51 protein-coding genes and 1 other RNA gene are annotated in these 48287 nt (G+C 38.0%); 20 read left to right on the forward strand and 32 right to left on the reverse strand.

Features of this window, described 5'->3' with window-relative positions; genetic code table 11:
- The coding region (locus CVS92_RS02790) for a DUF1524 domain-containing protein (protein ID WP_159070346.1) at positions 1-742 on the forward strand (742 nt) is incomplete at its 5' end.
- 73 nt (positions 743-815) lie between these two features.
- On the opposite strand, the gene CVS92_RS02795 is transcribed toward CVS92_RS02790, so the two are convergent.
- The 14 genes from CVS92_RS02795 to CVS92_RS02860 all read right to left on the reverse strand — a co-directional run bounded on the left by CVS92_RS02795 (position 816) and on the right by CVS92_RS02860 (position 12294).
- Entirely contained in the window at positions 816-1871 is a 1056-nt protein-coding gene (locus tag CVS92_RS02795; RefSeq protein WP_107788438.1) for a glycoside hydrolase family 3 N-terminal domain-containing protein, read from the reverse strand.
- Positions 1868-2758 carry an NAD(P)H-dependent glycerol-3-phosphate dehydrogenase gene (locus CVS92_RS02800; protein WP_107788439.1) on the reverse strand — a complete coding sequence of 297 codons (891 nt, stop codon included), beginning with the start codon at positions 2756-2758 and terminating at the stop codon, positions 1868-1870. The genes CVS92_RS02795 and CVS92_RS02800 overlap by 4 nt, the downstream gene beginning before the upstream one ends.
- Before the next feature lie 12 nt (positions 2759-2770).
- On the reverse strand, positions 2771-4192 hold the full coding sequence (gene gatB, locus CVS92_RS02805; RefSeq protein WP_107788440.1) for an Asp-tRNA(Asn)/Glu-tRNA(Gln) amidotransferase subunit GatB: 1422 nt from the start codon (positions 4190-4192) through the stop codon (positions 2771-2773).
- A gap of 164 nt (positions 4193-4356) precedes the next feature.
- Entirely contained in the window at positions 4357-5040 is a 684-nt protein-coding gene (locus CVS92_RS02810) for a F0F1 ATP synthase subunit A (protein WP_107788441.1), read from the reverse strand.
- Between the two features lie 65 nt (positions 5041-5105).
- Positions 5106-5867 carry a TSUP family transporter gene (locus tag CVS92_RS02815; protein ID WP_103559700.1) on the reverse strand — a complete coding sequence of 254 codons (762 nt, stop codon included), beginning with the start codon at positions 5865-5867 and terminating at the stop codon, positions 5106-5108.
- 154 nt (positions 5868-6021) lie between these two features.
- Positions 6022-6558: a superoxide dismutase family protein gene (locus CVS92_RS02820; RefSeq protein WP_087577114.1), complete on the reverse strand. Its 537-nt coding sequence runs from the start codon at positions 6556-6558 to the stop codon at positions 6022-6024.
- Positions 6559-6624: 66 nt separating this feature from the next.
- A complete protein-coding gene (locus CVS92_RS02825; protein ID WP_107788442.1) occupies positions 6625-7392 on the reverse strand; it encodes a TIGR02757 family protein in 768 nt (255 codons plus the stop codon).
- The gene (flgK, locus tag CVS92_RS02830) at positions 7389-9260 is read right to left on the reverse strand and encodes a flagellar hook-associated protein FlgK (protein ID WP_084107861.1); all 1872 of its coding nucleotides are present in this window, start codon (positions 9258-9260) and stop codon (positions 7389-7391) included. The genes CVS92_RS02825 and flgK overlap by 4 nt, the downstream gene beginning before the upstream one ends.
- Before the next feature lie 3 nt (positions 9261-9263).
- Positions 9264-9695, reverse strand: coding sequence for a flagellar export chaperone FlgN (gene flgN / locus CVS92_RS02835; RefSeq protein ID WP_021091397.1), 432 nt, complete (start codon positions 9693-9695; stop codon positions 9264-9266).
- Positions 9696-9708: 13 nt separating this feature from the next.
- The gene (locus CVS92_RS02840) at positions 9709-9912 is read right to left on the reverse strand and encodes a flagellar biosynthesis anti-sigma factor FlgM (protein ID WP_199906401.1); all 204 of its coding nucleotides are present in this window, start codon (positions 9910-9912) and stop codon (positions 9709-9711) included.
- Between the two features lie 58 nt (positions 9913-9970).
- Positions 9971-10270: a rod-binding protein gene (locus CVS92_RS02845; protein WP_054196705.1), complete on the reverse strand. Its 300-nt coding sequence runs from the start codon at positions 10268-10270 to the stop codon at positions 9971-9973.
- Entirely contained in the window at positions 10270-11322 is a 1053-nt protein-coding gene (locus CVS92_RS02850) for a flagellar basal body P-ring protein FlgI (RefSeq protein ID WP_107788443.1), read from the reverse strand. Before CVS92_RS02850 ends, CVS92_RS02845 begins: the two co-directional genes overlap by 1 nt.
- A gap of 64 nt (positions 11323-11386) precedes the next feature.
- Positions 11387-11953, reverse strand: a complete 567-nt coding sequence (gene rsmD, locus CVS92_RS02855) for a 16S rRNA (guanine(966)-N(2))-methyltransferase RsmD (protein WP_107788444.1) — start codon at positions 11951-11953, stop codon at positions 11387-11389.
- The gene (locus CVS92_RS02860; protein ID WP_107788445.1) at positions 11950-12294 is read right to left on the reverse strand and encodes an ornithine carbamoyltransferase; all 345 of its coding nucleotides are present in this window, start codon (positions 12292-12294) and stop codon (positions 11950-11952) included. Before CVS92_RS02860 ends, rsmD begins: the two co-directional genes overlap by 4 nt.
- A 120-nt stretch (positions 12295-12414) precedes the next feature.
- Here CVS92_RS02860 and CVS92_RS02865 point away from each other — a divergent pair, with 120 nt between their 5' ends.
- From CVS92_RS02865 to CVS92_RS02880, 4 genes are read left to right on the forward strand one after another with little or no spacing between them, the layout of a single operon-like run.
- The gene (locus CVS92_RS02865; RefSeq protein ID WP_084041076.1) at positions 12415-12810 is read left to right on the forward strand and encodes a FlaG family protein; all 396 of its coding nucleotides are present in this window, start codon (positions 12415-12417) and stop codon (positions 12808-12810) included.
- A gap of 2 nt (positions 12811-12812) precedes the next feature.
- Complete coding sequence (gene fliD / locus CVS92_RS02870; RefSeq protein WP_085657268.1) at positions 12813-14573, forward strand: flagellar filament capping protein FliD; 1761 nt, start codon at positions 12813-12815, stop codon at positions 14571-14573.
- Positions 14574-14582: 9 nt separating this feature from the next.
- Positions 14583-14954 carry a flagellar export chaperone FliS gene (gene fliS / locus CVS92_RS02875; RefSeq protein WP_072594313.1) on the forward strand — a complete coding sequence of 124 codons (372 nt, stop codon included), beginning with the start codon at positions 14583-14585 and terminating at the stop codon, positions 14952-14954.
- Positions 14947-15174: a hypothetical protein gene (locus tag CVS92_RS02880; protein ID WP_087577120.1), complete on the forward strand. Its 228-nt coding sequence runs from the start codon at positions 14947-14949 to the stop codon at positions 15172-15174. The genes fliS and CVS92_RS02880 overlap by 8 nt, the downstream gene beginning before the upstream one ends.
- A gap of 14 nt (positions 15175-15188) precedes the next feature.
- On the opposite strand, the gene rnpB is transcribed toward CVS92_RS02880, so the two are convergent.
- The 4 genes from rnpB to CVS92_RS02900 all read right to left on the reverse strand — a co-directional run bounded on the left by rnpB (position 15189) and on the right by CVS92_RS02900 (position 18659).
- An RNA gene (gene rnpB / locus CVS92_RS02885) (RNase P RNA component class A) lies at positions 15189-15515 on the reverse strand.
- 149 nt (positions 15516-15664) lie between these two features.
- A complete protein-coding gene (locus tag CVS92_RS02890) occupies positions 15665-16282 on the reverse strand; it encodes a Type 1 glutamine amidotransferase-like domain-containing protein (RefSeq protein ID WP_107788446.1) in 618 nt (205 codons plus the stop codon).
- 453 nt (positions 16283-16735) lie between these two features.
- Positions 16736-17860, reverse strand: coding sequence for a tRNA pseudouridine(13) synthase TruD (gene truD / locus CVS92_RS02895; protein ID WP_107788447.1), 1125 nt, complete (start codon positions 17858-17860; stop codon positions 16736-16738).
- Positions 17838-18659, reverse strand: a complete 822-nt coding sequence (locus tag CVS92_RS02900) for a thiamine-phosphate kinase (RefSeq protein WP_107788448.1) — start codon at positions 18657-18659, stop codon at positions 17838-17840. Before CVS92_RS02900 ends, truD begins: the two co-directional genes overlap by 23 nt.
- A 61-nt stretch (positions 18660-18720) precedes the next feature.
- Between CVS92_RS02900 and CVS92_RS02905 the strand changes: the two genes are divergently transcribed.
- Positions 18721-19734: a hypothetical protein gene (locus CVS92_RS02905; protein ID WP_107788449.1), complete on the forward strand. Its 1014-nt coding sequence runs from the start codon at positions 18721-18723 to the stop codon at positions 19732-19734.
- Positions 19735-19745: 11 nt separating this feature from the next.
- On the opposite strand, the gene CVS92_RS02910 is transcribed toward CVS92_RS02905, so the two are convergent.
- From CVS92_RS02910 to CVS92_RS02940, 7 genes are all read right to left on the reverse strand, one after another.
- On the reverse strand, positions 19746-20186 hold the full coding sequence (locus CVS92_RS02910; RefSeq protein WP_107788450.1) for a hypothetical protein: 441 nt from the start codon (positions 20184-20186) through the stop codon (positions 19746-19748).
- The gene (locus CVS92_RS02915; RefSeq protein WP_107788451.1) at positions 20183-21607 is read right to left on the reverse strand and encodes a Mur ligase family protein; all 1425 of its coding nucleotides are present in this window, start codon (positions 21605-21607) and stop codon (positions 20183-20185) included. The genes CVS92_RS02910 and CVS92_RS02915 overlap by 4 nt, the downstream gene beginning before the upstream one ends.
- Positions 21604-22389: an alpha/beta fold hydrolase gene (locus tag CVS92_RS02920; RefSeq protein WP_084107848.1), complete on the reverse strand. Its 786-nt coding sequence runs from the start codon at positions 22387-22389 to the stop codon at positions 21604-21606. The genes CVS92_RS02915 and CVS92_RS02920 overlap by 4 nt, the downstream gene beginning before the upstream one ends.
- On the reverse strand, positions 22379-22609 hold the full coding sequence (locus CVS92_RS02925; protein ID WP_072594322.1) for a type II toxin-antitoxin system Phd/YefM family antitoxin: 231 nt from the start codon (positions 22607-22609) through the stop codon (positions 22379-22381). The genes CVS92_RS02920 and CVS92_RS02925 overlap by 11 nt, the downstream gene beginning before the upstream one ends.
- 64 nt (positions 22610-22673) lie before the next feature.
- Positions 22674-23714, reverse strand: coding sequence for a D-alanine--D-alanine ligase (locus CVS92_RS02930; RefSeq protein ID WP_084107847.1), 1041 nt, complete (start codon positions 23712-23714; stop codon positions 22674-22676).
- 11 nt (positions 23715-23725) lie between these two features.
- On the reverse strand, positions 23726-24280 hold the full coding sequence (gene ruvA / locus CVS92_RS02935; RefSeq protein WP_084107846.1) for a Holliday junction branch migration protein RuvA: 555 nt from the start codon (positions 24278-24280) through the stop codon (positions 23726-23728).
- A 17-nt stretch (positions 24281-24297) separates the two neighbouring features.
- On the reverse strand, positions 24298-26211 hold the full coding sequence (locus tag CVS92_RS02940; protein ID WP_107788452.1) for a flagellar assembly protein A: 1914 nt from the start codon (positions 26209-26211) through the stop codon (positions 24298-24300).
- A 121-nt stretch (positions 26212-26332) separates the two neighbouring features.
- Between CVS92_RS02940 and murJ the strand changes: the two genes are divergently transcribed.
- The 10 genes from murJ (at position 26333) to CVS92_RS02990 (ending at position 37411) form a co-directional block, all read left to right on the forward strand.
- The gene (gene murJ / locus CVS92_RS02945) at positions 26333-27733 is read left to right on the forward strand and encodes a murein biosynthesis integral membrane protein MurJ (protein WP_107788453.1); all 1401 of its coding nucleotides are present in this window, start codon (positions 26333-26335) and stop codon (positions 27731-27733) included.
- Entirely contained in the window at positions 27720-29114 is a 1395-nt protein-coding gene (gene cysS, locus CVS92_RS02950) for a cysteine--tRNA ligase (protein WP_107788454.1), read from the forward strand. Before murJ ends, cysS begins: the two co-directional genes overlap by 14 nt.
- Positions 29107-30831 carry an ABC transporter ATP-binding protein gene (locus tag CVS92_RS02955; RefSeq protein WP_107788455.1) on the forward strand — a complete coding sequence of 575 codons (1725 nt, stop codon included), beginning with the start codon at positions 29107-29109 and terminating at the stop codon, positions 30829-30831. The genes cysS and CVS92_RS02955 overlap by 8 nt, the downstream gene beginning before the upstream one ends.
- A 52-nt stretch (positions 30832-30883) precedes the next feature.
- Positions 30884-31957 (forward strand): quinone-dependent dihydroorotate dehydrogenase, encoded by a 1074-nt coding sequence (locus CVS92_RS02960; protein ID WP_107788456.1) that lies wholly within the window; start codon positions 30884-30886, stop codon positions 31955-31957.
- A gap of 11 nt (positions 31958-31968) precedes the next feature.
- Positions 31969-33210, forward strand: a complete 1242-nt coding sequence (locus CVS92_RS02965; protein ID WP_107788457.1) for a M16 family metallopeptidase — start codon at positions 31969-31971, stop codon at positions 33208-33210.
- Positions 33211-33236: 26 nt separating this feature from the next.
- Positions 33237-34106, forward strand: a complete 870-nt coding sequence (gene dapA / locus CVS92_RS02970; RefSeq protein ID WP_054197407.1) for a 4-hydroxy-tetrahydrodipicolinate synthase — start codon at positions 33237-33239, stop codon at positions 34104-34106.
- Positions 34106-34894 (forward strand): enoyl-ACP reductase, encoded by a 789-nt coding sequence (locus tag CVS92_RS02975; RefSeq protein ID WP_021091937.1) that lies wholly within the window; start codon positions 34106-34108, stop codon positions 34892-34894. Before dapA ends, CVS92_RS02975 begins: the two co-directional genes overlap by 1 nt.
- Before the next feature lie 30 nt (positions 34895-34924).
- On the forward strand, positions 34925-35470 hold the full coding sequence (gene pgsA / locus CVS92_RS02980) for a CDP-diacylglycerol--glycerol-3-phosphate 3-phosphatidyltransferase (protein WP_107788458.1): 546 nt from the start codon (positions 34925-34927) through the stop codon (positions 35468-35470).
- A 196-nt stretch (positions 35471-35666) separates the two neighbouring features.
- Entirely contained in the window at positions 35667-36776 is a 1110-nt protein-coding gene (rseP, locus tag CVS92_RS02985) for an RIP metalloprotease RseP (RefSeq protein WP_107788459.1), read from the forward strand.
- Positions 36773-37411 carry a YggS family pyridoxal phosphate-dependent enzyme gene (locus CVS92_RS02990; RefSeq protein WP_199906402.1) on the forward strand — a complete coding sequence of 213 codons (639 nt, stop codon included), beginning with the start codon at positions 36773-36775 and terminating at the stop codon, positions 37409-37411. The genes rseP and CVS92_RS02990 overlap by 4 nt, the downstream gene beginning before the upstream one ends.
- Positions 37412-37493: 82 nt before the next feature.
- Here the strand turns inward: CVS92_RS02990 and CVS92_RS02995 are convergent, their stop codons facing one another.
- The 5 genes from CVS92_RS02995 to lepA all read right to left on the reverse strand — a co-directional run bounded on the left by CVS92_RS02995 (position 37494) and on the right by lepA (position 41571).
- A complete protein-coding gene (locus CVS92_RS02995; RefSeq protein WP_107788460.1) occupies positions 37494-38063 on the reverse strand; it encodes a ComF family protein in 570 nt (189 codons plus the stop codon).
- Positions 38063-38620 (reverse strand): YajG family lipoprotein, encoded by a 558-nt coding sequence (locus CVS92_RS03000; RefSeq protein ID WP_107784760.1) that lies wholly within the window; start codon positions 38618-38620, stop codon positions 38063-38065. The genes CVS92_RS02995 and CVS92_RS03000 overlap by 1 nt, the downstream gene beginning before the upstream one ends.
- An 11-nt stretch (positions 38621-38631) precedes the next feature.
- On the reverse strand, positions 38632-39354 hold the full coding sequence (locus CVS92_RS03005; protein WP_087577142.1) for a hypothetical protein: 723 nt from the start codon (positions 39352-39354) through the stop codon (positions 38632-38634).
- Positions 39348-39578, reverse strand: coding sequence for a 2-hydroxymuconate tautomerase family protein (locus tag CVS92_RS03010; RefSeq protein WP_009294206.1), 231 nt, complete (start codon positions 39576-39578; stop codon positions 39348-39350). Before CVS92_RS03010 ends, CVS92_RS03005 begins: the two co-directional genes overlap by 7 nt.
- A gap of 202 nt (positions 39579-39780) precedes the next feature.
- On the reverse strand, positions 39781-41571 hold the full coding sequence (gene lepA / locus CVS92_RS03015) for a translation elongation factor 4 (RefSeq protein WP_107788461.1): 1791 nt from the start codon (positions 41569-41571) through the stop codon (positions 39781-39783).
- Between the two features lie 136 nt (positions 41572-41707).
- Between lepA and CVS92_RS09240 the strand changes: the two genes are divergently transcribed.
- Positions 41708-44848: a restriction endonuclease subunit S gene (locus CVS92_RS09240; protein WP_107788462.1), complete on the forward strand. Its 3141-nt coding sequence runs from the start codon at positions 41708-41710 to the stop codon at positions 44846-44848.
- A 1-nt stretch (position 44849) separates the two neighbouring features.
- On the opposite strand, the gene CVS92_RS03025 is transcribed toward CVS92_RS09240, so the two are convergent.
- Both CVS92_RS03025 and CVS92_RS03030 read right to left on the reverse strand, forming a co-directional pair.
- On the reverse strand, positions 44850-45770 hold the full coding sequence (locus tag CVS92_RS03025; RefSeq protein ID WP_107788463.1) for a cation diffusion facilitator family transporter: 921 nt from the start codon (positions 45768-45770) through the stop codon (positions 44850-44852).
- Positions 45748-46632, reverse strand: coding sequence for an ABC transporter six-transmembrane domain-containing protein (locus CVS92_RS03030; protein WP_107788464.1), 885 nt, complete (start codon positions 46630-46632; stop codon positions 45748-45750). Before CVS92_RS03030 ends, CVS92_RS03025 begins: the two co-directional genes overlap by 23 nt.
- A 268-nt stretch (positions 46633-46900) precedes the next feature.
- Here CVS92_RS03030 and CVS92_RS03035 point away from each other — a divergent pair, with 268 nt between their 5' ends.
- The 3 genes from CVS92_RS03035 to CVS92_RS03045 form a co-directional block, all read left to right on the forward strand.
- The gene (locus CVS92_RS03035; RefSeq protein WP_234398687.1) at positions 46901-47167 is read left to right on the forward strand and encodes a cupin domain-containing protein; all 267 of its coding nucleotides are present in this window, start codon (positions 46901-46903) and stop codon (positions 47165-47167) included.
- 30 nt (positions 47168-47197) lie between these two features.
- Positions 47198-47833: an NAD(P)-dependent oxidoreductase gene (locus tag CVS92_RS03040; RefSeq protein WP_107788466.1), complete on the forward strand. Its 636-nt coding sequence runs from the start codon at positions 47198-47200 to the stop codon at positions 47831-47833.
- A 113-nt stretch (positions 47834-47946) separates the two neighbouring features.
- Positions 47947-48287, forward strand: a 341-nt coding sequence (locus CVS92_RS03045; protein ID WP_103628866.1) for an Rrf2 family transcriptional regulator, incomplete at its 3' end; no start/stop codon positions are given.

Consider the following 48287-nt stretch of genomic DNA (forward strand, 5'->3'; position numbering starts at 1 on the left):
CGACGAAAAATGGTCGCTAAAAATGCTCAAAAAATACTCCAACAACAAAGTTACATTTAGTTATGTGGATACGCTCGATGACAACAGGCTAGTTGTCGCTTTGCAATCTTGTTTGCGCATAACATACACCTCACCGCGCGCTATGGAGTGGATATTTACGCTTCTTAAGAGACTTAACAAAAATACAACAGCCAATATGCAAGAAATTTTAGAAACCTATGCAAATGAGAAGGTAAAAAATGCGCTAGAAAAAAGCAATTTCTATCCTATGTGTGAGAGAATAATCCTTACATATCTTGATTATATTTTATATAGAGAGTGTATAGTTAGCACTCAAGATAATAAAATCAAGGAAAAATTACAAAATGCTTTTAAAGCGGTTGGCAATGTAAATTTAAAAAATTTAAAAGAGTGGGAATTTAAATTTAGAGACTCTATCGAGCATTTTTACCCACAAAATCCTTCTGGAGATAGTATAGAGCGCATAAATGATGACAAAATTTTGAACTCTTTTGGTAACTTAGCGCTTGTTACAACTTCTGGTAACTCTAAATTTTCTAATCTCGCCCCATCCGCAAAGCAAACTACATATCCAAATATAATAATACAAAGCCTAAAACTGATATTGATGTCAGCATGTATAAATGGCAACAATATAGATGAATATAAACAAGCGATTAGCGAACATGGAAAAGAAATGCTAACTTTATTAAGAGTGCAAAAGCGGAATAATATTATATGAACACTTTTCTCTTAAACTATTTTAGGAGATCAAAAATATCTGGTCTTATGCTACACAAAAAAATCAGATATGTTTACAGCTTCGCCTTTAGAGCCATTATCCTCTTGTATGAAGCGTCTATTCGCTCTTTGCTGATCTTTTTCTCATTTACTGCGTCCACTATGATCTGAGTGATTAGATCGGCCGTTCTTTGGTTATTTATCTTAAACTCACTAAAAAGTAAGATATCGCCTCCAGCGTTTATAAATTTAACTACTTTTTGTGCTAAAGACTCGTCGCCAACGCCTTTCATCAGCATATCATCGCTGATGACTACGCCATTAAATTTAAGTTCATTTCGCAAAAGATCGGTTATTATTTTTTTAGAAAGCGTGGCTGGATTGTCCTCGTCGATGCCTTTTACAAAAAGGTGCCCTACCATGATGATCTGCGCTCTGCCTGTGCTTATGGCGTCTTTATATGGTAGCAGCGCATCTTTACTTAGCGTGACTTCGCTCTTATTTTTATGCGAGTCCTCTTTTGAGCTGCCATGTCCTGGGAAGTGCTTAAGTGTTGTTAGGATGCCCTGCTCTTTAAATGCGTCCATAAAAGCATCAGCATAGATCACTACCTTGCTTGCATACTCGCTAAACGCCCTTTGTTTAGCGGCGATGATCGGCGAGTTTTCATCGTGCAGATCGACCACTGGGGCGAAATTTAAATTTATGCCGCACTCTTTTAAATTTATAGCCATTTTTGAGTAGAGATCATATGCGCTTTTGATATCAAGCGTACTTGCGACCTCGTATGCACTAGGATATGGGCCGTCAAAGCTCTTATCCTTCATGCGGCTTACGTTGCCGCCCTCTTCGTCGATAGCGATGAAAATTTTGGGACTTTTCTCTTTGATCGCCTTTATGCTAGCTTTTAGCTGGGCTTTATTGGTGACGTTTCTACCAAGTAGCATCACTCCGCCAAATCTCTCATATCCAGCGTCGCTTAACATCGCGCGAAACGCAGCGTCTTTTGTGCTAGCTCCGTTAAAGCCAACCATTATCATCTGCGAGACCTTGGCTCTTAGGCTCACCTCAGCGCCGTTTAGCCCAAAAGCAAAAATAGCCATAAAAAGTATAAATTTAAAAGCTCTCATCTTCTTCCCAAAAGCGATTTTACACTCTCAAAAACGTCTTTGCCATTTAGCATATTTTCAACCTCACTGGCGATAGGCACATATATACCCTTTTCTTTAGCGATCTTGCTAATAGCCCTTGCAGTATCCACGCCCTCTGCCACCTCGCCAAGCTCATTTAAAATTTTCTCTAATCTCTCGTGCCTTGCGATGCCTAGACCTACACGGTAGTTGCGCGAGAGTATCGACGAAGCGGTTAAGAAAAGATCGCCTGCGCCACTTAGCCCCATAAATGTCTCATCTTTTGCGCCAAAAAATTTACCAAATCTAGCCATCTCGACAAGCCCACGCGAAATGAGGCTAGCCCTTGCGTTGTTGCCAAGACCAAGTCCGTCGCAGATGCCACCAGCTATGGCGATCACGTTTTTATACGCCCCGCACACCTCAGCGCCGATCACGTCATCTGAGGTATAGGCCTTCATATAGCTTGGGAAAAATGAGGCAAATTTTGAAGCTAAATTTTGATTTTTAGAATTTACCACCAAAGCACAAGGCAGCTTTTGCATGATCTCTTTTGCAAAGGTAGGCCCAGAAAGAAAGGCTAAATTTTCTCCATCAACAAAGTCTTCATAAATTTCATTTAGAAATTTAAGATTTGCCGTGTCTATGCCTTTGCTGGCGACTAGGATCTTTTGACCTTTGTTTTTGTAGTTTTGCTTTAGCCATAAATTTGTAGCTTGCGTTGGGATCGTGCAAACTAGATATTCGCACTCCAAAGCTTCATCCAAGCTTACAAAATTTGGCATCTCTCTTGGCGTTCTTGAGCTGATGACGCACTCGTTATTTTCACTAAATGCGTGAAAAAGCGCACTGCCCCACTTACCAGCTCCGATGACTGCTATGCTCATTTTAGCCCTTTTTTAGCCTATTTTAGCCTTTAAAAGCTCATTGACCTTGCCTGGATTAAAGGCGCCCTTGCCCTCTTTCATCACCTGACCGACAAAGAAGCCAAACATTTTATCTTTGCCATTTTTATACTCTTCGACTTTGTCGGCGTTCGCAGCTAAAATTTGATCTATGATCGCGATGATCGCTGAGTCGTCGCTCACTTGTTTTAAGCCAAGCTTTTCGATGACGCTATCGACGTCTGCATCATGCTCCATTAGATAGTCTAGCACCTCTTTTGCAGCCTTGCCGCTTATCGTGCCATCTTCTATGCGTTTTAGTAAATTTATCATCTTGGCACTGCTAACTGGGCTTGTCTCGATCGTTACGCCGTTATTTAAGCGACCAAGAAGCTCGACTATGAGCCACGTAGTAGCAAGCTTTGGTTGAATTCCAGCAGCGATCAGCTCTTCAAAATATCTAGCCATCTCAACGCTTTGAGTTAAATTTAGCGCATCGCTCTCTTTTGTGCCTAGCTCGCTAACATATCTTGCGACCTTTTGCTCGGCAAGCTCTGGAATTTTTATCGCTTCGTTATACATATCTTCTGATATCTCAACTGGCAGTAAGTCAGGGTCAGGAAAATACCTATACTCCGCGCTATCCTCTTTACCACGCATAGATCTTGTCACTAAATTTGTCGTATCAAACAGCCTTGTCTCTTGATAGACTTCTTGGTCGTATTTGCCATCTTCCCAAGCTGCACTTTGGCGCTCTACTTCGTAGTCAATCGCCTTTTGGATAAATTTAAATGAGTTTAGATTTTTTATCTCAACCCTTGTGTAAAGTTTGGTATCGCCTTTTGGACGGATAGAGACGTTTGCGTCGCAGCGGAAGCTACCTTCCTGCATATTTGCATCACTAATGTTTAAAAAGCGAAGGATTGAGTGTAGTTTTTTAAGATAAGCCACTGCCTCATCGCTACTTCTAAGATCTGGTTCGCTAACTATCTCAAGAAGTGGCGTACCAGCTCTGTTTAGATCAACCAGACTCTCGGTTTCTTCATGGATGTTCTTGCCAGCATCCTCTTCAAGGTGCGCTCTAGTTACACCGATGCGTTTTTTAGTACCATTTACATCGATGATGAGCTCTCCACCTTCCACGATAGGGATCTCAAACTGGGAAATTTGATAGGCCTTTGGGAGATCCGGATAGAAGTAGTTTTTTCTATTAAAGACTGATTTTTTATTTATCTTAGCGTTTATCGCCGTACCAAAGCTGATCGCTTTTTTGACTGCCTCTTTGTTTAGCACAGGTAGCGCTCCAGGAAGTGCTAGGCAGGTCGGACAAACGTGAGTATTTGCCTCGTCGCCAAAGCTAGTCGAGCAAGAGCAGAAAATTTTAGTTTTTGTATTAAGCTGAGTGTGAACTTCTAAACCGATAACGACTTCAAACATATTTTTACCTTTAAATTTATACAAATTTTTAAGGCGTATTTTAGCGATACTTTCTTTTAAAATATCTAAAAATGAGCGTTTTGACTGGAAAAATAAAGAATGTGATTTAAAAATTTAAATAGTTTTAAAAAGGAAAAAGCCATATAAAAATATGGCTTTAAATTTTAATGCTCGTGCTCACTAATAGCAACAGCACCAGCTAGATAAACGTAAGTTAGCATCATGAAAATAAATGTTTGCAAAACAGCCATAAGCGTTAGAAGCGCAAAAGCTGGAAGCGGAGCAAACCAAGGCGCAAGTGTAAGCATCGCTAGCAAGAATAGATCATCGCCCTTGATATTACCAAAAAGACGAAATGATAGCGAAACTATACGTGAAAGATGCGAGATGACTTCAACTGGAAACATAATAGGAGCTAGAAATTTATTCGGTCCCATAAAGTGTCCAAAGTATTTGAAAAATCCATTTTCTCTAATGCCCTCAAAGTTGTAATAAACAAATACAACTAAAGCCAAAACTAGAGTTAAATTTAGACTTGACGTTGGTGACTCAAATCCAGGAATAATACCTACAACATTTGAAAAAAATACGATAAAACCGATAGTTGCAACAAGTGGAAGATATTTCCTAGCTAGTTTTTCACTACCTAAAGTATCTCTTCCCATCGATATAACGCCCTCTAAATAAGCTTCAACTATATTTTGAAGACCTCTTGGTACAAGCTGCATCTTACTCCTTGCTATATAAGCAACTATGATAACAATCAAAGCTACAAGTAGAAAGTGAAACGCATAGATAAAGGCGTGGGAGCTATTTAGGAAATTTGAAAATAGAAACAAATCTTTCATTAATTTACCTTGGATTTAGAATTTTGCGTGATTGTAACAAAATTATTGTTAAAACATTTTTAATTTTAAACTCTGAAATAATCGAAAATCAATTTACAAATAGTCACTGCAACTACCACTAGAAACATTGTTCTAATAAATTTTACCTCTTTTTTAATGACAAGATTTGATCCAAAATATGCGCCTAAAATTTGACCAACTGCCATTAAAAGTCCAACAGCCCAAAGCATCTGTCCGCCAGCTATAAAAATGCCAAGAGCAACGATATTGCTAGTAAAATTTAAGAGTTTTGTATGAGCGACGGCCTTTTTTAAATTTAGCCCAATTAATGCCACTATCGCAAATGTCCAAAAAGAGCCTGTTCCTGGACCAAAAAAACCATCATAAAAGCCAAGTATCAGCCCAAAAACTACATAAAATAGCTTTTCATTCATCTTTGCAGCTCTATCATTTTCACCGACTTTTGGCATAAAAAGCGTGTAGATGAAAATAGCAATCAGCAAAAATGGGATAATTATCTTTAAAAAATTTGTATTTAAAAATAGAATAACCACCGCTCCGATGATAGCTCCAATAAAAGTAAAAACGATACCTACAAAGCACTCTTTATAATTAATTAATCCCCGTTTTGTGAAATTTAGAGTCGCCGTAAAGCTACCAAAGACACCTTGAAGCTTATTTGTGCCAAGTGCAAGATGTGGTGGTACGCCCATCGCCATAATAGCTGGAAGTGTTATAAGCCCGCCTCCACCAGCGATAGAATCGATAAAACCACCTAAAAACGCAGCTACAAAAAAAACGACATAGCTAAGTAGATCAAAATCCATTTTTTACTCTTTTGATAATTGAAATAAAAGCAGATTGTATTTTATTTGTACTTATCTTTTTGTAAAATTTTTATATTTGAAATGAGAGATTTTTGAAATTTATAAATTTAAACGAGCCTTTGGATCTAGCTCAAAGACTCGTTTATTAAAGTGGTTACTTAATAACGCCACAAAGCATTCTAGCACCGCCACCGCCAAGTGCTTTTGGGTTGTCGCTGTGATTATCACCACCAACATGAACCATTAGTGAGTGACCTTTTAGCTCGTCAAGACTTTTTATCTTTGGAGCTAGTACTGGATAGTTCGCATTGCCCTCAGCATCTACATAAAGTGCTGGCAAATCACCTTTGTGACCTTTATCATCCCAGGCAAAAGAGTGCATTTTTGTGCCAGCTGGATCCCAGTGGCCACCTGCTTTCATGCCAAGGCCTTTTTCAGTCGCACCACAGTCAGCATTTTCATGGATGTGAAAGCCGTGTAGTCCTGCAGTAAGTCCCTTTAAATTTGGAAAAAATGCAACGCCGTAGTTTGTCTTAACAGCTACTACTTCGCCGACACTCTTATCGCCCTTCTCGCTTAGCTCATTAACAGGTATAACTAGATGTTCACCAGATTTTGCATCAAAGTGATGACCTTCGTGAGCAAAAAGCAAAGTTCCTAAAACTGCACTTAGTAAAACGATTTTTTTCATACAAGCTCCTTGTGAATAAAATTGTATGGAAAGTCTACCCTAAATTTAAAAATTTAGCAATAATTTTTATTGATTAAGATTTTTTATGATAGTTTCTAACTCTTTACTCTGCCCCATCCTATAAAGCGCAAAGTCGTATTTTATCGGGTCTAGCTCATCAAATTCTCTAAGTTTTTTTGTGAGATCCATGACTGCTTTGAAATCGTAGCTCTTTCTATTTATAAGTCCTAAATTTAAAGAAACTCTATGTGTATGCACGTCAAGCGGCATCAAAAGCTTATCTTTTGGCAAATTTTTAAATAATCCAAGGTCGATGTCGCTATCTCGCACCATCCAGCGAAGATACATGTTATAGCGTTTATATGGACTTTGTGGCTCTTTGCTAAAGCTCTTACCAAAGAAAAACTCATATCCGTCTGAGCGGTAAGAATTTAGCCCGTAAATAAATTTAATAAGCTCATTTACGCCATCTATCATTTCGCCATTTTTTGCAAGGCCTTGGCGTAAAATTTTCTCTATGTCACCCTCTTTTTTAAGGCGTGAGAGAGTAATAAAAATTTCTCTTACATCATTTTCATTTTGAAAGCGGTATTTGAAATTTGATAAATTTTTCTTGATATTTTGCTCACTCTCATCAAGCAAACCAAAATCAAGTGAATTTAGAAATTTCACTATCATTTTTGCGTTACCATAAGCAAATAATGCACAAATGAGCGCTATGTTTGGCTCTTTAAATTTAGTAGCTACTTGAAGTGGATCTGGGGCTTCAAATAGCCCCAAATTTGTATTTTTACTAAGTACGTGCGAGTCTAAAAGGCTCTTTAGCTCGTTCATTGCTTTAGTGAAAGAAGCGTGTCAAGCATTTGATCAACGGTCGTGATGATCTTTGCCGCTGCGCCGTAACTTGCTTGAAATCGGATCAAATTTGTAAGCTCTTCGTTCGTATCTACGCCACTTGTTGATTGAAATTCCTCTTCAGCTGTCTTTTGTAAAGATGTATTTGTATCATGGATCGTATTATTTGCCTCTGTATCACTCGCCATGTCAGTCGTAAGATAGCGGTAATATCCCTCTATCGTCTCATCTCTATCAAGCGCTATGCCACTTGAGTAAAAGGTCTGCTTTTGATACTGAAGCTGGATCATTTTATTAGCAACTTCATTATTTCCGATAACTGGCTTTGAGTAGGCACGAAGCTTTGTGTGGTCTTGGGTAAAATTTTGATTTATGCCGATACTATTTGAGTCAGTACCTGAAAAAAATCTATTTATGCCAACAGCGCCTGGAAAATTTGTGCCGTGATCGACTATCGATATGCTATAAAGCCCTTGAGCTTGTTTTGGAATGAGAGAAAATGTGCCTTTTTTAGTATTTTTATCATAAAAATATGACGCCTCAAAAAAGTCATCAACGTCATTTAGCATATTATTGTCTTTATTGTCATCTGAGTTTGAGTTAAAGTCTTTGACAATAGAGTTGCCATATCTTGTATCATTCATCGTCGTCGTACCATTTACATTTATAGTTTTTCTGGCCACGACATTACCTTTGTTATCATAAACAATAGCTTCAAAACTTCCGTTTCTTATACTATTATCATGATTCATCAACGTCTTATCGCCTTCTAAATAACTTATCGGATCTGAGTTAGAAATTTCAACTGCAGACTCAGCATAGATATTATTTGTACTTGTTATCAAGGTTTTACTAAATGTATTTAGATTATCAATGTATTTTTGGATCGTTCCGTCGCTAAATTTATCATTATCTGGTTCGTAGTTTCGACCCCTAAGATCAAGTGCAGCTCCAATTTTACCACCTGTGATCTTTTCTTCCATTGGGATTCTTCTGCCATCTTCTCTCTCATAATAAATTTTTGTATATCGTCCACTTTCAGTTGAACTCATAGAAATTTCATGAAAATTTACACCATCAACGATACTTACGCCACCAATGTTTAGATTGTAGTATTTTCCTTGATCTGTTATTCCTGTATCTACCCTAGAATTGCTCTTTAGATCGCTTTTATAAACTGCTGTATTTACCAGCTTTGACATAGCAAGCTCAAGCTCATCACGTTTATCACGAAGATCATTTGCATTTATTTTTATACCAGCGTCCGCACCTGATTCTATTCTTTGGATTTGCTTATTAATATTTGCTATTTGTCTGCCTAGCGAATTTATCTCATTTATATTTATTTTTATCGTTTCATCAATCTTTTCATGCATATCATAAAGCATCTTTGACGAGCGGTTAATACTTGCAGTCAATACACTTGCTTTATTTATCAAATTTACTTTTTGAGCACCTGCATTAGGGTTTGAAGCAAAGTTATTCCACGCGGAAAAATACTCCTGAATATCTTTCACCATTCCATTATCTTTTAGATCAGGAAAATATTTTGTAGCTTCTTGCAAAATTCTTTGTTTATAGGCCGTGTTTTCTAAATTTGACGATGAGTATTTTAGTCTTGAGTAGGCAAACTCATCATGAAGCCTTGTTATAGTATCTACTTGTGTGCCTGTGCCAACTCCACCAGGGACTGTATTCATCGCTGGAGATGCAGATTGAACGACGCGCTGCCTTGTATAGTAGTTACTATCGGCGTTTGCAATATTATTTCCGGTTGTACTTATTTGAAGCTGGGCCGCATTTAGCCCCGAAACACCCGTGCCTAATGACATAAAAATATTAGCCATTTTTTAAACCCTTGATTTATAAAAATTATTATCTATGCTATTTCCATCTTGACCGTATTCACTTGCTTTAGTGCCAAAAATTTTTTCATTAAGTGAGTCAAAAAATTCTTTAACAGCAACAACATGTCTTGCATATTCTTTATTGACTTTATGTAAATTTTCAAGCTTTGAACGCATAAGAACAAGCTTTGACTTCACTTCATCGTCTAAAACACTAGCAAGTGTAGTCGTACCGCTCTCTTTTGATACCTTTAAAAGCTCCTTATCTAGTGCTCTTTTCGTATCTTCAAATGCACGAACTAAGGCATTTTTTTTCTTTACACTCTCATCAACGCTTGAGTGCTTAGCCTCTTTTATATTTGCGATATCTTGTATGGTTAAATTTATAAGCTCATCAAGCTCGCCTATAGCCTCGTCCAAAAGCTTTTTTATCATTTAAATTCCTTAATTACAGCAACGCATCAGCCACAGCCCTAGCCGTTTTTGAGATATCAACCTGATAAGTGCCATTTGCTATGGCGTCAACTATCTCTTTTAGCTTTGCGTTTTCATTTGTTCTTACTTCTTTACTCTGAGTTTCGACCTTGGCATCGCTATTTTTATTTAGCGTATTTGCCTGAAAATTTGGTCTTTGGTTCAAAGGCCTTATCATATTCATACCTCTTAAAATAAAATGTTTATATCACTACATCGGCAGAATATAAATTTACTTAAGAGTCTCTCTTTAAAAAATCGTACAAAAGTTCTGAAAAACCAAGATTTCCACTCAATGCTTTACTCATTGCATCGTTATACATTGACCTATAGATATCGCTACCAGCAGCCTTTGGATATAGCGAGTTGTGCTCGTCTTCTTTTAAAGCAATATCAAGCACAGCCTTTACCATATATGCCTCAAATGCATCAGTTTGCTCTTTTAAAAGTGCATCTTGTTTAGCATTTGCATTTTTTATCTTATTTGTAGAAATTTCATTGTATGAATTTAGCGCTAAGGTGTTATCTATTTGCATTATATTATCTCCAAATCAACTTGTATCGCACCAACTCGCTTTAAATTTTCAAGTATCGATATGATATCGCTTGGTGTTGCTCCAAGCTTATTTAAAGCTCTTGTTACATTTGCAACGGTAGTTTTTTCGCCTGAAATTTTAAGTAAATTTTGGCTAGGTGCGACCGACGTATCGCTTCCTATATTTACATCATTTTGTGCTGCTTCATCGTAGCTATTTGGCTCTATTTTTATTGTGATTGCACCATGCGTTAAGACAACTGGACTAACCACAGCATTTATGCCACTTACTATTGTGCCAGTTCTTTCATCAACCACTATCTTCTCATCTGGCTTATACTCCACATCAAGATCAAGCACAGCACTTGCAAGCTCAATAATGCTAACATCATCTGGTTTTTTAACGATAACCGTTCTTGGATCGATCGCCTTTGCAACATCATCAGAAATATTTGCATTTATAGCATTTTGGATATCAAGAGCGGTTTTAAAATTTGTATCTTTTAGGCTTAGTCTTATGCTATCTTGATTGTAAATATCATAAGACACTTCTCGTTCAACCAAAGCTCCATTTAGGATAGAGCCAACGGTTGGGTGGTTGCCACCTGATCTACCCATGCTTTTTCCGCCGATGCTTAAAGCACCCTGAGCCAAAGCGTAAATATCACCATCAACGCCTTTTAGTGGCGTCATGAGAAGAGTACCACCTTGCAAACTTTTTGCATCGCCGATAGATGAGATCACGACGTCAAGCTTGTCGCCATGTCTTGCAAATGCAGGAAGCTTAGCTGTTACCATAACAGCAGCTGCGTTTTTTGACTTGATATCATCTGGGTTTATCTTTACGTTTACACCTTGAAGCATGTTTGATAAAGACTGAATCGTAAATTTTGACGTTGAGCCATCACCTGTGCCATTTAGCCCAACTACAAGGCCATAGCCTATTAGCTGGTTATCCCTTACGCCAACTATGCTTGCAAGCTCTTTTATCTGCGTAGCAAAGGCTGAAGTAGCTATTACTGAAGCTGCTACAAAAGATAAAAATTTTTTCATATTTTTTCCTAAAATTTAGCTATTTTAGGTTTTTAAAGCAAAAGATGTTCCAAATTTTTATAAGTTATTGGAAGTAAGAGAGTGAAGTAGCTCCAAATTTTTTAAATTTTACAAGCTTATATGTAGAAATTTCATCGCTAAATTTAAAGTCGCTGTTGTGCTCAAAAACTATCATATAAATTTTCTCTTTTTTTAGCTGTGAGATTAAATTTACAAGTTTTTCATAGATATCATCAAAGCCAGCTCTTATGTCAAATGGTGGATCAAGATAGAGCAACACCTTGCCACTTTGAGAATTTACAAGATCAGGCAAGATAGAAAATGTATCGCCATTTATCGCTTTTAAATTTGAGCACTCTAGGCTTGCAAGATTGCTTTGTGTGATCTTAAAAGCGGCTCTATCTTTTTCGATAGCGATAGCCCCACTTGCTCCGTTACTAACGGCCTCGCTTGCCATCACTCCACTTCCACCAAAGCCCTCTATAAATGTAAGCGAGTAAATTTCATCTCTAATCACGTTAAAAAAAGACTCTTTTACGATGCTTTTTGTACTTCTAGTCGTGCTTAGACTTGGTAGTTCAAGCCTTTTACCTTTAAATTTACCACTTGAAATTTTGGTATAGAGTTTCACTGATTTGCCCTTAAAATTTCTAGCAGGTCGGCTTTAAATTTATCTATCAAAAGTGAAATTTTCTCTTCTAAGCCCTTTTCATTTTTAGCTTCATTTAGCTCATTTGCTTTTGAAATTTGCATAGCTGAGTAAAATTCTTCAAGCGTATCAAGAAGTGCCATTTTGGTAAAAGGATGAGAAAGATGAGCATTTTTTCCTATTATAAATAGCGGTTTTTTTGTCACGATCTCGCGGTCACTCACTACAAAATCACAATCCTTATGATGAGCAGCTAAATTTCCACAAAAAAGCAGTAGTGTCTTTTGAAGTAAAATACACTCGCACTCAAATGAAATTTTCATATCTCTTCCTATAAATTTTTGCTCGATTTTAGCCTAAATAATCAAAAATTTATATAAACACTAAAGGATTTTAAAATTTTACCGATGTAGAAGCTAACGTAAGTTTTAAGGAGTAAAACTATGGAAATCTTTAAGGCAGCAGCAAATCAGGTACTAGATACGAGCATGAGCACATCTGCTCAGCGTCAAATAGATAGCAGACCTATCGAGCATTCTGATGTTAAATTAAGTGCTGATAAAAACAATGAAACAAAAGATGTTAACGAGCTAGACGGACTTAGCAACGAAGAGCTTGCCAAAAGAACAAGAGAGGTCACTGACAGACTAAACTATCAAATGCAGCAACTCGATACTAATGTAAGATTTGCTTACAATGAGAAGCTAAATTTAATGGTCGTGCAAGTAAAAGACGCTAAAACTGGCGAGGAGATAACACAACTTCCAAGCAAAGAAGCTATAAGAATAAGCGAGTATTTCAAAGAAAGTATCGGAATACTTTTTGACAAGGAGAGTTAAAAATGGCAGTAGGTAACGTAACAAATTTAGGCATCGGCACAAAAAATAGCGGGCTAAATGATGATCTTATCAAGAAATTAAAAGAAGCAGATGAGGCAGGACAGATCAAGCCTTTAACAAAAAGGCTAGAGAGAAATGACCTAAAGCAAAAAGACCTTGCAGCGCTAAAAACTCTAGTTAGCAACGTAAACGTAAGTGGCAAAACACTTGGCGGAGAGGCACTTTATCTAAAAAGAACTACAAATAATGCTGGCAAAAGCGTAACAGCCTCAGCAGCAAATGGTGTTAGCGTGCAAAATTTTAGTATCGATGTGCAAAAACTTGCTCAAAAAGATACATTTCAAAGCTCAAATTTCAAAAACGCTTCAAGCTTAGTAGGTGCGACAAACAACGGCTCTTTTGACGTTGAGATCGATGGACAAAAATTTTCTATTAGCGTAACTAGATCAACCACATATCAAGATATTGTAGACAAGATAAATGATATTAGTGGCGGTAAATTACAAGCTAGAATTTTAAACGTTGGTGGAGATAAACCAAATCAAATCATGCTTCAATCAGGCAACACTGGCGCAACACAGACTATTAAATTTTCAAATGATACGGCTGGTGTTTTAGATAAGCTTGGCTGGGATAGTACGCAGTTTCAGGATAAAGATGCAAATGGCACTCTACTAACAAATCCTGATGGCACACCAAAGATGACATCAAATTTTGAAAAGAATAGAATTTTAAAGGCGCAAGATGCGGAATTTACATATAACGGAGTAAATGTAAAAAGAAGCAAAAATACCTTCAACGACTTAAGACCGGGAATTTCTATTACATTAAATGAAACTGGTAAAACAAACGTAAGCGTCTCTCAAGATACGAAAGAAGTAATAAAAGCTGTTGAAGAATTTATCAAAGACTACAACCTAATGACCATGAACCTTGGTATAGCCACAAAATATGACGAGGAAAAAGGAGCTGGCACTTTCCAAGGTGTTAGCGAAATTTCAAGCTTAAGATCAAATATTGGTCGTCTTGTAAATGGACAAGATAGCGAAGGTAAAGCATTAAGCAAATATGGCATAGTGCCTGATAAAGACGGACAGCTTCAGCTTGATCTAAATAAACTAAATGCAGCTCTTAGCAAAGATCCTGAAGAGATTCAGAAATTTTTCATGGGATCAAGCAAGATCGAGCCGATAAGCTATATGGGAGCATCGACTGTTAGCGCTGGAGCATTAGACATAAAAGCTGGTGATCTTACGATAAACGGCAAGTCAGTTACATTCTCAACTACTGCCACAGCCACAGCTGAAGAGAACGCACTAAAACTTCAACAAGCTATAAATGACGCTGGCATAACTGGAGTTACAGCTAGTCTTGATAAGAGTGGTAAAAGAATCGTCTTAAAAAGAAGCGATGGCGAAAATATCGAGGTAAAAGGTAAAAATTCAGCCTTAACAGCTCTAGGTATGAATGAAGCTACTATAAATCCAGTAACCAAAAAGACAGATGGACTATTTACAAAGCTAGCTAAAATGCTTGATGGTGTCGTTGGCAAAAGTGGTACGATGGTTGCTATGCAAAATCAGTTAAAAGACGAAAACGAGTCGATCACAAAAAACAAAGAGAGCACACAAAAGCTTTTAGATGAAAAGTACACAACAATGCAAGAGCGTTTTATCAAGTATAACGCTATTATCGCAAGCTTAGAAAATCAGTTCTCGACACTAAAATCAATGATCGATGCAGAGATAAATAGCAGAAAATAAGAGAGAAAGATGAATCAAAGTGCATATAGTGCATACGCACAGTCTAGTTTTGGGGGCATTGAGTCCCCAACTAAATTAATAGAAATGCTTTATGACGGGATTTTAAAATTTATATTTCGTACCAAAAAGGCGATAGAAGCTGGAGATATAGAGAAAAAAGTTTATTATATTAATAGAACAAACGCTATTTTTGTTGAGCTTTTAAATTCGCTTGATTATTCTCAAGGCGACGTAGCTCACTATCTTAGCGGCCTTTATACAAGACAGATGCAGCTTCTTGCTATGGCAAATATACAAAACGATGTCGCGGCTTTAAATGAAGTAACCAATGTCGTAAAGCAATTATCAGAAGCATGGAGAGAGGTAACTTCAGGTGAATAGCTGGATCAATGAATTTAAATTAGCATTGATAAACGAAGACACGAGCAAGATAGCTGCTTTGTCAGAAAATTTTAGTGAGGATATGTTTACAAATCTAGCTTTGGCACAAGAAGCACAAGCACTAATTGGCGGTGCAATAGAGCTTTTAAAAAGCAAGTCTTCGCACATCCAAAATGAGCTTATAAAACTACAAAAAGCTCAAAAATACGTAACAAACTAATCAGTTTTTATAAATTTAAAGGCACGGCGTTAAGCCGAGTTCTGTCTTGAGCGATCATTTATCTACGCTTGCTTTTACAAACAAGCTCTAGCGAAGGGTTTTAATATAAGACCAAAACCATCCCTTCTTGCTGCAGGTTGGGTTTATATGGCCACGCAAGTTACCAAGCGTGCCGGTGGGCTCTTACTCCGCCGTTTCACCTTTACCGCCGAAGCGGAAGTCTACTTTCTGTTACACTATCCCTTAGGTTTCCCTAGCCATCCGTTAGATGGAACCTTGTCTTATCGCAGCTCGGACTTTCCTCTTTTGCAAAGAGCAAAAGCGATCGCTTACCGTGCCAGAGCGAAATTATAGCGGCTTTGGCTTAAATTTCTAGTTTTTAAAACTTTAAACTTTATGTTCTTTTATTTAAAAGGTAAATTTGCAGGCAGATAGAGTGCTTTGAGTAAATATTTAGCGTATGTTTTGTTAAAAAGCATATAAAATTATCTCAAAGCGCGATAAATTGAGCGTTATTTATAGGTCGCAAATCATACAAGTTCCCAAATTTCTCCATTATCTCGTGCGTGGCCTGCGTAAAAGGCTCACAGCCAAAGTGTGGTACTGTGAAAAAATTCACCAAATTTAACCCTGTAAAATCACTCATATTTGGGCTATTTTCATCCATAAGCGTAGCATATCTTGTATCTGGTGAGGCCACGATCGCTCCCGCCGACTCACCGATATAAATTTTACCCGCTTTGACCGCGTTTTTTATAGCTTGCCAGACGCGCGATTTTCGTAGCTCATTAAGCAGATAAAACGTATTTCCACCGCTTATATAAATAATGTCACACTCATTAATAGTGGCTAAAATTTTATCGTCGCAAAATGGCTTGTCTTGACTAGACACCGACACGGCAGAACTCTGGAAGCAAGAGACGTCAAGGTGTCTTAGCTTCGCGCCAAAATTTTCTAAAATCTCCACCGCTTCATCTACGTAAAAATTCACCTCTTCAAATTTTGCTGCCGTATCAATAAAAACAATATCTTTGCCTTGAAATTTTACCACTTCATTGATCTTACTCGCAATCTCCGCAAAATAAGAGCAAAGAAAAATATTCGCCATTTTTAATCCATTTAAAATATAAATTTGTAAACGTATTATATCTAAACGATCCTAGAAACGCTTGTATTTTGCCTCGCTCGCGTCTTGCTCCACGGGTAAAATTTAGCGGGTTTAGGATACGGGTCTTGGCGCGAAAATCCAATAAATTTAGCCTCAAATTTGAGCTTAAAATGACAATGTAAAGTTTTTGCACCGCTTGACTCACAGCTTTTAAAGAGCGTTAGGCGAGGTGAATTTTGATTTGCGAAATTTAAACTTGAAAGTTAAGGTGAAGTCTTGCGAGATGGTTTTAAGTGTTTTCTGTGTCACTATGCTCGTAGCTAAACAAAAGAAGTAAATTTCGTCCAAAAATAAGGCATACAGCCTATCGCAGAGCAAATTTTATACTCCGCTTGCAGTTACCAGCATAGACGCAAAAATCATTTAAAAGCACTCGCAAAACGAGCCGCTGCTCTACTCAAAGATATTTTTGTGCAAGATTTCTTCTAGCACAACAGTTGCGTAGCTGCCTTTTTGCAGTGTGAAATTTATCGTAAAATGCGCCTTTTCCTCGTTGTATTTGCAGCTCGCATCCTCCAAATAGCACCACGCAAAGCGCCTAGATCCCGTCATTTTGGCTTTATATTCGTTTGCCTGCGCGAAAATTTGATCCTCTACCGCTCTCGCCGCGCCCTGCGACTCATACGCCTTCGCGCCCGCGATCAGCCCGCAGCTAGTGATATCTCTAGCGTCAAAGCGCGCGCCCTCCGCGTCCAAATCCTCGCACAAAAAGCACTTACCGTGCGGGTAGTGACCCAAAACTTCGCCCTCTATCAGCTTAAAAAATCTCTTTTGCGATTTTAAATTTTTCAAATTTTCGCCGCCCAGATACGGGTAAATTTGAGCTAGCTCAGCGAGGCTAAAATCCTGCGCGAACCTCGAAATCTCCACGCGTTTGCTAAGCCAGCGGTTAAAAAGATCGCTCTGATACGCCGAGATTAAAAAGTCGTTTAGCTTTGGATTTTTGCTCTTTTTGCCGTTTACGGTGCCTGATTTTAGCAGCTCCAGCCCGCTTTGCGCGTTGTCGCCGTATTTGCCAAAACGCTGATAACCAAAGTAGTTTGCATAGCCTATTTTATCGATACTAACAAATGCTTGCTCTAGCTTTTTGGCATTACTTGGTAGCACCTTTTTTAAGCGGATAAAAAAGCTATTCCCCTTTAGATGTCCGATGCGAAGCTTATTTTTATGCACATTTAGGCTTAAAATTTTCATCTTTTCGTGGCTAAAATTCGCTAAATTGCTCTCAAATTTGCGTGGCATAGAGATAAACTGCGTCGTCATGCCCTGCTTGTCCTTTAGCCCGGCATAGCCAAAGTCGCGCATCTTAGCTCCTGTAACCTCGCTTAAGACATGCAAAGCCTCCTGCGTCGTCATATCTTTTTTAGAAATTTCAACGATTAAGTGCTCACCGTCACCGCTAAACTCGTAAAGTGGTATCTCACGCACGACAAAATCATCTGAATTTTTAGAAAAATATGCCTCGATGGGTGCATGAGTGAGTGCGTAAAGTGGCTTAAAAGTGGTGGTTTCTTGCATTTTGTTTTAACCTTTTATTTGAAATTTTTGCAAAGACGCTAATCTTTGTCCGTGTTTTTGCGGCGATCCTTTTGATAGCGTTTAAATTTTTAGGACAAAAAGTAAATAAAATTTCATACTCTTCGCCGCTACTAAGCTCAAATTTACTTAGCTTTTTTGTAAATTTAGCACCCTTTTTGCTAGCCTTTAAAAGCTTAGCAAGATCGGTATTTAGCCCATCTGAGATATCCATAGCTGAGTTTACAAGATGAGCTGCTTTGTAGAAAAATTTATCTCTTAAAATAGGCTTTTTAAATCGCGAGTTTTTTGAAATTTTAGCTAGCCTTAGAAGCGAATTTAGCCCCTTTTTGCTACCTCCAAGCTCGCCAGTAAAAGCCACCAGATCGCCGTATTTTGCATTTTTCCTAAGCACTGCTTTGCCATTTAGCTCGCCAATTACACTAACGCTTATATTTAAAATTTTGCTACTTATCGTGTCGCCACCGATTATCTTTACGCCAAACTCCTCGCACGCTCTGTTTATGCCGGCGCTTAGCTCTTTGATTTGCTGCGGCGAAAAATTCTTTGGCAAGCTAAGTCCAAGAAGCGCAAATTTTGGCCTAGCATTCATCACGATCGTATCTGAAAAATTTACGATCATCGCCTTGTAGCCGATCTCTTCAAGGCTTAGCCAGCCATGCTTAAAGTGCGAGTTTTCAGCAAAGATATCCTTGCTAAAGACCTGCTTGCCAAGCACGGCCGCATCATCGCCAATATAAGCGTTACCAAAGCATTCAATCGTAAAATTTTCTTTATCCATCGGGCCATTATAATGAAACTCCTTTTAATTTTAGGATAAAATAAGCCAAAAAAGGAGTCAAATGCAAAAAATAGAAATTTTTAGATTTAATGCAAAAAAGGATATTTTGTCGTATTTTAAACCATATTTTTTAGAAATTTTAGATTACGCAAACCTTGACGAGCTATTTTTGCATGTTAAAAAGATTGATCCATATTTTCAGCCAATAACTGGCTTTGTGAAAGTAAATGATGTCGTAGTTAGCACTGCTGAACCATTAGTAAATTTATATGAGAAATTTGCAGGCGAGCTTGTGATTTCGCCACTTGATGAAAAACGAGCGGTTTTAGATCTTGAGATAAATGATGACGACTTTTGGGAGAAATTTAAGCCATTTGATAAATTTTGCGATCAAGCAGACAAAGAATTTTATGCAAGCTTAAAGCCATATTTTTATGCTGATTTTGTGAGAGAATACGAGCCAAATTTTATAGGTGCAGCGGCCATCATACTAGCTCATCATCTTTATAAAAAAGAAAAAAATGATGAGATCATGAGGCTTATCAACAATGAAAATGGTATTTTGATAGCTTGTAAGATTGATGATTTTATCTTTGGTGGAAGCGAAATTTATACCGAAGCGATTAGGTTTTTTAAAGAAATTTTAGGGATAAAAGAGGATGAAACCACAAAAAATGAGCTTGAAAAAATAAAGAGCTTGGATAAATTTAAAGGATTTAAAATAGCCGTAAGCGATAAAATCCCTGTAAATTTAGATAAATTTAGAGCAAATTTTATAAATCTAAACATCAAATTTCCTTGTGGATTTGAACTTTTAAAAGCAAACGAAAAGCTTGCATTTGCACTTGCAAGTAAGACCATCTTTAATGCGTTTGATAGCGGGGCTGATTTTTTACTAGCTAGCAATGATGCTGAGTTTTATATGTTTGACACGCTTTCAAAAAAGCTTGAAAAATTTACAAACAGAAGTTTGCAGGATTTTTATATTTTAAGAGTTAGCGAACTGATCGAGCTTGAAAATGGCAAAATTCCAGCAAGCCTAAAAGAGCATACGCTAAAAGTAAATCTAGTCTAAAACTAGAGAATTTATTTTTGCAAAGTCGCATTTTGCTCGCTTAAGGCTTCTTCTTTTTCGTCTTCTTGCCTTATCTCATCGTACCTTGCTTTGGCGTTTTCATAAACACCAGCTGGAAGGCTTATGTTTAAATCGTCCCTTAAGCTCATCACATCATCACAAGCATTTTGGTAGCCAAGGTCGCAACTTTTCATATAATAACTCACGCCAAGCTCGATATTTGAGTGTTTTTTTAGATCACTATCCATTTGCTCATTTATCTCTTCATTTACAAACATATCGCCCAAAGCCTCGCACGAAAGCACATCTTTTTGCTCACAGCCATCATAGAAAATTTCATACGCAGCTACATAATCTCCAGCATTTAGTGTCTCAATGCCCCTGTCATAATCATCGATGTCAAAGCCAAATGCTAAATTTAAAGCTAGGATTAAAAAAACTATCTTTTTCATATAAAGCTCGGTGCATCATTTGAAAATAGTATGAGATCGCCAGCACACGTATTTTGAGCTAGAATTTCTTGCATTTTATTTTTATCCTTTAAGATGATGATCTTTGGCTTTATGATGTGCTTTAGTAAAACTTCAGCATTTAGCGAGCTTGTGATGATGACAAGGTCGAAAATTTCATTTATCACCTTGGCTAAATTTGCATTTTGCTCCGCATCACTCTCGACAATGCCTGGTGTTAGCAGCACTTTTCTGCCAGCATAGGTGCTTACTAGCTCGTAGCTTGCGCTCATACCTGAGAAATTTCCATTAAAACTATCATCGATTATCAGCTTGCCGCCAGCCTCGATCTTGCTTAGGCGGTGCTCGACATTTTTCATCTTAGATAGCGCTCTATCTATCGCTTCGTCACTCATTTTTAGGTATTTTGCCACCTTGATACAAACGGCTAAATTTGTAGCGTTAAATTTACCAAGCAGCGGCGAAGCGTAGTTTTTGCCATCAAGTATAAAAGAAATTCCATCTAAATTTGCATTGATATCTTTTAGACTTTCATCGTAAATTTCTAAATTTTGGCTTGGCTCTTTCTTTGTCGAGCTATGTAAAAATGCCATCTGCAAACGAGCGCTTTGAAGTGCTTCAAGCTTGGTGGCTCGGATATTATCAAGCGTTTTAAAATACTCAATGTGTTGCGCGCCGATCTCGCCAACGATTACGATTTGTGGATTTAGAATTTTAGTGATCTCTAGGATGTCGCCCTTTAGCCTAGCGCCTGCTTCTGCGATGTAAATTTGCGTTTGCTCGCTTAAATTTTCATTGATATCTTTGATGATGCCAGCCATTGTATTTACACTGCGAGGTGTTTTGTAGCAGACAAAGTTATCTTTTAAAATTTCAAAGAGGAAATTTTTGATGCTAGTTTTGCCGTAACTTGCTGTGATCAAGATGATTTTTAGATCTTTATTTGCACCCAGTTTTTTAAGCGCCTTGTTTTTAAATCCTTGAAATTTAATCTTTTCTAAAATTTCACTAAAAAATAGGCTCACAACCAAGACAAAAAGTGGCATCGGAGCTAAAAATACCTTGTGAATGATAAAATTTAGAGCGTAGTTTAAGATAATAGCGCAAGCAAGGATTACAAAAAAATGCTTGATCCTAGCAGTAAAAACTAACTTTTTATCAAGTTTTTTGTGCCAAAGATAAAGAGCTGGCAAAAGTGCAAAGTAAAAATAGATAAAAAACCACTTGCCAGTCGTATAAAATAGCACCAACGGCACGATAAAGAAAAAGACGTGCCAAGCAGGCTTTGTGAAGTGAAAGAGCACACGCTCAGGCCTATATGAAAACCACTGAAAGCAAGTAATCACATAAAAAGCGAGTGCAAAGATAAATAAAACTGTGCTTATGCTTAAAAATATACTCATCTTATCTCCTCAATCCCGCTCTCATCGTCATCTATCACGACATTTTTAGCCTCATTTAGCTCAAAATTTATCCCTTTTTCTATCTCGTCACTTATAAATTTAGCGTGAAGTAAAAAGAAAAAATGATCACCATTAAGCGGAAAAAATGAGCTATTTTTTATGAGCTTATGTATGCTCTCCCCGCTTGTTATGGGCGTTGCCTTGTCATTTTCGCCCCAAAATATCAAAGCCTTGCCACTAAAGTTAGCAAAATGCTTTGTAAAATCCTCATCAACTACGTTTTTTAGGGTCTCATACATCACTCTACTCATACCGCTCACATCCTTTGTGGCAAAGAGTTTATAAAATTTTCCAAATCCAAAAAGCTTAAAAATTTTAAAAATAACGATCTTTGCGCGCACGATAAATGGCTTTTTGACAACTATGCCAGCTGAGCTCAAAAGCACAAGATATGGCGGCTTTAGAAGCGTTGCGACCTTGCCACCAAAGCTATGACCTACTATAATATCTGGCTTTATGCCAAGCTCAGCGCAAAAATTTTCAACGATTTTTGCATAATCACTTGTTTTTAAAGGATCAGTAATTGAGCTTTTACCAAAACCTGGCATATCGATATAAACGTGGCAAAACTCGTTTAGATAGTGCCCAAAAGCCTTTTTCATTATCTCTTTGTTTGCGCCCCAGCCATGCAAGAAAAGCACTATTTTTTTGCATTTTGGATTTACTACTTCGTAGCTGATCTCATACTCGTCTGAGCCGTACTTTACCGCCCTACTCGCCATCGTTCTCTCTTTTTTTTGCAGTATAAATGCTCTCAAGCACGTTCACTGCTTCGCAAAGACGCTCATACTCTTCCATATTTAAAAGCACAGCTTCAAATTTATTATTTTTAACAATGACCGCTCTTTTTAATTCATTAGCTCCCACACGAGAGAGCACTGAACTAAAATTTCTAACCACTTCAGTTGCTGTATAAATTTCGTCTTTTGTAAAAGTTACCATTGTCGCTCTTTGTGTAAAATTTTACGTAAAATATCACAAACTACTTTATAATCTACTAAATGGTCTAAATTTTCCCGCGACCTTTTACTGAAGTGATCGAGTTTATAAAGCTATAATCGATCTTTATATTACGCTCTCTTGGAAGTGAGTTTGCAAGAGCATTTAATGTGCTCTCAAAATCTTCAAATAGATAGTTTGCAAGGCTTCCTGGATTTGGATTTATCTCATTTAGATAGACCTCATCATCTATCACAAAAAAGTCGCATCTAATGATCGCTCCGTCAAATCCACAATCATAAATTTTTGAAAAGTTAAATTTAAGCTTTTGTTTTAGCTCTTCAGAAATTTCAGCCTCTTTTACCTTGTTTTCATTTGAAAAGCTAAGATATTTCTGCTCATAGTCAAGAAATTCTTTCTTTTTTGGCTCTTCGATGATAGAAAATTTTATCTTTCCATCTACCTTACAGCCTGCAAGGTTGTACTCTTTTACTCCCTTTATAAAAGGCTCGACAAGCACATCTTTATCGAACTCAAATGCCACGTCTTTTGCATAAGCTAGCTCACTGGCGTCATGCACTATATTTACGCCAATACTACTTCCAAGTCTTGCTGGCTTTAAGATAATAGGATAGTGAAATTTTGGCTGGCTCTCACGAGTTAGCATCTCATAATCAAGCGCCTTTACACCAGCTTTTTGCGCTAGAAATTTAGTAAGCTCTTTGTTGTAGCTAAGCGCACTTACTTCAAGCCTTGGACCTATATATTTTATGCCGTAAAAGTCAAAAAGTGCCGCTATCTTGCCATCTTCGCCGTCCATGCCGTGGATCAAATTTATAATGACATCACACTCTACTTTTTTATCGCCAAAGAGAGAGTGTATGAAAAATCCACCTTTAGATAAAATGAGCTTTTTTGAATTTTTGTATTTACCAGAGCTAAAGAAATTTGCTCTCATATCTTTCTCTTCGATAAGATAAAAATCTCTATTTGCATCGCAAAATATAAATTTTAGCTCTTGTTTTAGGACATTTTTTAAAACTATCGCACTAACTATGCTTATCTCATGTTCATAGCTCTTTGCTCCAAATATCACACCTAAATTCATTTTTTTAATCCTTATCCTAATTTCTTTAATGCTTCTTTTATAAGATCACTTGTATTTTCACTCTTGCACTCAGGCAAAATTTTCACTATCTTCTCACGTTTAAAGCCAAGTGCCTCAAGTGCCAAAAGTGCTTCGTTTTGGTAGCTTGGCACGCTCTCATCACTTATTAGCTTTGCGTCGCTTAGCTCAGCTATAATGCGTCTAGCAGTCTTTGGTCCGATGCCTGGCACACTTTTAAAGGTATCTGCGTCGCCGCTTATTATGGCGTTTGTAAATGCCTGCGAGCTAAGGCTTGAGCAAACCGCCATAGCCGTGCTAGCCCCGATGCCATTTAGCTTTATTAGCATCTCAAACATCTTTTGCTCGTTTGCATCCAAAAAGCCGTAAAGTAAATTTGCATCTTCTCTTATGATCTGTGTTATGGCAAGCTCGACTTTTTCGCCCTTGCTAAGCTTGGCTGAGCAAAAAAGCGAGATAAAAATTCCATAGCTTACGCCGCTATTTGTCTTAAGTATCACAAATGCGGGATCTTTTCTGCTGACGACGCCTTCGATCGCTTTTATCATCATTTAACCTTTTATTCTTAAAAATTTGTATCTGTGTAGTCTTCTAATTTATTTGACTTTTTGATCTTATACTCAGCCTCATCGCCATCGCCGATCTTCTCCAAAGTAATAGCATGAGCGGTTTCATTTTGCTTTGAGATATAAGTGACATTTTGTGGAGGATCAACGATAACAAATCTAATCTCATTTAATTCAACCCAGTTGCCTCTATTTATCACTTTTGCAGAAAATATTCCATTTTGCATGATCTCAAGCTCATCTTTTAGAGTAGCTAGCAACTCTTTTTTATCTTTAAAAATTTTTAGCAAAGTGTTGTATTCATTGACTAGACCTTGATACTCTTTTAGCTTTTTCATAAAGGTAACTGGCGGTATCACTTTAGCTTTTGAGAGCTCTTCTACCTTTGCTTTTATGGTATAAATCGAATCTTTATTTTCATTTATGACATTTTTCTTTGTTTCAATATTTTTTAGAAGTGAGGCAAGCTCTGCTTTTGTATATTCGATCTTATTTAATTGCTCTTGCGTAGCCTCAGCACTCTCAGGCGTTTTGCTAGTATCGATTATAAATTTATTGTCAGTGCCTCTTAGATATCTTACGTCTATTAAGTGTGAAGCTGTGATAGTGCAGTTTGAGCCAAGCGTGTTTATTTGGATATTTTGAGCAGTTATAGAACCACCAACGACGCTATTTATCTTAACTCTTTTTGCTACGACATTTCCGCCTTCTAGTCTATCTATCTCGACATTTTCAGCTTCAACCTTACCGATGTGGATAGAAATTTTTGCATTCTTTGCATAAATTTTAGCCTTTTGATGTGTTTGACCGCCGATTATTACTTCATTTGCTTTAACCATCGCATTTGCACCGACATTTCCTTTTACCTCTATCTCGTCAGCCTCTACGATGATGCCAGTGCCGATGGCGTCTTTTATAGTATCAGTTTCCCTAACTACCAAAGTCACATTTGTATCAGTACCTGCTTGAATAGAGCCAGTTGTTTTAAAATTTGCTTCATTTATCTCTATACGCTCTTCGATGTCAAATGAGCCATTTTTCTCAACTACATATCCTGATTTTTTAGCGATATATATTATGCTATCGTCATTTTCTACTCTCTCTATATTTTCGCTTATACTTATCTCTTTGCCAGTATCTTCTTTTGGCTTTTCTACTGCTAATAATTTACCTCTCGCATCACGGCCATTTTGCCCTTCGTGAGACTTTTTCTCTTCCATTATCACTTCATCTTGTGCCACGCCAAAAACAAAACCTCTATCAGCATAATCAATCTTATCTTCTTCTTTTATCGCATCAAGTTTATCTTTGTAGTAGTAAAGTATCTTTGCATCGGTAGCTTTTTTTGGATTTATACCTTGTGTTATGTTTAGTATGTAGTCTTTATCAAGTTCGCCCTTTACATGCACAACTGAGGCGATTTGTTTTAACTCATCTTTTAGTTTGCCGATCCTTATACCTATTAAAATTTGAGCTTTCATAAGCTGTTTGGCGATGTATTCAAAAAGTTTATCTTCGTAATGCTGTTCGTATTCACAATCTTTTGTAGCTTTTACCTTTGCGACTACTTTTGTAACTGTTGAATTTACACCGATTTCTATCTTTGGAAGCTTTGGCACAGCATTTAGCCTAACATCAAAAAATTCCACGTCATAGACCTGCTCGATCTCTAGTGTCTCGTCAAGATAAAATGCATTATCATCAAAAAAGTCTAAATTTTCTTCAGGGACAAAAACTGGCTCTTCATTATCTTTATTTTTATAATAAGTCAAAATATCTAAAATTTTAAAATCTATAAATTCTACCGGTACGCTGTATTGTTTGCTTAGTTCTTTAAGCGATATATAAGGTGTTGAAGTTTGAATTTGCGTTGGCGGTAAAAATCTCTCGTTTTCTTGCACGTTCTCGCTCAAAATTGATCCATTTCACATAAAATTTGGCTCTTATTATCGCCAAAATTTTATTAAATTTGGGTTATGTAAGCTTTAAAGCATCTTTTGTTACTATTGCGTTTTTAAATTTACTAGGTGGGCGATGTTTATAAAAGGCTTTTTTTCAAACTCAGTTGGCATTATGGTTTCAAGAATTCTTGGACTTATAAGAGACCTTTTAACAGCTTCCATCCTTGGAGCTGGCATATTTAGCGACCTCTTTTTTATAGCTTTTAAAATCCCAAATTTATTTCGCCGTATCTTTGGCGAGGGCGCCTTTACTCAAGCCTTTTTACCAAATTTTACAAATAGCAAGAAAAAAGCTGTCTTTCAAGCTGAAATTTTTATCAAATTTCTACTTTTTATAGGCGTTTTGACGCTTCTTGTAAATTTATTTACACCTTACTTTATAAAGATCATCGCAAGCGGCTTGAGTGAACAAAATATTACCGATGCAGTGCCGCTTGTGCGTATAAATTTCTACTACCTAGCACTTGTCTATATCGTCACTTTCATGGGTGCGCTGCTTCAGTATAAAGGGCACTTTGCCACGACTGCGTTTTCTACTGCACTGCTAAATTTAGCCATGATCGCATCGCTACTTTTGGCTCGTGGCAAGAGTGAAAGCGTGGTCGCATTTTATCTTAGTTTTGGCGTCGTTGCAGGCGGCATTTTGCAAGTTTTGGTGCATCTAATTGCTATAAAATTTAACGCCTTAAATAAAATTTTCTGGGGCGGTTTAAGAGGATATTTAAAAGGCAAAAGAGCGCAAAGTAAAGGTTTTTTTATAAATTTTTATCACGGCTTACTTGGCTCAAGTGCGATGCAAATAAGCGCATTTATGGACACTTGGCTAGCTAGCTTTTTGGTAAGTGGTTCGATAAGCTACCTCTTTTATGCAAACAGAATTTTTCAGCTCCCACTTGCCATCTTTGCGATCGCACTCTCTCAAGCACTCTTTCCAAAGATCACTAGACTTTTAAAGCAAAAAGACGAGGCAAACGCCCTAGTTTGGACAAAAAAGAGCTTTTACTTGCTTCTTTGTGCCCTACTTGCAGCCACGATCACAGGCGTAGTGCTAAGTGAGTTTATCATCTGGCTCTTGTTTGAGAGAGGGAATTTTGTAAGGGCAAACACCATTGAGTGCGCCAAGGTGCTAAGTGCTTATCTTGTGGGGCTCACGCCATTTGGGCTAGCTAAAATTTTCTCGCTTTGGCTCTATGCAAATATGAAGCAAAAAGAGGCAGCCAAAATTTCTATCATCTGCCTTGTGATAAATTTAATCCTTGCAGTCATTTTAATGCAAAAATTTGGAGCTGCCGGCCTTGCATTTGCAAGCTCGCTTGGGGGATTTTTACAGCTTGTTTTATACATAAGAGCCTTTGGAGCTAAGAGATTTTTAGCTATAATCGAGCCTAAATTTATAGCCACTATCATTATTGCGGCAGTTTTGCTCTATTTTGGTTTAACATTTTTAAAGGATATATTTAATGCGAATTTTTGATACTTCTAAAAGAGAAAAAGTCGAGTTTTGCCCGATTAAAGTTGGTGAAGCTAGCATCTATCTGTGCGGCCCAACGGTATATGACGACGCACATTTGGGTCACGCAAAGTCAGCCGTTAGCTTTGATCTTTTAAGAAGAGTCTTAAAAGCACTTGGCTATAAGGTCAAATTTGCAAGAAACTACACAGATATCGACGATAAAATTTTAAAGAAAATGGCTCAAACTGGCCAAAGCCTAGAAGAGATAACCAACAAATATATAGAGCATTATGAGAGCGATATGAAGGCTCTAAACGTACTTGATCCAGACTTTAAACCAAAAGCTACGCAGTGCTTGGAGTCTATCATTAGCTATATCGAGCTGCTTATGCAAAAAGGAGCTGCTTATAAGACCAGCGATGGAATTTACTTTGATACGAGCAAGGATAGCGGCTATTTTAGCATTAGCGGTAAGGAGAATAACACCGAGCTCATCGCACGTGTGGCGAGCTTTGGAGAAAAAAGAGACGAAAAAGACTTTGTTCTTTGGAAATTTGACGAGAAATGGTACGAGAGCCCATTTGGCAAGGGTCGCCCAGGCTGGCACACTGAGTGTGTGGCGATGATAAGAGAATTTCTAAGCGATAAAGAAAATGAAGAATTTGAGATCGACATACATGCTGGAGGCATCGATCTACTCTTTCCACACCACGAAAACGAAGCAAGTCAGTGCAGATGTGCATATCATAAAAATTTGAGCAAATACTGGATGCATAACGGCTTCATAAAAGTAAACAACGAAAAGATGAGCAAGAGCCTAAACAATAGCTTTTTTGTAAAAGATGCTCTTAAACACGTACACGGCGAGGTGCTTAGATTTTATTTGTTAACAAGCCATTACAGAGCACACTTTAACTATTCAGACGAGGATCTTTTAGTTTCTAAAAAGAGGCTTGATAAAATTTACCGGCTCAAAAAAAGAGTCGATGGCGTGCAAGCAAGTGCTGCAAATGAAAGTTTTAGAAACGAGCTACTTGAAGCACTAAGTGATGATCTAAACGCTTCAAAAGCACTTGCAAGTGTTGATGAGTTTGTAAAAACAGCAAATGAAAGGCTTGATACAAATCCAAAAGATAAAGCCTATAAGGCAGAAGTAGTGGCGAATTTAGAGCTTATAAGTGAAATTTTAGGCATTGCCAGCACAAATTATGTTGAGTATTTTCAGTTTGGTGTAAGTGATGAGCAAAAAGAGCAAATTAAAAGGCTTCTTGATGAGCGGACGATAGCTAAAAAAGAGAGAAATTTTGCAAGAGCTGATGAGATAAGAGACGAGCTAGAAAAGATGAATATCTCTATCATGGATACACCAAACGGCGCAGTTTGGGAGAAAAACAATGACTAACTTTGGCTTAAAAGATGTGCTAAAGCGCTTTGGCCCATATTTTAAAGACTACATTCCACACTTCATCCTAGCCTTCATCGGCATGGGGCTTGCAAGTGGAGGAACAGCGGTCAGTGCGTATCTAGTGGAGCCAGTACTTAATAAAATTTTTGTTGAAAAAAATGAAACACTGCTTTATTTGTTACCATGTGCGATCATCGCTATTTATCTGTTAAAAAATATAGGCACATTTATGCAGGCTTATTTTACGGCATATATCGGCCAAGATACGATTAGAAGATTTCGTGAAAAGATGGTCGAAAATTTACTAAATTTGGACATGAAATTTTTTAATGATTTTAGAACAGGCGAGCTAATAAGCAGAACCACGAACGACATAGAGCGCATAAGATCTATTGTTTCAAGTTTCATACCTGAGCTTATTAGAGAGCTTGTAACTATCATAGGTCTGCTTTGTGTAGTCATATATCAAAGCCCTAAATTGGCGTTTTTTGCACTTGTGGTCATGCCAGTAGCCATTTATCCGATCTCGCGCCTTGCAAAGAAGATGAAAAAAATTTCAAAGCAGTCGCAAGAAAAGACATCCGATATCACTTCAGCCTTGAGTGAAATTTTTACAAATATCGAGATCATCAAGGCAAATAACGCCCAAAAATACGAGCACTCGCGTTTTGTTGAAGAAAATAACAAATTTTTCAAGCTAAATCTTAAAACCGTAAAAATTGAGCAATTAGTAAGTCCGCTTATGGAAACGATAGGCTCTGTTGGTGTCGCAGCCGTTATTATTGTAGGAGGCAAAGACGTCATCGACGGAAATATAAACATGGGTGCTTTCTTTTCATTTTTAACTGCGCTTTTTATGCTCTACACCCCTCTAAAACGTATCGTAAATATATACAATAAAATGCAAGATGCGATCGCTGCGAGCGAGAGAACCTTTTTCTTGATGGATAAAGTAAGCCAGATAAAAGATGGCGAAAAAGAGTTAAGTGAAGAGATAAATTTGATTAAATTTAATGATGTCCGCCTAAGCTACGGCGACAAAGAGGTTTTAAAAGGGATAAATTTAGAGGCTCGTAAGTCAGAATTTATAGCCCTTGTTGGCTCAAGTGGCGGCGGAAAAACATCGCTCATGAATCTGCTTATGAGATTTTACGACGTAAATAGCGGAGAAATTTTAATAAATGAGACAAATTTAAAAGATATCAAAATCCACTCACTTCGCCAAAATATCGGCCTTGTAACACAGCGTGTCTATATCTTTAACGACACGATCGCTAAAAACGTGGCTTACGGCAGAGAATTTGACGAAGATGCCGTTTTAAACGCTTTAAAAATGGCAAATGCCTATGAGTTTGTGAGCAAACTTGATGATGGCATCCACTCTATCTTAAATGAATTTGGCACCAACCTTTCAGGCGGCCAAAGACAGCGTATCGCCATAGCAAGAGCACTTTATCAAAACCCACAAATTCTTATCTTCGATGAGGCTACCTCAGCACTTGATAACGAGAGTGAAAAAGAGATCACAAAGGCTATAAACAATCTAAGAAGCAAGAAGATCATCTTTGTCATCGCTCACCGTCTAAGTACGGTTGAGAGTGCTGACAAGATCGCGGTTTTAAGCAACGGAAGGATAGTTGATACCGGAAACGACGAGGAGCTTAGTAAGAGAAATGAAATTTATGCAAAACTTAAAGGCAAAGCCTTAGTTTAAGGCGATTTTTGCTAATATTTGCAGAAATTTTAGGCATTTTAAAGAGGTTAAAATGAGCTTAAACTACAATACTTTAAAATCTATATTTTTTAAATTTGATCCTGAAACAGCCCATAAAATCGCGGAACTTGCAATGATCGGAGCAAATAAAATTTTTCCAGGATCATTAAGCTTTGTAGCAAATAAGTGTGTGGTCGATGACAATGCGCTAAAACAAAATTTATTCTCAAGCACCTACCACAATCCAGTTGGTATAGCTGGAGGATTCGATAAAAATGCCACGATGTTTGAAGCGCTAACGGCTCTTGGATTTGGGTATTTAGAATTTGGCACATTTACTCCAAAACCTCAACCTGGTAACGACAAACCAAGACTTTTTAGACTCATAGACGAAGAGAGCATCCAAAATGCGATGGGCTTTAACAACGAAGGTTGCGAGGCTATTAAAAATAGAGTCAAAAAACTTTATCCTTATACTTTACCTATCTGGGCAAATATCGGTAAAAACAAAGTTACACCAAACGAAGATGCGATAAAAGACTATGAAATTTTAGTAAGAGAATTTAGTGAAATTTGCGACACCTTTGTCATAAACGTCTCATCGCCAAACACGCCAAATTTAAGAGCCTTACAAGATGAGAGTTTCATAAAAGAACTTTTTAGCGTCATTTTGCCACTTACTAAAAAACCAATCATCTTTAAAATCGCTCCAGATATGAGCCACGAAGATGCGATCAAGCTTTGCAGCTGCGCGGTAGAAAACGGTGCTAGTGGCGTGCTTGTTTCAAATACAAGCGTTGATTACTCGCTCTCTCACTCGTCAAATTTAAAGGATTTTGGCGGACTAAGCGGTAAGATGATCACTAAAAAGTCAAAAGAGATCTTTAAAGCCGTGGCAGACGAACTTTATGGCAAGACGACGCTTATAGCATGCGGCGGCATAGATAGTGGTGCAGAGGCATATGAGCGCATAAAAATGGGAGCAAATTTAGTGCAAATTTTTACAAGCTTTATCTTTAAAGGGCCAATGATCGCAAGAGATATAAATTTAGAAATTTTAGAACTTTTAAAAAGAGATGGCTTTGCCTCTATTAGCGAAGCAGTCGGCATAGATGTTAAAAAATAGAGGGCAAGAGATTGATAAAATTTAATAAAATAAAACTAGAAAACGGACTAGAAATTTATCACGTACCAGTAAATCCTGGCTCAAAAGTGATAAGCGTCGATGTCTTTTATAAAGTTGGATCAAGAAACGAAGTGATGGGCAAAAGCGGCATCGCTCACATGTTAGAGCATCTAAATTTTAAATCAACCAAAAATTTACGAGCTGGTGAATTTGACGAAATAGTAAAAGGCTTTGGTGGCGTAAATAACGCAAGTACGGGCTTTGACTATACCCACTACTTTATAAAAGCGTCAAATGAAAATTTAGACAAAACGCTTGGGCTTTTTGCTGAGCTTATGAAAAATTTAAGCCTAAAAGATAAAGAATTTCAGCCAGAGCGAGACGTGGTGCATGAAGAGCGCAGATGGCGAACAGACAACAACCCTATGGGATACCTCTACTTTAGACTCTACAACCACGCATTTATCTATCATCCATATCACTGGACACCGATAGGCTTTATAAAAGATATCGAAAACTGGAGTATCTCCGACATAAAAGAATTTCACGCTACTTTTTATCAGCCAAAAAATGCCATTTTAATGATAAGTGGCGACATCGGCAAGGATGAGGTATTTAAACTGGCTAAGAAAAATTTTAGCAGTATAAAAAATAAAAGAGCCATCCCAAAATCTCACTGTAAAGAACCTGAACAAGACGGAGCTAGAAGAGCAATCATCTATAAAGATAGCCAAACACAAATGCTAGCGATCGCTTATAAAATCCCAAATTTTAAACACACTGATCAAGTAGGACTAAATGCGATAAGCGAATATCTAGCCACTGGCAAAAGCTCTATTTTACAGCAGCGCCTAATCGATGAGCTAATGCTCGTAAATCAAATTTATGCTTACAATATGAGCTGCGTTGATGAAAATTTATTTATATTTTTAGCAGTTTGCAACCCAGATGTCGAAGCAAACGTGGTTGAGGCTGAAATTTTAAAGATCATAGATGATTTAAAAAATAAGCCAATCGACAAAGATGATGTTTTAAGAGTTAAAAATTTGATAAAAACTGATTTTATATACTCATTTGAGAGTGCAAGCAAAGTTGCAAATTTATATGGCTCATACCTTGCTAGAGGCGACATAAAGCCACTTTATGAGCTTGAAAAAAATATCGATAAGATAGACGCCAAGCTTTTAAAAGAGATAGCAAATAGATATTTTAATGAAAAAACCAGCACGACAATAATATTAAAAAAGGAATAAACGTGGAAAATTCGCTTCAAGGTGCGATGACCGCACTCATTACGCCATTTAAAAATCAAAAAGTGGATGAAGTCAGTTTTGAAAAGCTAATAAAAAGACAGATAAAACACGGCATAGATGTCGTTGTACCAGTTGGAACTACCGGCGAGAGTGCAACACTAACGCATGATGAGCATAGAATTTGTATCGAAATAGCCGTAGATGCGTGTAAAGGTACAAATGTAAAAGTACTAGCTGGAGCTGGCAGCAACGCGACTCACGAGGCTATTGGTATCGCTAAATTTGCTCAAGCTCATGGCGCTGATGGTATCCTTTCAGTTGCGCCTTATTACAACAAACCAACACAAGAAGGGCTTTATGAGCATTACAAAGCCATTGCAAATAGTATTGAAATTCCAGTGCTCCTTTATAATGTTCCAGGTAGAGTTGGAGTGGATATCTTGCCAGCGACCGTTTTTAGGCTTTTTAAAGAGTGCAAAAATATCTACGGTATCAAAGAGGCAACAGGTAGCATAGATAGATGCGTAGATCTGCTAGCTCACGAGCCAAATTTAGTAGTCATTAGTGGCGAAGATGCGATCAACTATCCTATCATATCAAATGGCGGCAAAGGCGTTATCTCGGTTACTGCAAACCTCTTGCCAGATCAAATTTCAGAGCTTACGCACCTTGCGATGAACGAAGAGTACAAAAAAGCAAAACTAATAAATGACAATCTATATACGATAAATAAAACACTCTTTTGCGAAAGCAATCCGATACCGATCAAAGCAGCGATGTATCTAGCTGGACTAATCGACTCTTTGGAGTACCGCTTGCCACTTTGCAAACCAAGTAAAGAAAATTTTAAAAAGATAGAAGAAGTAATAAAAAATTACGAAATAAAGGGTTTTTAATGAAGGACACACTAAACGAATTTAAAGGTAAAACACTAGTCATCAGCGGCGGCACCAGAGGCATCGGTAGAGCCATAGTTGAAGAATTTGCAAAAGCTGGCGTAAATATAGCATTTACCTATAACTCAAACGAAGAGCTTGCAAAAGAACAAGCAAAAGAGCTTGAGACCACTTACAAGATAAAAGCCAGAGCCTACGCGCTAAATATCCTTGAGCCAGAGACTTATAAAGAGCTATTTTTAAAGATAGATGAGGATTTTGATAGGATTGATTTTTTCATCTCAAACGCTATCATCTCAGGTCGCGCAGTAGCTGGCGGATACACTAAATTTATGAAGCTAAAACCAAGAGGCATAAACAATATCTTTACAGCAACCGTAAATGCCTTCGTCGTAGGCACTCAAGAGGCTGCAAAACGCATGGAAAAAGTAGGTGGTGGTAGCATCATCAGCCTATCATCAACTGGAAATTTAGTATATATCGAAAACTACGCGGGTCACGGCACAGCAAAAGCAGCCGTTGAAGCCATGGCAAGATACGCTGCAACCGAGCTTGGAGAGAAAAATATCCGTGTAAATGTCGTAAGTGGCGGCCCTATCGAGACAGACGCGCTAAGGGCCTTTACTAATTACGAAGAGGTGCGCGATATGACAGCAAAGCTTAGCCCGCTAAACCGCATGGGGCAGCCGACTGATCTAGCCGGAGCATGTCTATTTTTGTGCTCATCTAAGGCTAGCTGGGTAACTGGACATACATTTATAATAGATGGCGGCACAACTTTCAAATGAGATTGAAATTTTAAGCATAAAGGCATATTTGTGAGTTTAAATTTACCAAACGCATTAGCATTTTTTAGGATACTACTGGCTCCGCTTATGTTTTTTATGCTCGTAAATGCGCCAGGAATTTTTACACAAATTCACATAAGCTGGATAAACTACTTCGCAGCTCTTATTTTTGTGATCGCCTCGGTGACTGACTTTTTTGACGGCTACATTGCCAGAAGCTGGGATCAAAAGACCAAACTTGGCGCTATCCTTGACCCGCTAGCTGATAAGATGCTGATCTTGGCTGCATTTTTAGGTCTCATGATGCTTGGCAGAGCGAGTGCTTGGGCTGTTTATCTCATCTTGGTAAGGGAGTTTTTTATAACTGGCTTTCGTGTCGTGATGGCAAGTGACGGCGTAGAGGTCGCGGCTTCGATGGCTGGCAAAGTAAAAACAGTCTCGCAGATGTTTGCGGTTGGATTTTTACTGATGAGCTGGCCTGGTGGCAAGCTTTTGCTCTGGATAGCTGTTGCGCTTACGCTTTATTCTGGATTTGAGTATATTTTTGCCTATGTAAAGGCGATGAAAAAGAGCTAAAATTTCTTTCGTTCGTAAGACCCAAAGTTTTTACTTGAAAAAATTTATATAAATAATAAAAACTTCATTTTCAAAATAAGTAAAATTAAGCTAAAAATTTCTCCTAGCTAAAAGAAATTTTTAGCTAAATGCCGTTTGAGAGTAAATTTATAAACTTTGGCTAAAATCTCATCAATTTTTAAAAAAAAGGTAAGTTTTGAAAGGCATTCTCTTCACGCTAGCCCTGCTTTGCCTTGGGCTTTATGCGTATTCGTTTTATTTTTTAGTGACCGTTTTAGCCATTAGTTTTCTCATATTTTTTCACGAGCTTGGCCACTTTTTAGTAGCAAGAATGCTCGGCGTCAAAGTAAATACCTTTAGCATCGGCTTTGGCGAGAAAATTTACACCAAAAACGTTGGCGGCACCGACTACTGCCTAAGCGCGATCCCACTTGGTGGATACGTACAGCTAAAAGGTCAAGACGACACCGACCCAAAAGCTAAAAATTACGACCGTGATAGCTATAACGTGCTAAGCCCTATAAAGCGAATTTACATCCTCTTTGCAGGACCTTTTTTTAACTTTATCTTGGCGTTTTTTATATACATTTTACTTGGATTTATCGGAATTGAAAAACAAGCGCCAAGTATTGGCTACATAGTTAAAGGCTCGGCTGCTGAGAGTGCTGGACTAGTTAAAAACGATAAAATTTTAGAGATAAATGGCGTAAAAATAACCGAGTGGGATGAGATCAGCAAAAATGTAAAACTCGAGCCTAGTACCATTTTGATAGATAGAAACGGCTCAATTTTAAGCATAAATTTAACACCAAAAATAGGCGAGACGATAAATATATTTAATGAAAAGATCCAGCACCCACTAATCGGCATTAGGTCAAACGGCGAAGTGATAAAAATTTATCACACAGGCCTTAGTAGCCTAAAATTTGCATTTTACGAGACAATCGAGGCATCAAAGCTCATCTTTAAAAGTCTTGAAAAGCTAATCATTGGAGATATACCACTAAAAGAGGTCAGCGGTATCCTACAAATCGCCGATGTCACCTCAAAAGCCGCAAAGATCAGCATCAGCGTGCTCCTAACCATCATGGCATTCATCTCTGCAAATTTAGGTGTATTTAATCTACTCCCCATCCCAGCGCTTGACGGCGGACACATACTTTTTAACCTATATGAGTTAATTTTTAGACGCGAGGTAAATGAGCGAGTGCTCATCATGCTCACCTACTGCGGTTGGGCGCTACTGCTTGGCATAATGATGCTTGCAACCTTTAATGATATTATGAGATTAAGTGGAGGTTTATGATGATAGTTTTAAAAGAGCTGCTTGAAAAGATAGAAAATTTAAGCAAAGATGTGACGCTCATCGCCGTTAGTAAAAATGTCACAAGCGCTGAAGTAAGAGAGCTTTACGCACAAGGGCAAAGAAATTTTGGTGAAAATAGAGTCCAAGAGCTAGCCAAAAAAGAGCTAGAACTGCAAAATTTTACTGATATAAAATGGCATATGATCGGCCGCTTGCAAAATAACAAAATAAATCAAATGGTAAGTCTAAAGCCTACACTTTGGCAAAGCTGCGATAGCTTTGAAAGAGCCGTAGAGGTCGATAAAAGGCTTAGCTATAAGCTAGATACTTTGCTTCAGATAAACTCAGCTGATGAAGATACAAAGCAAGGCGTAAGCGTAGCAAATGCGACAGAAATTTATGAGCGTATCCAAAGCGAGTGCAAAAATATCAATCTAAAAGGCGTGATGAGTATCGGAGCGCATGTGGATGAGCCAAAAGAGATTCAAAAGAGCTTTGAGCTAACTTATAAAATTTTTGATAGCCTAAAGCCAAAAGGTGCAACTATCTGCTCGATGGGTATGAGTAGTGACTTCGAGCTAGCGATAAAATGTGGATCAAATATGATTCGCCTTGGCACTATGCTTTATCTATAAATTTATCGCTTTTGCCTGATTTGCCACTATTGCTGGAGTTTAGTAAATTTCTAGCCAAAAAGACTTAGGCAAAAATTAAAATTTAATATTTAGCGTCAGCCAAAACTAGAGCAAAAAGTACTTTTACACCAGCTTTTTCTAGAATATTTTTAGCTTCAAGTATCGTAGTGCCAGTGGTTACGATGTCATCTACTAAAATAACTGGCGCAGTGATCTTTTTTAGGATTTTAAAATTTCTTGGGTTATTTTGTCTAAATTGTAAATCCTTGCCACTATAGCTGATCTTACTGGTTGCATGCAGTGCATGAAATATAGGCTTTAGATTTTTAGCCCTTAGTGCATTTGCCAAAATAGCCGTGTGCGAGTAGCCAAAATGAACTCTATCATCTATTGGCAAAGCATAGACTTTCTCCGGTAAGCTAAAGCTTTTAGCAAATTGATTAAATGCAAATTTGGCTAAGTTTTTATATATAAAATATCCGTGCATTTGGTGCTTGGAGTGGATGAGTTCTTTTATTTCAGAGTAGCCGTAAAAGCTATAAATTTTAAAGCCCTCTAGTTCTCTTACTATCGGGCTTGGCTCGCTTAAAATTTGTGAGCAAATTTTACAAAATGTATTTAGCGTAAAGCTCTTGCAAAACGCACAAAACATTAGCTATTTAAAATAGCAATTGCTGTGCGTTTGATAGCATCATTTATGATCTCAGTTAAAAATGATTTAAATGCTCCACCTGTGGGAATCAACTCAAATTTGGTTTGATTATTTGAGATATTTTTAACGATACTTTGATCGCCTTTTTGGATCTTAAGTGTAATCTTAATATTACCTTTTGTATTATCAGTGCCGTATCCGCTCATATTTGCTTCAAACTCGTTGATAAAAATTTCAACTACAACGCCACCCATGCCATTTACATTTGCACCGCGCGCCATAAGCTCTTTTTTGAGCGAATCACTAAAATAAGTAGCAAGATCGTTTTGAAGCACGACATATTCTTTTACGGTACCTTTGCTATCAGTGATCGTAGCAATGGTACTTTTATTTTTGCGGTTATCATGCACTGCGCTTATGTAGGCCTCAAAGCCGCTATTTTGCTGGCTCGCAGCAGCCTTATATGGATCAAATGCGACAACACTTTGACTTGGTGCACAACCAGTTAAAAATAAAACAAAAAGTCCAAAAATAGCTAAAAATTTAAATTTATTCATCGTTTTTCCTTTTAAAGTTTAGTGATCTCATCGGCTACTTTTATCGCGGCTTGTTTAACCAAAAGTGCGATAAAAAAGTCAAACTGACCAGACTCTGAAGCCTCTAGCTTCTCCACATGGTGCCTAGTCGAGATAGGTAACGTTTTTTTGAAATTTATATTTGAAAGAATAAGAAGCCCATTTAGATGTCCATTTAAAATTTCTGAACTTCCCGAATAGCTTCCTCTAAGTTCGTCAAATCTAAAATCAAGCCTGTACGTGTAAGGCGATGTTTGAGTATCGACAACAACGATTCCGCGAGAATTTAACTCACGCTGCAAAAACATGTAAAAAAGCACTTCAAGGCGTGGATTTGAGTTAAAAACTGCAGTATTTCCTTCAACACCTGTGTAATATATCGATCTTGCACTACTTCTAGCATCGACGATCCTGTGGAAATAAACCTTTTTTAATCCAACATTAGTATCGATCATGTTTTTTTCCAAGCAGCAGTTTATTGCTACATCACTTTTGTATTTAACACCATTTATAAAAAGACCATCGCCCCTGCCTTTACAAGCACTGCAATCAGCCGGTATCCTCATAACCTCTTCAAAGTACATCTTATCTTCACTATTTATGCTCGCACTTTGCACGCCATCTATTCCCTCACACGATAGACAAAGGCTAGCTTTAGCCACGCAGCCAGTTAGAAAGATAGCTGCAAAAACTGCCAATAATGTCGTTCTTAGCATTTTACTTCCTTTTGCTCTTTTTGTTTTTTGCGGAGATTTTTCACGCTCTCACCTGCGATGCCATAGTTATTCGTATCGATCTCATCGATAATGACAACGGTATTTTGAGCGCTTCTACCTAAAATTTCGCTTATTAGCTTCGTAACTCCGCTTATCATCTTCTCTTTTTGCTCCACACTTGGGCTATCACCCTCTTTTGTCACACAAATTTTCACAAATGGCATATGCTTCCTTTTTGTAAATTTAGCATTTAAATTTTAATCAAAAACAAAAACCGAATGCGGCAGTACCGCCAACTCACAATGAGGTGAGATATTTTGTGATGATTTTGAAAGCTGTTACGTGAAATTTTGGTGCGGATAGAACACGTGGTTCATCAAGCCAAAATTTCACCAACTCTTTCAAAAGGGCACAAAAGATAAGCCTCTAGTCTATTTTTAAGACGGATAAGAACGCCTCTTGTGGCAAATTTACCTTTCCAATAGCTTTCATACGCTTCTTACCCTCTTTTTGCTTCTCAAGCAACTTCCTCTTACGCGTGATATCGCCGCCGTAGCACTTGGCTGTGACGTTTTTACCCATTGATTTTACGGTTTCTCGGGCGATTATTTTATTGCCGATGCTAGCTTGTATCGCCACCTCAAAGAGCTGACGTGGCACGATCTCTTTCATCGCCTTTACAAAGTCTCTACCCTTTGTCTGCGCCTTGCTCTCAGGCACGATGATAGAGAGCGCATCGACCGTCTCGCCAGCCACTTTGACATCAAGCTTCACTAGATCGCCCACGCGGTAATCGCTAGGCTCATAGTCAAAGCTCGCGTAGCCTTTAGTGCTTGACTTTAGCTTGTCGTAAAAGTCCATCACGATCTCGTTCATCGGTATATCATACTCGAGTAAAACGCGGTCAGTCGTGATGTAGTCCATCTTTGTTTGTATTCCGCGGCGATTGTTTAAGAGCGTGATGATGTTGCCCAAAAACTCGCTTGGCGTGATGATAGTGGCCTTTACGTATGGCTCAAGGATCGAGTCTATTTTATTTACAGGCGGCAACTGGCTCGGGTTTTGAATTTTTAAATTTAGCCCATCAGTTTGGATGACTTCATAAGTCACAGTCGGCGCTGTGGCGATGAGATCAAGGTCAAATTCACGCTCTAGCCTCTCTTTGACGACCTCCATGTGAAGAAGACCTAAAAAGCCAACCCTAAAGCCAAATCCAAGTGCGACCGAGGTCTCTGGCTCGTAGCTAATGGAGCTGTCATTTAGCTTTAGCTTGTCAAGCGCGTCACGCAGATCTTCAAATTTATCAGTTTCAATAGGATAAAGTCCCGCAAAAACAAACGGCTTAGCCCTCTCAAAGCCGCCAACTGGCTCTTTTAGAGGATTTCTTGACTGTGTTATTGTATCACCAACTTGCACGTCGCTAACATTTTTAAGACCAAGCACGACTATGCCGACCTCGCCAGCGCTAAGCGTTTTAGTCTTGATCGGAGCTATAGGATTTGGATACATGAGGTCTAGCACGATATGTTTTTTACCCGTGCCCATGACCAAAATTTCATCATTTTTTGAAATTTCACCATCATAAACACGCACAAGAGCAAGCGCGCCAAGGTAGTTGTCAAACCAACTATCGTAAATGAGTGCCTTTGTAGGCTTGCTTACGTCGCCATTTGGCGCTGGGATCCTCGTGATGATCGCTTCAAGTAGCTCTTTTATACCAACGCCTGTTTTTGCGCTCACTTCGATCGCTCCTGAGCAGTCAAGTCCGATGATGTGCTCGATCTCGTCTTTTACTCTAGTAGGGTCAGCCGCTGGTAGGTCGATCTTGTTGATGACCGGGATGATCTCTAGGTTGTTTTCAAGTGCGATATAGACGTTTGCGATGGTTTGCGCCTCCACGCCCTGGCTAGCATCCACGACAAGAAGCGCGCCCTCGCAGCTAGCTAGGCTACGGCTTACCTCGTAGCTAAAATCGACGTGTCCTGGGGTGTCTATCAAATTTAGAACAAAATTTTGCCCATTTAGTGCGTAGTTTAGGCGGACAGACTGGGCTTTGATCGTGATGCCACGCTCTTTTTCGATATCCATCGTGTCCATGATCTGACTGCTCATCTCACGGTCGCTTACAGCACCACACTCCTGAATTAGACGGTCAGCAAGCGTGCTTTTGCCGTGGTCGATGTGAGCGATGATGCTAAAATTTCTAATGTTTTTCATATAAGCTTTACTTTTTCTGAGATTTTAGGCTTTATTTTGCCTAAAGTTGATTTAAAATTTGCATAATCTAATTTTAAATATTAAGTAAAAAGTAGTTAAAATCACAACTTTAAAAATAAAATAATGAAGGTTAAAAATGGCAATCCAAAGTGTAGAACCAAATGTGGCATATATGATAAATTCAGAGCTCAAATCATATAAACTTGATATCAAAATGGAACAAGAGAGCTTAAATAGTGAGATAGATAATGCCTTACAAGAATATGCTTCTAAGGGAGGTGGCAAAGGTGGCAACAAACCTGATGCTAAACTACTCTTGCAAGATAAGAGCTTAAATTTTTATCCTGTATTGATTGAATACAAAGGCTATGAAGATAAGTTAGAAAAACTAGACGCCGACGGCAATGTAGAAAATCGCACCGCCAAAAATGAACCAAATTTTAAAAATATAAAAGAATACGCTGTAAATGGAGCGATCCACTATGCAAATGCTCTGCTTCACCATACAAGCTATACTGACATCATCGCCATTGGCGTCACTGGTTTTAAAGACAACAAAGGCAAACTCCAAATAAAAATCGGAGTCTATTATGTTTCAAAGTCAAATTTAGGTATAGGTCAAAAAGTTGGCGACTTTAGCGACCTTTCATTTTTAAAAGGATCAAATTTTGATGAATTTGCAAAAAGCCTAAAAGATATAAATTTATCACACGATGAGCTTGAAAAGATAAAACAAAAGCGCGAAAAAGAGATCGATACAAGCCTAGTAAAGCTAAATAATGATATTTATAATAACGAAAAAGGACTTGGCGAAAACGACCGCGTCTATCTAGTCGCAGCCTCTATCATCGCTACTCTTGGCATACCTGGCAGGGTCGCTCCACTAGAAAAATCGCAACTAAAATCTTCACCAGAGCAAGGCAACACTGATGGCGAAATTTTAACGAGAAAGATAAAAGTTTTTCTAGAGTGCAAAAATATTCCAACAGATAAAAAAGAGCTCATTCTTCGCACACTCTCAAACACGATTTTGTCTGAAAATATAAATAAAATTTCAGATGGACAAACACAACTTAAAAGAGTATTTTGCAAAATAGTTGATGATTTGGGAATTTATTACAAAATCGGGCTCACCACTGATTTTACTGGCAAGCTATTTAACGAAATGTATTCATGGCTTGGTTTTTCGCAAGATAAATTAAACGACGTTGTTCTTACTCCCTCATATATTGCTACGCTTTTAGTGCGCCTTGCACGGGTAAATAAAGATAGCTATGTTTGGGACTTTGCCACAGGCTCAGCTGGACTTTTAGTAGCCGCTATGAATGAGATGATGAAAGACGCCAAAGCTACTATAAATTCACCTCAAGAACTCAAACAAAAAGAGCTAAAGATAAAAGCAGAACAACTTTTAGGACTTGAAATTCTTCCATCTATTTATATGCTAGCAGTTTTAAATATGATAATGATGGGTGACGGAAGCTCTAATATCTTAAACAAAGATAGTTTAAGTGATTTTAATGGTGAATATGGCTTTGGAGATATTAAAGAGAAATTTCCCGCAACCGCTTTTGTGCTAAATCCGCCATATTCTGCGCCTGGAAATGGCATGGTCTTTGTAGAAACTGCTTTAAATATGATGAGTAAAGGCTACGCCGCCATAATCATACAAAACTCAGCTGGTAGCGGAAGAGCACGTGAATTTAATAAAAAAATTTTAAAACACAACACCCTTGTCGCGAGTATCAAAATGCCAACCGATCTTTTCGTCGGCAAATCAAGCGTGCAAACAAATATCTACGTCTTTAAAGTAGGCGAAAAGCACGAAAAAGATGAAATGGTTAAATTTATTGACTTTTCAAACGACGGCTACGCAAGGTCAAATCGTAAAAAAGCGAGTAATAATTTAAAAATCGCCGACCGCGCACACGAACGCTACGATGAGCTGGTAAATTTGGTGCGTTTTGGCGCAAGTAAGCTTGAAATTTTCACGCAAAACGAATATTACGAAGCAACGATTGATCCGAACAATGGCGCTGACTGGAATAAATCTCGTCCAGTCGATACTATGCCGACGCTAGCGGATTTTAAAAAGAGCGTAAGCGATTATCTAAGCTGGGAAGTATCGCAAATTTTAAAAAAGGATAGTCCCAAGCAAAGAGTAATTTCGAGAAATTTAGAGAATTTGGAGCGTGAATTCAGGTCAAACGGCGGGGAATTTAGGGAATATAAAGTCACAAATTTATTCAATTACAGCAGAGGAACAAGATTAATCAAAAGCAATAGGCAAGACGGAAAATACCCGCTCGTAACAGCAGGAGAATTTAATCAAGGCGTAAAGGGTTTTATAGAACCAAATACGCAAAAAATTTACAACAATGCAATCACAATTGATATGTTTTGTAATGCTTTTGTGCATTTAGATGATTTTTGTTGCGATGATAATATCTTAGTTTTGCAAAGCAAAAATCCAATAAACCATAAAGCCTTATTCTATATAGCAACCGTGATGAACATGGATAAGTATAAATTCGGATATGGGAAGCAATACAGAATGAATAGCTTGGAAGCCCACAAAATCCTTTTGCCGACGCTAGGCGGCGAGATAAATTTTTCCTTTATGGAAAAATTTATCGAAGAGCTCGACGCGTATTTACGCGCCACTGGGCTTAAAAATTATGAATTAACACAATCAGAAAAAACCGCTCTTGCCAAATTCGACGAATTTAGCCGACGGGGGATGGCGAAGGAATTTAAAATCGGCGATTTATTTAAAGTTGTCTCAAACCCACAACTTAATAAAGAAAGTTTTCATTTTAGCGATAATGGTGAATACCCATATTTTACAAGAACGGTTTTAAATAATGGAATAGCAGGATATGTTGATTATTTAGATGAAAAGCATAAAATCAATGGCAATTCACTAGCTGTTGGGATGCTTGGAATGCAATTTTTCTATATGAAAAAGGATTTTTACGCAGGTCAATTTACAAAAACAATTTATCCGAAATTTGATAATTTTAATAAAGACATAGCTCAATATTTTATATGTTGGCTTAATAAAAAACAAAATTTTTATCAAAGTCACTTAGTCCGTGACTTTGAAAGATTATTTAATGAGACAAAAATTTTACTTCCAATAAGTGAAGATGGTAAGATTAACTACAAATTTATAAAAGATTTCATAAAAGCCATCGAAAAACTGGTTATAAAAGACATCGTGCTTTGGGCTAACAAAAAGATAGAAGCAACCAAAAAAGTCGTTAATAAAGCCTAGATTAGTGATGATGCCCAAAATGCTCGTCTTTATGCGCGCTTTTTAGCTCGCAGATGAGACCATTTTTGTGTCCAAGACTCTCGCTCTCAAACTGAAGCGTGACATGACCGATACCAACGTGAGAAAGCTCGTGTTCGATGTGCTTTATCATCTTTGAAATTTCAGCCACGCTTAGCGCATCATCCACCACCACGTGGGCTATGAGCGCGTTTGTGCCAGCATTTATCGCCCAGATATGCAGGTCATGCACGATTTTAACGCCATCTACGCCCTTTATAACGCCTAAAATTTCATCCGTATCAAGCTTAAGCGGCACGGCTTCTATCAGGATATTAAAGCTATCTTTTAGCAAGCTAGCGCCACTTTTTATGATGAGTAGCGAGACAAAGATACTTGCGATGCTATCGGCCTGCGTGAAGTTAAATTTTATCACAAGAAGCGCTGCGACGATAGCGCCAACTGAGCCAAGCGTGTCGCCAAGCACGTGCAAATAAGCACCTTTCATATTTAAATTTTCTTTTGTATCAGCACTTTTATGCATATAAATAGCCACGACTAAATTTACCGCAAGACCCAAAATACTAACAAAAATCATCGTTTTAGCCTCTATCTCTGGCTCGCTAAAAAGCCTAATGATAGCTTCGACTATGACAAAGATAGCCAGCGCGATAAGAGCGATAGCATTTATGAAAGCAGCGATGATCTCGACCCTTTTGTAGCCAAAGGTCTTTTGTAAATTTGCCCTTTTTTCTGAAATTTTAAACGCCATGAGCGACAAAAAGAGAGCCGCAGCATCTGAGAGCATGTGAAATGCGTCGCTAATGAGCGCAAGCGAGTTTGAAACGAAGCCAAAAACAGCCTCAACTATCATAAACGTGAAAATTAGAAAAAATGAATTTCTAAGAACGCTCTTGTTGTGCATCATTATCCTTCTTTTGGGCGTCGATCCTCTTGCCTATATCTTTTAAATTTGAAAATTCCTCGATGAGCTTTGGCGAGTCGTCAAGGCTGATGACGAAATTCCATATATAGGTCATCACAGAGTAGATGTGGCCGGCATTTGTCTGCTGCGAGCTTAGCACTATTATCGCCACCAAAAAGAGCAGCGAAGCGCTAATGCCGATGATAAAATAGCTCATTGCCTCCCTATTTGAGATCGCTATACGAAATTTAGAAACGACGTCGTAGTGCCTATTTAGCGTGCTTTTGTTAAAAACACCTATCACTTTTGCCTCTTTTTCTAGGTGGTCATTTAAGCGAATATAAAGGTCGTCATTTTTCTTGATATATCTTGGTAAAAATATAAGAAAAGCGATCATCACGGCAAAGCACGCCACAGCGACCTTTGGCTCGACAAAGATGAGCATAAACGCTGAGCCGATGATCGAAATAACCGATGTAAAAAACATAGGAAAATGCGTCTCAAAGAAATTTACAAACTCTCGCGAGAGCGCTACTCTGGCGATAATGGCGGAGTCGTCTTTGGCATTTTGTTTTTCATTCATGATGACGTTTACAGCAAGCTTTGCGTAGATATTTGCAAAAACTTGCGTATCCACGCGGCGCCTAATGGCTCCTACAAGCCACGCTATGAGCACAAAAAGTGCGTAAATGAGGGCATTTAACGTATTTCCATGCATGATTGCGTTGATCGCAAAGCCCGCAAATATCGGGTAGGCTAGAAAAAGTCCGTTCTCTGCTAGCACCAAAGCAAAGGTCAAAATGAGCTTTTTGTTATGCTCGGTCGCTATGCTCTTTAGCGTTTTAAAGGCGTTCTTTTGCAAATTTTAACTCCAAGCTATCATAAATTTTTCGTAAATTTTAGCCTAAATTTGCAAATTTTGATAAATTTTTATTGTAACTCTTGACATTACAACAAAAAATCACTATACTTCGCTCATCTGTTGTAAGAAAAAAGATTACAACAAAAAATAAGGAGAACAAAATGAAAAATTTCAAGTTGCAAAGATCGCAAATGCGCCAAGAGTCGAACTAAAAGAGGCTTTAAATTTAACTGGCTGTGAAGTATCTATAAACGAGCTTCCAGCAAATGTGAACGTGCCATTTGTCCATGCGCACAAGCAAAACGAGGAGCTTTATATTATCTTAGAAGGTGATGGTGAACTTTTTATCGACGGTGAAGTGCTAAAAGTAAGCAAAGGTGACGCACTACGCATAGACCCAGAAGGTAAAAGGTGCTTTAGAGCTGGCACAAGTGGTATAAAAATGATGTGTATCCAAAGTAAAAAAGGTAGCCTAGAACAATACACTATGAGTGACGGCGTGATAGTTGATGACGTAAAGCCAAGCTGGCTGTAAAATTTAAAAACAAAATTTAAAGGAGAAATAATGAAAATAGCAATCATAGGCGCAAACGGCAAAAGCGGTGCAAATTTAGTAAATGAGGCCATAAAACAAGGTTACGACGTCACAGCGATCGTTAGAAATAAAGAGTATAAAAACAAAAGCGTAAAGGTCGTTTATAAAGATATTTTCGAGCTTACAAAGACTGATCTGGCTAGCTTTGACGCAGTGATCAGTGCATTTGCAGCGTGGACGCCAGATACCTTTGCGCTTCACAAAAAAGTGGCCACTCACCTTATAAATTTACTAGAAGGCACTAGTACAAGGCTCATCGTAGTTGGCGGCGCTGGTACGTTATTTGTTGATAGCAAAGACACTATGCTAATGGATACACCAGACTTCCCGGCTGCATATATGGGTGTGGCAAAGGCGACTGCGGAGTCTTATTTTGAGCTAAAAGGTAGGAGCGATTTGCTTTGGACATATGTAAGTCCAGCATGTGACTACGACGCAAATGGTTCTCGTACTGGTAAATACGTGCTTGGTGGAGATAATCTCATCTTAAACTCAAAAAATGAGAGCTATATAAGCTATCCAGACCTTGCGCTTGCGATCATAGACGAGCTAAAAAACAAAAATTTTATACAAAAACGCTTCACAGCAGTTAGTGAGCGAGCATAAAATTATAGATTTGACATAGCTGGCAAAAAAGTCGGCTTGTCAAATCTAAACTGAAAATAAACTATTTTTAGTAGAAATTTAAAGTATAATCAGAAAAAATTTCAAGGATGATCATGCAAGTAGGGATCAAATTTTCAACCGCGATCCATGTAGTTTTAGCAGCTTGTTTTTTCAAAGGCGAGAAAGTCACGAGCGAATTTATAGCAGGTAGTATAAACACAAATCCTGTCATAGTTAGGCGTCTGCTTGGCACTCTAAAGGCTGCAGGACTCGTGAATGTCGTAGCTGGAGTTGGTGGTGTGAGTCTTGCGAAAGAGCCAAAAGATATAACCCTCCTTCAAATTTTCAACGCAGTAAATGATAAAGAAAAACTTTTCAAGATCCACTCTGACTCACCTAAAGCTTGCCCACTTGGTGGCAAGATCGAAGGCCTCTTAACCAACCACTTCCTAAA

It is taken from the genome of Campylobacter concisus (assembly GCF_003048555.1).
Taxonomy (GTDB): Bacteria; Campylobacterota; Campylobacteria; order Campylobacterales; family Campylobacteraceae; genus Campylobacter_A; species Campylobacter_A concisus_AO.

Coding starts and splice junctions, on each gene's coding strand:
- CVS92_RS03005 (WP_087577142.1), bottom strand. CDS start 39,354: ATGCTAAGAACGACATTATTGGCAGTTTTTGCAGCTATCTTTCTAACT.
- CVS92_RS02990 (WP_199906402.1), top strand. CDS start 36,773: ATGATGATAGTTTTAAAAGAGCTGCTTGAAAAGATAGAAAATTTAAGC.
- flgN (WP_021091397.1), bottom strand. CDS start 9,695: ATGATAAAAAAGCTTTTGGACGAGGCTATAGGCGAGCTTGATGAGCTT.
- CVS92_RS03010 (WP_009294206.1), bottom strand. CDS start 39,578: ATGCCATTTGTGAAAATTTGTGTGACAAAAGAGGGTGATAGCCCAAGT.
- CVS92_RS02815 (WP_103559700.1), bottom strand. CDS start 5,867: ATGGATTTTGATCTACTTAGCTATGTCGTTTTTTTTGTAGCTGCGTTT.
- fliS (WP_072594313.1), top strand. CDS start 14,583: ATGAATCAAAGTGCATATAGTGCATACGCACAGTCTAGTTTTGGGGGC.
- CVS92_RS02960 (WP_107788456.1), top strand. CDS start 30,884: ATGAGCTTAAACTACAATACTTTAAAATCTATATTTTTTAAATTTGAT.
- CVS92_RS02915 (WP_107788451.1), bottom strand. CDS start 21,607: ATGAGTATATTTTTAAGCATAAGCACAGTTTTATTTATCTTTGCACTC.
- CVS92_RS02795 (WP_107788438.1), bottom strand. CDS start 1,871: ATGAGAGCTTTTAAATTTATACTTTTTATGGCTATTTTTGCTTTTGGG.
- CVS92_RS02860 (WP_107788445.1), bottom strand. CDS start 12,294: ATGAAAATTTCATTTGAGTGCGAGTGTATTTTACTTCAAAAGACACTA.
- lepA (WP_107788461.1), bottom strand. CDS start 41,571: ATGAAAAACATTAGAAATTTTAGCATCATCGCTCACATCGACCACGGC.
- CVS92_RS02900 (WP_107788448.1), bottom strand. CDS start 18,659: ATGGATAAAGAAAATTTTACGATTGAATGCTTTGGTAACGCTTATATT.
- CVS92_RS02995 (WP_107788460.1), bottom strand. CDS start 38,063: ATGTTTTGTGCGTTTTGCAAGAGCTTTACGCTAAATACATTTTGTAAA.
- CVS92_RS02925 (WP_072594322.1), bottom strand. CDS start 22,609: ATGGTAACTTTTACAAAAGACGAAATTTATACAGCAACTGAAGTGGTT.
- CVS92_RS02850 (WP_107788443.1), bottom strand. CDS start 11,322: ATGAAAAAATTTTTATCTTTTGTAGCAGCTTCAGTAATAGCTACTTCA.
- CVS92_RS03025 (WP_107788463.1), bottom strand. CDS start 45,770: ATGCACAACAAGAGCGTTCTTAGAAATTCATTTTTTCTAATTTTCACG.
- cysS (WP_107788454.1), top strand. CDS start 27,720: ATGCGAATTTTTGATACTTCTAAAAGAGAAAAAGTCGAGTTTTGCCCG.
- gatB (WP_107788440.1), bottom strand. CDS start 4,192: ATGTTTGAAGTCGTTATCGGTTTAGAAGTTCACACTCAGCTTAATACA.
- truD (WP_107788447.1), bottom strand. CDS start 17,860: ATGCAAGAAACCACCACTTTTAAGCCACTTTACGCACTCACTCATGCA.
- CVS92_RS02910 (WP_107788450.1), bottom strand. CDS start 20,186: ATGAAAAAGATAGTTTTTTTAATCCTAGCTTTAAATTTAGCATTTGGC.
- fliD (WP_085657268.1), top strand. CDS start 12,813: ATGGCAGTAGGTAACGTAACAAATTTAGGCATCGGCACAAAAAATAGC.
- CVS92_RS02810 (WP_107788441.1), bottom strand. CDS start 5,040: ATGAAAGATTTGTTTCTATTTTCAAATTTCCTAAATAGCTCCCACGCC.
- CVS92_RS02955 (WP_107788455.1), top strand. CDS start 29,107: ATGACTAACTTTGGCTTAAAAGATGTGCTAAAGCGCTTTGGCCCATAT.
- murJ (WP_107788453.1), top strand. CDS start 26,333: ATGTTTATAAAAGGCTTTTTTTCAAACTCAGTTGGCATTATGGTTTCA.
- CVS92_RS03040 (WP_107788466.1), top strand. CDS start 47,198: ATGAAAATAGCAATCATAGGCGCAAACGGCAAAAGCGGTGCAAATTTA.
- CVS92_RS02800 (WP_107788439.1), bottom strand. CDS start 2,758: ATGAGCATAGCAGTCATCGGAGCTGGTAAGTGGGGCAGTGCGCTTTTT.
- flgK (WP_084107861.1), bottom strand. CDS start 9,260: ATGGCTAATATTTTTATGTCATTAGGCACGGGTGTTTCGGGGCTAAAT.
- ruvA (WP_084107846.1), bottom strand. CDS start 24,280: ATGATAAAAGCGATCGAAGGCGTCGTCAGCAGAAAAGATCCCGCATTT.
- dapA (WP_054197407.1), top strand. CDS start 33,237: ATGACCGCACTCATTACGCCATTTAAAAATCAAAAAGTGGATGAAGTC.
- CVS92_RS02840 (WP_199906401.1), bottom strand. CDS start 9,912: ATGATAAGGCCTTTGAACCAAAGACCAAATTTTCAGGCAAATACGCTA.
- CVS92_RS02905 (WP_107788449.1), top strand. CDS start 18,721: ATGCAAAAAATAGAAATTTTTAGATTTAATGCAAAAAAGGATATTTTG.
- CVS92_RS03000 (WP_107784760.1), bottom strand. CDS start 38,620: ATGAATAAATTTAAATTTTTAGCTATTTTTGGACTTTTTGTTTTATTT.
- CVS92_RS02975 (WP_021091937.1), top strand. CDS start 34,106: ATGAAGGACACACTAAACGAATTTAAAGGTAAAACACTAGTCATCAGC.
- CVS92_RS02820 (WP_087577114.1), bottom strand. CDS start 6,558: ATGAAAAAAATCGTTTTACTAAGTGCAGTTTTAGGAACTTTGCTTTTT.
- CVS92_RS02865 (WP_084041076.1), top strand. CDS start 12,415: ATGGAAATCTTTAAGGCAGCAGCAAATCAGGTACTAGATACGAGCATG.
- CVS92_RS02825 (WP_107788442.1), bottom strand. CDS start 7,392: ATGAACGAGCTAAAGAGCCTTTTAGACTCGCACGTACTTAGTAAAAAT.
- CVS92_RS02890 (WP_107788446.1), bottom strand. CDS start 16,282: ATGGCGAATATTTTTCTTTGCTCTTATTTTGCGGAGATTGCGAGTAAG.
- CVS92_RS09240 (WP_107788462.1), top strand. CDS start 41,708: ATGGCAATCCAAAGTGTAGAACCAAATGTGGCATATATGATAAATTCA.
- CVS92_RS02845 (WP_054196705.1), bottom strand. CDS start 10,270: ATGCAAATAGATAACACCTTAGCGCTAAATTCATACAATGAAATTTCT.
- CVS92_RS02930 (WP_084107847.1), bottom strand. CDS start 23,714: ATGAATTTAGGTGTGATATTTGGAGCAAAGAGCTATGAACATGAGATA.
- CVS92_RS02920 (WP_084107848.1), bottom strand. CDS start 22,389: ATGGCGAGTAGGGCGGTAAAGTACGGCTCAGACGAGTATGAGATCAGC.